Annotated in this window: 49 protein-coding genes (2 of these 49 only partly in view); 29 read left to right on the forward strand and 20 right to left on the reverse strand. The window is 64.4% G+C overall.

Annotation, left to right across the window (positions count from 1 at the left end; translation table 11 throughout):
* Both ABCN56_RS06735 and ABCN56_RS06740 read right to left on the reverse strand, forming a co-directional pair.
* On the reverse strand, positions 1-93 hold the 5' end (the start) of the coding sequence (locus tag ABCN56_RS06735) for a glycosyltransferase family 2 protein (RefSeq protein ID WP_343079989.1). Its footprint begins 1698 nt before the window's first position; only the first 93 of its 1791 coding nucleotides appear in the window; it begins with the start codon at positions 91-93; its stop codon lies off the left edge, out of view.
* Positions 94-103: 10 nt separating this feature from the next.
* Positions 104-919 carry a hypothetical protein gene (locus tag ABCN56_RS06740; RefSeq protein WP_343079990.1) on the reverse strand — a complete coding sequence of 272 codons (816 nt, stop codon included), beginning with the start codon at positions 917-919 and terminating at the stop codon, positions 104-106.
* Positions 920-1175: 256 nt separating this feature from the next.
* On the opposite strand from ABCN56_RS06740, the gene ABCN56_RS06745 reads away from it, so the two are divergent.
* From ABCN56_RS06745 to ABCN56_RS06755, 3 genes are all read left to right on the forward strand, one after another.
* Positions 1176-2075, forward strand: a complete 900-nt coding sequence (locus ABCN56_RS06745) for a hypothetical protein (RefSeq protein ID WP_343079991.1) — start codon at positions 1176-1178, stop codon at positions 2073-2075.
* Positions 2076-2235: 160 nt separating this feature from the next.
* A complete protein-coding gene (locus tag ABCN56_RS06750; RefSeq protein WP_343079992.1) occupies positions 2236-3084 on the forward strand; it encodes a glycosyltransferase family 2 protein in 849 nt (282 codons plus the stop codon).
* Between the two features lie 69 nt (positions 3085-3153).
* The gene (locus ABCN56_RS06755) at positions 3154-4062 is read left to right on the forward strand and encodes a hypothetical protein (RefSeq protein WP_343079993.1); all 909 of its coding nucleotides are present in this window, start codon (positions 3154-3156) and stop codon (positions 4060-4062) included.
* Positions 4063-4127: 65 nt separating this feature from the next.
* On the opposite strand, the gene ABCN56_RS06760 is transcribed toward ABCN56_RS06755, so the two are convergent.
* Entirely contained in the window at positions 4128-5249 is a 1122-nt protein-coding gene (locus ABCN56_RS06760) for a glycosyltransferase family 61 protein (protein ID WP_343079994.1), read from the reverse strand.
* A gap of 136 nt (positions 5250-5385) precedes the next feature.
* On the opposite strand from ABCN56_RS06760, the gene ABCN56_RS06765 reads away from it, so the two are divergent.
* The 14 genes from ABCN56_RS06765 to iolG all read left to right on the forward strand — a co-directional run bounded on the left by ABCN56_RS06765 (position 5386) and on the right by iolG (position 21211).
* Positions 5386-6855, forward strand: coding sequence for a hypothetical protein (locus ABCN56_RS06765; protein ID WP_343079995.1), 1470 nt, complete (start codon positions 5386-5388; stop codon positions 6853-6855).
* A 4-nt stretch (positions 6856-6859) separates the two neighbouring features.
* A complete protein-coding gene (locus ABCN56_RS06770) occupies positions 6860-7594 on the forward strand; it encodes a hypothetical protein (protein ID WP_343079996.1) in 735 nt (244 codons plus the stop codon).
* A gap of 2 nt (positions 7595-7596) precedes the next feature.
* Positions 7597-9906 (forward strand): sulfatase-like hydrolase/transferase, encoded by a 2310-nt coding sequence (locus tag ABCN56_RS06775; RefSeq protein ID WP_343079997.1) that lies wholly within the window; start codon positions 7597-7599, stop codon positions 9904-9906.
* Positions 9907-10225: 319 nt separating this feature from the next.
* Positions 10226-10792 carry a dTDP-4-dehydrorhamnose 3,5-epimerase gene (gene rfbC / locus ABCN56_RS06780; protein ID WP_343079998.1) on the forward strand — a complete coding sequence of 189 codons (567 nt, stop codon included), beginning with the start codon at positions 10226-10228 and terminating at the stop codon, positions 10790-10792.
* Positions 10789-11829, forward strand: a complete 1041-nt coding sequence (rfbB, locus tag ABCN56_RS06785) for a dTDP-glucose 4,6-dehydratase (RefSeq protein ID WP_343079999.1) — start codon at positions 10789-10791, stop codon at positions 11827-11829. Before rfbC ends, rfbB begins: the two co-directional genes overlap by 4 nt.
* Positions 11826-12671 (forward strand): dTDP-4-dehydrorhamnose reductase, encoded by an 846-nt coding sequence (gene rfbD / locus ABCN56_RS06790; RefSeq protein WP_343080000.1) that lies wholly within the window; start codon positions 11826-11828, stop codon positions 12669-12671. Before rfbB ends, rfbD begins: the two co-directional genes overlap by 4 nt.
* A gap of 12 nt (positions 12672-12683) precedes the next feature.
* Positions 12684-13565: a glucose-1-phosphate thymidylyltransferase RfbA gene (gene rfbA / locus ABCN56_RS06795; protein ID WP_343080001.1), complete on the forward strand. Its 882-nt coding sequence runs from the start codon at positions 12684-12686 to the stop codon at positions 13563-13565.
* A 156-nt stretch (positions 13566-13721) separates the two neighbouring features.
* Positions 13722-15017 carry an acyltransferase family protein gene (locus ABCN56_RS06800; RefSeq protein WP_343080002.1) on the forward strand — a complete coding sequence of 432 codons (1296 nt, stop codon included), beginning with the start codon at positions 13722-13724 and terminating at the stop codon, positions 15015-15017.
* 135 nt (positions 15018-15152) lie between these two features.
* On the forward strand, positions 15153-16184 hold the full coding sequence (locus ABCN56_RS06805; RefSeq protein WP_343080003.1) for a LacI family DNA-binding transcriptional regulator: 1032 nt from the start codon (positions 15153-15155) through the stop codon (positions 16182-16184).
* 156 nt (positions 16185-16340) lie between these two features.
* The gene (locus ABCN56_RS06810; RefSeq protein ID WP_343080004.1) at positions 16341-17156 is read left to right on the forward strand and encodes a TIM barrel protein; all 816 of its coding nucleotides are present in this window, start codon (positions 16341-16343) and stop codon (positions 17154-17156) included.
* A 78-nt stretch (positions 17157-17234) separates the two neighbouring features.
* A complete protein-coding gene (locus tag ABCN56_RS06815; protein ID WP_343080005.1) occupies positions 17235-18182 on the forward strand; it encodes a sugar ABC transporter substrate-binding protein in 948 nt (315 codons plus the stop codon).
* Between the two features lie 97 nt (positions 18183-18279).
* A complete protein-coding gene (locus ABCN56_RS06820; RefSeq protein WP_343080006.1) occupies positions 18280-19353 on the forward strand; it encodes an ABC transporter permease in 1074 nt (357 codons plus the stop codon).
* An 11-nt stretch (positions 19354-19364) separates the two neighbouring features.
* Positions 19365-20141, forward strand: coding sequence for an ATP-binding cassette domain-containing protein (locus ABCN56_RS06825; RefSeq protein WP_343080007.1), 777 nt, complete (start codon positions 19365-19367; stop codon positions 20139-20141).
* A gap of 65 nt (positions 20142-20206) precedes the next feature.
* Positions 20207-21211: an inositol 2-dehydrogenase gene (gene iolG, locus ABCN56_RS06830; protein ID WP_343080008.1), complete on the forward strand. Its 1005-nt coding sequence runs from the start codon at positions 20207-20209 to the stop codon at positions 21209-21211.
* A gap of 119 nt (positions 21212-21330) precedes the next feature.
* Here iolG and ABCN56_RS06835 read toward each other — a convergent pair whose 3' ends face one another.
* Positions 21331-22047, reverse strand: a complete 717-nt coding sequence (locus ABCN56_RS06835) for a sulfotransferase family 2 domain-containing protein (RefSeq protein WP_343080009.1) — start codon at positions 22045-22047, stop codon at positions 21331-21333.
* 489 nt (positions 22048-22536) lie between these two features.
* On the opposite strand from ABCN56_RS06835, the gene ABCN56_RS06840 reads away from it, so the two are divergent.
* Positions 22537-23262 carry a sulfotransferase family 2 domain-containing protein gene (locus ABCN56_RS06840; RefSeq protein ID WP_343080010.1) on the forward strand — a complete coding sequence of 242 codons (726 nt, stop codon included), beginning with the start codon at positions 22537-22539 and terminating at the stop codon, positions 23260-23262.
* Positions 23263-23339: 77 nt separating this feature from the next.
* Here ABCN56_RS06840 and ABCN56_RS06845 read toward each other — a convergent pair whose 3' ends face one another.
* Positions 23340-23969, reverse strand: coding sequence for a TetR/AcrR family transcriptional regulator (locus ABCN56_RS06845; RefSeq protein WP_343080011.1), 630 nt, complete (start codon positions 23967-23969; stop codon positions 23340-23342).
* Positions 23970-24124: 155 nt separating this feature from the next.
* Here ABCN56_RS06845 and hpbA point away from each other — a divergent pair, with 155 nt between their 5' ends.
* On the forward strand, positions 24125-26161 hold the full coding sequence (gene hpbA, locus ABCN56_RS06850; RefSeq protein WP_343080012.1) for an N-methyl-L-proline N-demethylase HpbA: 2037 nt from the start codon (positions 24125-24127) through the stop codon (positions 26159-26161).
* Positions 26162-26323: 162 nt separating this feature from the next.
* Here the strand turns inward: hpbA and ABCN56_RS06855 are convergent, their stop codons facing one another.
* Both ABCN56_RS06855 and ABCN56_RS06860 read right to left on the reverse strand, forming a co-directional pair.
* Positions 26324-27007: a DnaJ domain-containing protein gene (locus ABCN56_RS06855; RefSeq protein WP_343080013.1), complete on the reverse strand. Its 684-nt coding sequence runs from the start codon at positions 27005-27007 to the stop codon at positions 26324-26326.
* A gap of 300 nt (positions 27008-27307) precedes the next feature.
* Entirely contained in the window at positions 27308-28339 is a 1032-nt protein-coding gene (locus tag ABCN56_RS06860) for a hydroxyacid dehydrogenase (protein ID WP_343080014.1), read from the reverse strand.
* A gap of 97 nt (positions 28340-28436) precedes the next feature.
* Between ABCN56_RS06860 and ABCN56_RS06865 the strand changes: the two genes are divergently transcribed.
* The 6 genes from ABCN56_RS06865 (at position 28437) to ABCN56_RS06890 (ending at position 33901) form a co-directional block, all read left to right on the forward strand.
* On the forward strand, positions 28437-29504 hold the full coding sequence (locus ABCN56_RS06865; protein WP_343080015.1) for a LacI family DNA-binding transcriptional regulator: 1068 nt from the start codon (positions 28437-28439) through the stop codon (positions 29502-29504).
* Positions 29505-29538: 34 nt separating this feature from the next.
* Entirely contained in the window at positions 29539-30516 is a 978-nt protein-coding gene (locus ABCN56_RS06870; protein ID WP_343080016.1) for a sugar ABC transporter substrate-binding protein, read from the forward strand.
* Between the two features lie 101 nt (positions 30517-30617).
* A complete protein-coding gene (locus ABCN56_RS06875) occupies positions 30618-31625 on the forward strand; it encodes an ABC transporter permease (protein ID WP_343080017.1) in 1008 nt (335 codons plus the stop codon).
* Positions 31622-32392, forward strand: a complete 771-nt coding sequence (locus tag ABCN56_RS06880; RefSeq protein ID WP_343080018.1) for an ATP-binding cassette domain-containing protein — start codon at positions 31622-31624, stop codon at positions 32390-32392. Before ABCN56_RS06875 ends, ABCN56_RS06880 begins: the two co-directional genes overlap by 4 nt.
* A 5-nt stretch (positions 32393-32397) precedes the next feature.
* Positions 32398-33252, forward strand: a complete 855-nt coding sequence (locus tag ABCN56_RS06885) for a sugar phosphate isomerase/epimerase family protein (RefSeq protein ID WP_343080019.1) — start codon at positions 32398-32400, stop codon at positions 33250-33252.
* A 7-nt stretch (positions 33253-33259) separates the two neighbouring features.
* Positions 33260-33901 carry a nucleoside/nucleotide kinase family protein gene (locus ABCN56_RS06890; RefSeq protein WP_343080020.1) on the forward strand — a complete coding sequence of 214 codons (642 nt, stop codon included), beginning with the start codon at positions 33260-33262 and terminating at the stop codon, positions 33899-33901.
* Positions 33902-33943: 42 nt separating this feature from the next.
* Here the strand turns inward: ABCN56_RS06890 and ABCN56_RS06895 are convergent, their stop codons facing one another.
* Positions 33944-34639 (reverse strand): glutathione S-transferase, encoded by a 696-nt coding sequence (locus ABCN56_RS06895; protein WP_343080021.1) that lies wholly within the window; start codon positions 34637-34639, stop codon positions 33944-33946.
* 216 nt (positions 34640-34855) lie between these two features.
* On the opposite strand from ABCN56_RS06895, the gene ABCN56_RS06900 reads away from it, so the two are divergent.
* The gene (locus ABCN56_RS06900) at positions 34856-35431 is read left to right on the forward strand and encodes a hypothetical protein (RefSeq protein ID WP_343080022.1); all 576 of its coding nucleotides are present in this window, start codon (positions 34856-34858) and stop codon (positions 35429-35431) included.
* A gap of 476 nt (positions 35432-35907) precedes the next feature.
* Here ABCN56_RS06900 and ABCN56_RS06905 read toward each other — a convergent pair whose 3' ends face one another.
* From ABCN56_RS06905 to ABCN56_RS06930, 6 genes are all read right to left on the reverse strand, one after another.
* The gene (locus ABCN56_RS06905; RefSeq protein ID WP_343080023.1) at positions 35908-36705 is read right to left on the reverse strand and encodes an FAD binding domain-containing protein; all 798 of its coding nucleotides are present in this window, start codon (positions 36703-36705) and stop codon (positions 35908-35910) included.
* A 13-nt stretch (positions 36706-36718) separates the two neighbouring features.
* A complete protein-coding gene (locus ABCN56_RS06910) occupies positions 36719-39079 on the reverse strand; it encodes a xanthine dehydrogenase family protein molybdopterin-binding subunit (RefSeq protein ID WP_343080024.1) in 2361 nt (786 codons plus the stop codon).
* Positions 39080-39103: 24 nt separating this feature from the next.
* Positions 39104-39574, reverse strand: a complete 471-nt coding sequence (locus tag ABCN56_RS06915) for a (2Fe-2S)-binding protein (protein WP_343080025.1) — start codon at positions 39572-39574, stop codon at positions 39104-39106.
* 306 nt (positions 39575-39880) lie between these two features.
* Complete coding sequence (locus tag ABCN56_RS06920) at positions 39881-41086, reverse strand: vWA domain-containing protein (protein ID WP_343080026.1); 1206 nt, start codon at positions 41084-41086, stop codon at positions 39881-39883.
* Positions 41086-42000 (reverse strand): AAA family ATPase, encoded by a 915-nt coding sequence (locus ABCN56_RS06925; protein ID WP_343080027.1) that lies wholly within the window; start codon positions 41998-42000, stop codon positions 41086-41088. Before ABCN56_RS06925 ends, ABCN56_RS06920 begins: the two co-directional genes overlap by 1 nt.
* A gap of 237 nt (positions 42001-42237) precedes the next feature.
* Positions 42238-44529 (reverse strand): Orn/Lys/Arg family decarboxylase, encoded by a 2292-nt coding sequence (locus ABCN56_RS06930; RefSeq protein WP_343080028.1) that lies wholly within the window; start codon positions 44527-44529, stop codon positions 42238-42240.
* Positions 44530-45203: 674 nt separating this feature from the next.
* Here ABCN56_RS06930 and ABCN56_RS06935 point away from each other — a divergent pair.
* The 3 genes from ABCN56_RS06935 (at position 45204) to ABCN56_RS06945 (ending at position 51896) form a co-directional block, all read left to right on the forward strand.
* Entirely contained in the window at positions 45204-50021 is a 4818-nt protein-coding gene (locus tag ABCN56_RS06935) for an NAD-glutamate dehydrogenase (RefSeq protein ID WP_343080029.1), read from the forward strand.
* A gap of 252 nt (positions 50022-50273) precedes the next feature.
* Positions 50274-51227, forward strand: a complete 954-nt coding sequence (locus ABCN56_RS06940; RefSeq protein WP_343080030.1) for a PfkB family carbohydrate kinase — start codon at positions 50274-50276, stop codon at positions 51225-51227.
* A gap of 6 nt (positions 51228-51233) precedes the next feature.
* Positions 51234-51896 carry a transaldolase family protein gene (locus ABCN56_RS06945; RefSeq protein WP_343080031.1) on the forward strand — a complete coding sequence of 221 codons (663 nt, stop codon included), beginning with the start codon at positions 51234-51236 and terminating at the stop codon, positions 51894-51896.
* An 88-nt stretch (positions 51897-51984) separates the two neighbouring features.
* Here the strand turns inward: ABCN56_RS06945 and ABCN56_RS06950 are convergent, their stop codons facing one another.
* The 6 genes from ABCN56_RS06950 to ABCN56_RS06975 all read right to left on the reverse strand — a co-directional run.
* Complete coding sequence (locus ABCN56_RS06950) at positions 51985-52977, reverse strand: alcohol dehydrogenase catalytic domain-containing protein (protein ID WP_343080032.1); 993 nt, start codon at positions 52975-52977, stop codon at positions 51985-51987.
* Between the two features lie 12 nt (positions 52978-52989).
* Entirely contained in the window at positions 52990-54468 is a 1479-nt protein-coding gene (locus tag ABCN56_RS06955; RefSeq protein WP_343080033.1) for a mannitol dehydrogenase family protein, read from the reverse strand.
* A 76-nt stretch (positions 54469-54544) separates the two neighbouring features.
* Positions 54545-55315 carry an L-iditol 2-dehydrogenase gene (locus tag ABCN56_RS06960; protein WP_343080034.1) on the reverse strand — a complete coding sequence of 257 codons (771 nt, stop codon included), beginning with the start codon at positions 55313-55315 and terminating at the stop codon, positions 54545-54547.
* Entirely contained in the window at positions 55312-56316 is a 1005-nt protein-coding gene (locus ABCN56_RS06965) for an ABC transporter ATP-binding protein (RefSeq protein ID WP_343080035.1), read from the reverse strand. Before ABCN56_RS06965 ends, ABCN56_RS06960 begins: the two co-directional genes overlap by 4 nt.
* A gap of 11 nt (positions 56317-56327) precedes the next feature.
* The gene (locus ABCN56_RS06970) at positions 56328-57161 is read right to left on the reverse strand and encodes a carbohydrate ABC transporter permease (RefSeq protein ID WP_343080036.1); all 834 of its coding nucleotides are present in this window, start codon (positions 57159-57161) and stop codon (positions 56328-56330) included.
* 13 nt (positions 57162-57174) lie between these two features.
* On the reverse strand, positions 57175-57327 hold the 3' end of the coding sequence (locus ABCN56_RS06975; protein WP_343080037.1) for a carbohydrate ABC transporter permease. 720 nt of this gene lie beyond the right edge of the window; the window shows 153 of its 873 coding nt (coding positions 721-873); the start codon falls outside the window, past its right edge; it ends in the stop codon at positions 57175-57177.

Below are 57327 nucleotides of genomic sequence, written 5' to 3' on the forward strand. Positions count from 1 at the left end.
CGCGAACCATTCCAGCAGGAAAGGCGCCTCGTCCTTCATCATCGACACCGCCATGACGGTGCCGTGAGGGCTCTTGTGCCGGGTCAGCGCCATCGCGCGCGGATCACTCTTCGAGCGCGGCCGCAGGATCGATCCCGACCTGTTCGCACATCCGCGCAACGTAGGAGTTCGGCAACGGCGGGTTCTTGCGCCAGTAGGGCTTGGTGCCGTTCGTGTAGAGGTGCACGCTCACCGTATTGTCGGTGAAATGCCCTTCGACCCGGCCGTAGGGGTCGTAGAACACATCGTTCAGCTGGAACGGAACCGGGTAGAGGACATCGGATGTCATCGCCTTCTCGTAGTCGCCCGTCTGCTGGGCGAACCAGGTGAATGCCTGCGGCCCGAAGGCGGTGCGTTCCGCCTTGTAGATGCGCACGGCTTTCGGCAGCGACGGGTTCTGCTTGTCCATCTGCTTGCGTTGGCGCTTGTTCCACCAGGCAGGATAGTCGGGCAGGTTGTCGTAGTAGTCCAGGAGTTGGTCCATCAGCTCGCATTGCTGCGGCAGGCCGACAACGCCACAGTTCAGCGCGCCGCGCATGCCGTGGCCGGCGAAGACATAATCCCACTCCTCCGGAAACGGAGCATGGCAGAAGGCGTCGCAGTCGATCCAGAGCGCGCCCGTCTTCCGGATCATCTTGTAGCGGAACACGTTCGACAGGAACGAGGCCGAAGTCGCCTCGACGATACCCATGTCGATGTCCATGATCTCGGTCGCGGGGCGGATTTCCACGCCTTCCGGCGCATTGTCGACCGCATCGGTGCAGTAAAGCGTGACCGGATGACCGTGCACCAGGTGCGACTTCAGGCAAAGCTGATTGAGATAGTGCAGCTTGGGGCCAATCCAGAGAGAGGCGACGGGCCGGCGGTTCAGGTTCATCATGGGCGCTTTCGGATAACCGGAGACGTTTGATGGAAGACTTACCGAGGACGGACATTCGACTCCAGAACGAAAAGAGGTATTCGGGCCGAACACGCTGGCCGCAACGACACAAACCATTGTGCAGTCACGTCTATCAAGATACCTCGAAGGTGCCGACAATCGACGGGGCGATCCGAAAGCATCGAATCTGACGCAACGTTCCTGTCCGCAGGCGGCCATTTCATCAAGCGCAGTAGACCATCAAAGACGCAAGACGATGACCAGACCTCTTCTGACATTCTTCTATATCGTAGAGCCTCCTCAATACGAGATCTTCGCATGCACTCTGCTCGCGTCCATCCGGACGCATTTCGACCCGTCTAAGGTTGCCGCAGTCGGCTACTGCCCTGAACACAGGTTTGACGAACTGCATCCCGCCACTCTTCGGGCTCACGAGATGATGGGAGCCGAAGTTCGGCCGATGAAAACCGAGAGCATGTGGGACAGCCCGTATCCCCACGGGAACAAGATCATTGCCGCGCTTCAGCCGCGAAACACCGAATTCTCGGCCTTCGTCGACAGCGACGTGATGTTCCTGAGAGCGAACGATCCGCTCAATCTGATACGCGACGGACACGTCTCATGCTCGGCGGCAGCGTCCATGCCATGGGGGAACTACGAAAGCTGGGAGAAGATCTACTCCGTTTTCGACATGCCTGTGCCCGACGAGCGCATCTCCCTCATGCGCGCTGGCGGGTCCGTGGTTCCCTATTTCAGCGCGGGCCTCGTAGTGTTCCCCGAGGACGGCGGACCTGAAAGACAGCGTTTTCCAGAAGTCTGGTACGATACAGCTCGCACACTGGACAGAGAGGACTGGCTTCCCAAACGGCGTCCTTATCTTGATCAGATGACACTTCCGATTGCGATCCGGCGTGCAGGCTTAAGCTGGAACATTCTTCCAGAGGAGCAACATTACATCTTGGGCGGCCGTCTGCGGGGCCTGCCTCTGCCAAAGGATAGAAGTATCTTCACCGCGCATTACCGAAACGTTCGGGTCCTGAAAGAGACAGGTCTCTTCAAGGTCGGCCAAAGAATGCTCAAGCGCGAGACTGGCGTACGACACCTCCGCAAGCTCCAAGCTGACCCGGCCTCGCTGACGGAAACTCGTGACAAATGAACGAGTTTCCCTTCGTCTCACTTCTGGTCTGACGTCGCCCAACCAGCACTTGAGCCACGTGGACAACGGCCTGATCTCGGTTTGCCTTCGGCGGTCCGCAACGATAACGTCGCGCGAACCCACTTGCCCAGAGACCACCTTGCTCCGCACAAACTGAACGATGGCAAAGAAACTGTCCTGCGCGTTGACTCATGCACGGCAAGAGTCCTTTTTTCTTGAGAAGTGGATCCACCACTATTCTCAGATCGTTGGCCGCGAGAATCTTTACGTCACTCTTGACGGATCAGACTGGACTCCAGATGTCGATCTGACCGGCGTCAATGTGGAAGTGATCGAAGACGCGCCGCGCGCGCGTATCAGGAATGACCGCTTCATTGCCAGCGAGATGTCGAAGCGGGCAAACGGCCTCAGGAAGCGCTACCGATATGTACTGCGTATGGATGTCGATGAATTCGTTGTACTGGATCCGGCCGCGCATCTGGACTGGGACGAAGCCCTCGGCGAGGTCGACGACGACGGATACATTTTTGCGATCGGCATCGACGTGATACAGCGCGGCGCGGATCTCTCGCCTGCGGACCGGACTTCGCCGATTCTTGCGCAAAGACCCTTCGGAGTGGTTTCTGGCCTTTACACCAAACCGTTCGCGATAAGCCGCTGGAACAACTGGGCTGGCGGCGGCCATCGCCTGATCAACCGCCCCGTGAAGATCTCGAACAACTTCGTGCTCTTCCATCTTGCGCTGGCGGACCTCAACATCGCCCAGGAACGGCATTCCGCCAGAGGGGGCGATGCCCAGCACAATTCGTTCGTTTCCTATATTGGAGAACGTTTCACTGCCATCCGTTCAACGTCGACAATGGAGATCGAGGATTACGACGAAGTTTGCGGCGTTGCCAAGCACGTCTTTACCTGGAATGAGGACGGGGAAGCCCGCAAACGTCCGCCGCCGCAGAACGATCGGGCGCTCTACGTCGAGATCCCGGGCCGCTTCCAATCACTCCTGTGAAACAGCGATGTTTCAAGCCTATGCCTGATCTCCGTCCTCGGCCTCCAACCTTCATGAAGTACGGGCAAGATGAACAGCGTTTCCTTCATTCTGGTTGCTGACGGCCCTCGCTTTGAGGATTCCGCTACTATCTTGGTTGGATCCATGCGGCTCGCCCATCCGGAAGTGGCGTGCATCAACGTCTACTGCCCGGAGCAGAAACTCCTGCAACTCTCGGGCTTTTTCCGTGAGGCGATGGCAGTACTCGGAGCCTCGATCGTGCCGATCATCGATCAGCCGTCGCCGTGGGCCTCCCCTTATCCTCATGGAAACAAGCTTCTCGCAGCCTCTCAAGCGCGTGATTGCGACGTATCAGTCTTTTTTGACACCGATACGGTTCTGCTAAGCCCAATCTCAGACTCAGTGTCGAAGGGTGGCACGCCAGAACCAACGGTTTTCGCTGTCCCGGAGGGTGTGCCAACGTGGGGGCGGCACATTGAGGACTGGGTGCCGGTCTATCGCCATTTCGGGCTACCCGTTCCTGACGAACGAGTGCGAATGTGTCGCGGACGGAGAGTCGAAACGCTACCGTATTTCAACGCTGGCTTTGTCGGCTTCGCAGAAGCGGCAACCGAAATGGGTCTGCGGTTCGGGGAGCTATGGCTGGAAACAGCGATCGAGATTGACCAGGCGCTCGATATCCCAAACAAACGGCCCTGGCTCGACCAGATCGCACTGCCAATCGCAGTGGCACGCAGCGGGCTGAAGATGCGCGTCCATGACGAAACCTACAACTATTCGCTCTATCGACGGCGCGAACCTGCCGGGGAAGACGTTAGACTGGCACACTACCACATCCCAGGAAGTTTTCGGTCCGAACCGGCATGCCTGGCCGTATATCGGCGAGTGCTCGACCTGCTTCCTGACGAGCTTTCCTCCGTTCTGCGCAAGCGCGCGATCCCCTACGAAATGCCGGGACGAGCAAAGAACCGCGTCTGATCGCGCACGAGATCGGCGGCCCATTCGCCAGCCAGCCGTTCGCGGCCAATCGGCACGCGTCGGCGTTACTGTATTTCGGCGGCAACGATCTCTTGGCCGAGGCGAGTTGCCAGGTCGTGCCTTTCCGTGTCTATGTCGCTCGCCGAAATCGGCGACCAGTGCTGTGGCCGGCGAATGAAGCCACGTTCGGCCAGTGCTTGCCCCAGCGCAGGGAAATCAAGTTCGGAGTAGATTTCGCTCATCTGCGACAGTTTCGCGCCCTCGAACTGGTAGTAGCGGCCGTTGAGTGCATCTATGACATCTGGTTCGGCACCGCCGAAGTACCGGAACTGGGTTAGGAAATCGTCGATCGTGTTGCCGGGGCGGCGCAGCACGATGCCGACGCGGTCACCATCCTCGGCGAAGAACGCGGCGAGGTGCAGCGCCGAGGAGTCGCTCGACACGATCATCCTGGCGGCCTTGTACTGCGCGATCTGCTCTTCGATCGAATGTTCCTGCGGATGGAAGATGCGGTAGCCTTCGGTCTCGAAAAGACGCTCCATCTGCGCCTCGCCGAAATAGCGGCCCCGCTTGGAAAAGAGCCGCGTGCGGGAGATATAGATCTTTTCGGCGCCTTCCGCGGTCACGCGGCGCCTGAGGCGCCGCTTTGTGAAGGCACGAAATTCCGGGCTGCCGGCGACCATGTCGCCCGTGCCGAAGCCCTGCGGAGCGACCGCGAGCCGCTCGACCCGTACAGGGGTCGCCACTCCCGTGGCACGCTTTCGGCGTGCCCCGAACAGGGTCAACATCGGCCGCATCGGCCTCACGAACCGCTCGGGCCATGTGACACGTTGCTTCAGCAGGAAGAGTTCGCCTTCGGGGCGCTCCCCGACATGCGCACGCGCCCACAACCTGCCCGTCGATTCAAGAAGGAAGTGCCCGAAGTGTTGGTAGAGCATCCCGCCGTAGAGCCACAGGCCGGGTATGGTCTCACCTTCCGGTTCCGGCGCCGGCCCCGTCGGTGTCACCGTTGTGGGCAGCGTCGAGTTCCGGAAACACTGCGACTCTTCGACAAAGCGGCCGTCGGCATCGAAGACCCCCGCGGGGCGCTGTATGCCCGACGCGCGCCCATCGCCGAAAGGAACGATGATCGCATTCTCGATGATGCGGATTTCCGGCGCCAGCGGCTTCATCGGGTCGAACGGCATTCACTTTCCTCGCCAGGCGGTCTCAAGGCTTCAATCGTCGCGCATCCATTATCATGCCATTCGCACGTGGGCGACTGGCAGTCTGCAACATCTGCCGGTAGAGTTCCCCGCGAACCAGGAAGGACCATCAATCGAAATGCCGTCGGATGACAAGAAGGCCGGTCGCGGCGTGCTCGTCGAAGCCGAAAACGGCGCGGCGATCGAATACGACGAAACCGGACTCGTTCTCCATCTGTCGGACATCGTGGTGACCGATCTGGCACGGCGCCTGGGCCGGCTTGCCCCTGCGATCACGACAAGCGCGGCGGAGCAGCCTGAAGCTGCGCTCGTGAGACAGGTCGAACGCCTCGACCCTGCGGTTCTTGGTGACATCGACGCTTGGGACGTCACGCGCTCGGGTGACTGGTTCACCTTCGCCGCGCGCCTGCCCGGGGCCGAAGGGCCGCGTCGCTATCTTCGCCATGCCGCCGGCGGCGGGATCGTGGCGGAGACCGGCGGCCCCGTGCTGGGGATACTGGGGCTCGGCGGCGGACGCCAGGCGACCACCTGGTCGGGCGCGCCGCGCTTTCCGCATCACGTCGTCTCCTGCCCTCCCCCCCATGAGGGCGAGCCCGACCGCCCCGTCGTCACGCTGCGCCACCGATCGGCCGACAGCGAGTTGGCGGATGCGCTGATCGCCGTGCGTCATCAGGCCTACCGGCGCCTGCCGCTTGTCGTGACGGGACATGAACTGGTGGCGCCTGGCCCCCTCCCCGTTCCCGATGCGGCTCTGGACGCGCTGGATGTCCTGCTTGACCGGATGTCGGCGTTGGCCGGGGCGTTCGGGAAGGACGCGCGCCTGCTGGCGCTCAGGGTCGAACCGGGGCCGGACAATGCCCCGACCGATGCCGAAGCCTTCCATCGCGACTGGATCGCGCTCCTGGACAGGCTGGCGGAGCGCGTGGCCGGACGCGACTTGGGAGCCTTGCGCTTCCTGACCGTCGCGGATTGCGGCGCGTGGTGGCAGAACGACGCCGACGCCAACCGGCCCGCGCTGGAAGGGTTTCATCGCCTCGCCCTCAGACCCGGAATGCACCAGCTGATCGTCGCCGCGGCGGGATACATGTTCGCGCAGGACGGCCTTGGCCAGCCAACACCCGAAGCGGCGAGCGAACGCGCGGACATGGAGGCTCATGCCCTCGAAGCGGCCCTCGCGCGTCAGGACTGGGTCTGCCCCCTGATGTGCCTCGCCGAGCGGGAAGGCGATGTCATTCGCGCCACATTCAAGACGGCGGGGCCGTTGGTGATCGACCATGCCGATCCGTTCGGCGCCGGTCCGGGTGCGGGCTTCGCGCTGGCGGGGACGGAGGCACGCGTCGCCTCGGTCGAGATCGCGCCCGACGATCCGGAGGCGGTGCTGATCCGCCTCGACGGAGCGCTCCTGCCCGCACCGGGCGGTCACGCGCCGCGACTGGACTACGCGATCGGTGGGCCCATGCGCGACAGAACGGCGGGGGAACTCCACGCTCCTGCCTGCGGCGCGCTGCGCGACGACTGGCAGGCCGTGTCCCGCACGGGGCGGGCCCTGCACCGTTGGGCCCTGCCCGGCAGCATCGAGATCCGGTGATCCGATGCCGAAGGTCCCCGTGACCCTGCCCCCGATGGCACTGGCGCACCACGCCGTCACGCGCCTTGCCGATCTGACGCGGGACGCGAATGGATTATGGCTGCGCGCCATCGACGGCACGAATGCGGGTTGGCCCGCTCATGTCGGCGACATCACCGCCGAACCGAAGGCCATCGAGCCGGGGTTCAGCAGGTTCGCCCCCTATCGCGGCCGCATGGCGCTTCATCTCACGGCCGGAGCGAACGGAGGCTTCGAGGCGCCTTCGGCGGCCCCCGATCCAGGCCTCTGGTCGGCCGCGATCATCTGGACCAGCGGGGCGGAGGAAGCGCGCAGCCTCCTGACCGTTCGTGGTGGAGGGGATGCCAACTACGTCTTCCTCGCAGAGACGGAAGACCGCCAGATCGTGTTTCGCGACGACGCGGAACGCGCCGTGGCGGCCTTGCCCCCCGCAGGCGGCGGCTGGCAGGTTTCGATCTTGAGTTGCGCCGCGGGAAGGCTGTCGCTGGCCCGGCCCGACGGTGCGGAAGCCGAGGCCGCGGGTGTGACCGACCTCGCGACGGACGGCCGCCTGCTGATCGGTTGCCGCAACCACCGGCCGGGGATGAAGAAGACGCTGGGCAGCGCGATCATCTCCGAGGTCCTGTTCTGGCCGGGTCTCGACATCCTGTCGCGCCGCCCGGCACCTTTGGCCATCGCACTTCGCGATGCCCTCGACACCTTCATCCTCTGGGAGCTCTGACCATGGCGTTCGACCGTGACACGATCCGCGAGGACAACATCTGCCTGATCTGGGTGGATGACATGATCGATGTCTTCACCTGGCGCGACACATTCGGCGTGACGATCCAGACCCCGAACATCGACCGGCTGATGGAAAAGGGCGTGCGGTTCGCCAATACCTACGCGACGGTGCCGCTCTGCGCCCCCTGCCGGGCGGAGGTCGCCACGGGGCTCTCGCCCTACCGGACCGGCCTCGTCGACCTCAACCGTTTCTGGCGCGACGTGATGCCCCCGGAACGCGCCTGGGCCTATGACCTGCGCCGCGCGGGCTTCTACAACTTCACCACGGGCAAGGTGGACAGCAACTACAAGCCCATGCCCGAGGAATACCGGCGCATCCTTTTCCACGAGGAACCCGAGGCCAGCGACAAGGGCGGGCGCAAGAAGGTCAAGGTGTATCTCGGTGGCAAGGGGCCGGGGATCGCAGGCGTGAACCATCCCGACGACGACGGCTCGCAGGATGATCGCTTCTACGACTACTGGGTCGCGCAGAACGCCATCGACCATGTGCGCCGCGCCGATCCGAACCGGCGGCACCTGATCCAGCTCGGGTTCAAGCACCCACACTTCAACCTCGAATGCCCGGACCGCTTCTACCAGATGTACGACCCGGCGGCGATCCGCTGGCCCTCCATCGCGGCACCGGAGGATTACTTCGGCCCGCAGCCCGGCTTCGCCGTCTACGAGGCGGCCTATATCGCGAACGGCAACTGGACGCCGGAGAAGGCGGGCGACGAGGGCTGGCGGCAGGTCGTGCGCGCCTATTTCGCCGCGGTGAGCCATGTCGACCACGAGATCGGCCGCTTCCTGGACGCACTGGAAACGTCGCCCCTCGCGGCGCGGACCACGGTGATCTTCCTGTCGGACAACGGCTTCAACCTCGGCAACCATGACAGCTTCCACAAGATGAGCCAGTGGGACAGCGCCGCCCACGTGCCCCTCGGGATCTGGAGCCCGCGGATGGAGAGCGGCCGGGTGATCGATCTGCCCGTCTCGCTGCACAACCTGCCCTGCACGATCATGGACCTGGCGGGGCTGCCCCGCCGCGCGGACTGGGTTTCGGGCCAGAGCCTTTTGCCGCTGATCGACCCGAGCTTTGGCGGGTTCGACGAAACGAAATCCCCCATCACCTCGGTCTTCGGAACGCTGTCGGTTCGCCCGACCGATCCGGCGCTTAGCCACTTGCGCTACTTCCGCTATCCGAACGGCGAGGAGCACGTCTACGACATCGTCCGCGACCCCGGAGAGACGAAGAACCTCGTCGAGACCGCTCCGATGGAGCAGCTGAGGGCGGAACTGGTGCGCGGCGCGCTCGACCTCGGGATCGACCTGCGCGGGCACGAGAACCCGGCAGACGGCGTGAATGCGATGCTGGCAGTCGACGGGACGGTCGTTCTGGCGGGCGGTTCTGGCGACAACCACTACTGGGCCTATGGCAGCAATGCCGAACGTATCCGCGAAACGGACGATGGCGGGCACGATACGCTCTGGTACATGGGCGGGCCCGACGACTTTGTTCTCAACATGCCGCCGAACATCGAGGAGTTGCGCGTCGCAACCGTCGTCGCACGCCGCGAGGGCAGCGAAACGCGCGAAGGCAAGGTGTTGCGCATCGTGGCTCATCCCGACAGCCCCTTCCGGTTCGAGACGTCGGAGCGCGTCGCGGTGCATGTCGTCGGATCGAACGGCAACGACGTGATGATCGGCCCGAAATACGGCGGGGCGACCTTCCACGGAGGCGAAGGCGACGACCTGCTGGTGGCAACCGGGAAACGCCCGAAGGACCGCCACGCCTTCTACGGCGGCAGCGGCAACGACACGCTGATCGGCGGCCCCGGCAACGACACGCTGGACGGCGGACCGGGCGACGACGTGATCCGCGGCGGCACCGGTCGGAACCTGATCCTCGCCGGACCGGGCAACGACGAGATCCACGATGGCGAGGGCGCGTCCGAGATCCACACCGGCCCCGGCCGCAACCGCATTACTCTGGCCGAGGGAGACCACACCCTGCTGATCGGCCCCGGCCCCAACCGGATCGAGGCCGCCGCCGGCGCCAAACGTTTCGTGCTCGACTACGGCGCGGCGGTCGAACTGACCGGCTGGGACGCCCGGCAGCGCTACGACCTGACAAGCTGGCCGGGTAGACCGGAACTTCGCGAATTGCCGGGGGGCGGCGTCATGGTGTGGCATGGGACGTCGTGCCTGATCGTCACGGATTTCCCTGAGTGGGGCGATGTGTGGGAGCAGGTGAAATTGCCTGCCACATAGCCTGCCATCCCGGCAACCAAGCACCCCACCAAAGGATGCGGACGGGCAACCTTGTCTTCTTCCGGTGTGTGCGGCAATGCAGGCGGGTACGTGAATTGTCATTGCCTCGCGGCACATACGACCAGAACTCGTTACCTGGTAAGCAGCCCAAGCCTCGACACAATCGCGCGGTCTTGTTCGGGCCTGTTATGCCTCCCCGCAGAAAGAACGTGACCGATATCCGCTTCAACTTCCGGGTGATCCGGGTAATGTGCGCCCAGCACCTTAGCGCGCGATCCGGACTTCGTTCCCGGCTTCGCAACCGAAGACAAGAGCCAGAATGAAGATCGAACACTTTGAAATACAAGGGCTTTTCCTGATCTCGCCGCGCCGCTTCGGCGATGAGCGCGGCTTTTTCAAAGAGACCTGGTCGCGCAGGGTCCTCTCCGCCGCCGGGATCGACCTGGACTTCGTGCAGGACAACCACTCGCTTTCGCGGCAAGTCGGGACGATCAGGGGCCTGCATTTCCAGACCCCGCCGCATGCGCAGGCGAAGCTCGTGCGCTGCGGGCGTGGGCGGCTGTTCGACGTGGCGGTGGATCTGAGGAAGGGAAGCCCGACCTATGGCCAGTGGGCCGGTGTCGAGCTTTCGGCGGAAAACGGGCTTCAGCTTCTGATACCCGCAGGTTTCGCCCACGGGTTCGTCACCCGCGAACCGGATACCGAGATCGTCTACAAGTGCTCTGACTACTATGCCCCCGAATGCGATGGCGGGATCCGCTGGAACGACCCCGATATCGGCGTCGACTGGGGGATCTCCGGGGCGCCGGTCCTTTCGGACAAGGACGCGAAGGCGCCGTTCCTGAAGGACTTCGACAGCCCCTTCGCCTGGGAGGGCCGGGAATGAAGCTGCTCGTCACGGGAGGCGCGGGCTTCATAGGATCGGCGGTGGTGCGGCTCGCGATCGCGCGCGGGCACTCGGTCGTCAACCTCGACGCGCTGACCTACGCGGCATGCCTCGAGAACGTGGCGAGCGTGGCGGACAGCCCGCTCTACGCCTTCGAGCACGCGGACATCCGCAACCGTGCCGCGCTCGACAGGATCCTTGCGGCTCACAAGCCCGACGCCGTGATGCACCTCGCCGCCGAGAGCCATGTGGACCGCTCGATCGACGGACCCGGGGATTTCATCGAGACGAACGTCAACGGCACGTTCAACATCCTCGAAGCCGCCCGCGCCTACTGGATGCAGGAGGGGCAACCCTCCGGTTTCCGCTTCCACCATATCTCGACCGACGAAGTCTTCGGCTCGCTCGGGCCAGAGGGAAAGTTCACCGAAACGACGCCCTACTCCCCGCGCAGCCCCTACTCCGCTTCGAAGGCCGCGTCGGATCACCTTGTCCGGGCGTGGCATGAAACTTACGGCCTTCCCGTCGTGCTGACGAACTGCTCGAACAACTACGGGCCCTATCACTTCCCCGAAAAACTGATCCCCGTCGTGATCCTGAACGCGCTCGCGGAGAAGCCGCTGCCGATCTACGGCAAGGGTGACAACGTCCGGGACTGGCTATTCGTCGAGGACCACGCTGACGCCTTGCTGCTGGTGCTGGAGAAGGGCGAGATCGGGCGAAGCTACAACATCGGCGGCGAGAACGAGCGCACGAACCTGGAACTCGTCCAGACGATCTGCGCGATCCTTGACGAGCTGCGCCCCGAGGGAGCGCCTCACGAACGCCTCATCACCTTCGTCGCGGACCGACCCGGCCACGACAAGCGCTATGCCATCGATCCGACCCGCATACGCAAGGAACTCGGCTGGCGGCCGTCCGTCACGGTCGAGGAAGGGCTGCGACGCACGGTCGAATGGTATCTTTCCAATGAAGGCTGGTGGCGCCCGTTGCAGTCACGCAAGGGCGTTGGGGAACGGCTGGGGGTCAAGGCATGATCCTGATCTTCGGCCGAACTGGCCAGGTGGCGAAGGAACTTGCCCGCCTCGAACCCGAGGCGCTTTTCCTCGGACGTGACAAGGCCGACCTGACCGACCCGGCGGCCTGCGCTGATGCGATCCTGTCGGCCCGGCCCGAAGCGGTCATCAATGCCGCCGCATGGACAGCCGTGGACAAGGCCGAAGCCGAGGAGGAAACCGCCCGGCGCGTCAATGCCGAAGCCCCCGGCACCATGGCCCGCGCCTGTACGGAACTCGGCATTCCACTCGTGCACATTTCGACCGACTACGTCTTTGACGGTTCGGGCACGACCCCCTGGCTTCCGGATGATACCACCGCCCCCCTTGGGGCCTACGGGCGCACCAAGCTCGCCGGAGAGGAGGCCGTGCGCGCCGCGGGTGGCGTGCACGCCATCCTCCGCACGTCATGGGTGTTTTCGGCACACGGCACGAACTTCGTGAAGACCATGCTGCGCCTCGGAGCCGAGCGCGACCGGCTGACCATCGTCGCCGACCAGGTCGGCGGGCCGACCCCGGCTGCCGACATCGCAGGCGCCTGCCTCGCGATCGCAGAGGCCCTGAAGCCGGACCCATCCAAGAGCGGCACCTACCATTTCGCCGGCACACCGGACGTCAGCTGGGCGGACTTCGCCCGCGCGATATTCGCCCGTGCGGGGTTGCGGACCTCGGTCGAGGACATTCCGACCTCGGCCTACCCCACACCCGCACGGCGCCCGGCGAATTCGCGGCTGGATTGTTCCGGGCTCGAGGCATTCGGACTGACGCGGCCGGACTGGCGGACCGGGCTCGACGCGGTACTTGCAGAACTTCGGAACGAATAGGGAAGGATCGGGATGGCGGACGCCAAGGCACGCAAGGGCATCATCCTGGCCGGTGGATCCGGCACGCGGCTGTGGCCGATCACCATGGGCGTCTCCAAGCAACTGATGCCGGTCTACGACAAGCCGATGATCTATTACCCGGTCTCGGTCCTGATGCTGACCGGCATCCGAGAGATCGCGATCATCACCACACCCGAGGACCAGTCGCAATTCACCCGCCTCTTGGGTGACGGGAGCCAGTGGGGGCTTTCGTTCACCTTCATCGTTCAACCTTCGCCGGACGGCCTCGCGCAGGCCTATGTCCTGGCCGAGGAATTCCTTGACGGCGCCCCCTCGGCGATGGTGCTCGGCGACAACATCTTCTTTGGTCACGGGCTGCCCGAAGTCCTTGCCCGCGCCGATGCACGGACGAGGGGCGGCACCGTCTTCGGTTACCACGTGGCCGATCCCGAACGCTATGGCGTGGTTGACTTCGACGCCGAGGGCCGTGCTGTCGAGATCGTCGAGAAGCCTGCGAAGCCGCCGTCGAACTACGCGGTAACGGGGCTCTACTTCCTCGACGAAACCGCCCCGGAACGGGCGTCCCGCGTGAAGCCCTCCGCGCGTGGTGAACTCGAGATCGTGGACCTGCTGCAAGGCTATCTGGCGGATGGCAACCTGACCGTCGAAAAGATGGGCCGCGGCTACGCATGGCTGGATACCGGGACGCATGGAAGCCTGCTTGATGCGGGGAATTTCGTGCGCACCCTGTCGCTCCGGCAGGGGATGCAGACGGGCTGCCCGGAGGAGATCGCCTACAACGCCGGCTGGATCGATGCGGACGATCTGCGCGCGCATGCAAAGCGGTTCGGGAAATCCGACTACGGCCGCTATCTTTCAGACCTGATACGCTGACCGGCGGACAAATACCTCACACCGTCAGTCTTGGCCCGCCATCAGCGTAGAGCCCGGGCCCCATTCGGGGAATTGCCGCACCAATCGCCCGTTTGGCATTGCCTTCGGCCGCAGTTCCGAATTCAATCCCCGTGGGGGAGAAGGGCGAGGCCGGCATTGTCACTATGGTCGCAGGCGAAGATCGCAGCCGAAAACACGCCTGCCTACCGCAATCGCGCGGCTGATTTCTTTCGGGCGGCTTCGATCCTTGTCGTCGTCTTCGGCCACTGGATGGTCAGCGTTCCCCACTTCGTCAACGGCGGGCTCGAGTTCACCAAGCTTCTGGCCGTTCAACCCTGGACCCAATACGCGTCATGGGTCGTGCAGGTCATGCCGATCTTCTTCTTCGTCGGCGGCTATTCGAACGCCGCGTCGTGGAAATCCGCGCGAAAGAATCCGGAGAAGCGCCGGTCCTGGCAGGCGACCCGCCTCCGGCGCCTGTTGCTGCCGACCGCGCCTCTCGTGATGATCTGGGCCATCAGCGCCGGAGTGGCCTGGGCCGCGGGCCTGGACGCCGGGATCATACAGGCCGCGTCCCGTGCGGCGTTGGTTCCGGTGTGGTTCCTCGCCGTCTACATCATGGCGACCGTCGTTGCGCCGATCACGATCCGGGCCTGGGAACGCTACGGACTCTATTCGGTGGCATTGCTTGTCGTTGCCTCGGCCCTCGTCGACCTGATCGCGTTTTCCGCTGGCATTGGCTGGTTGCGGTGGACGAACTATGCCTTCGTCTGGCTGGCGATGCATCAGCTCGGGTACTGGTGGAATGGCGGGATCCGAAGCCTCGCTGCGCCGTTTCTACTCGCGGCGCTGGGAGCATTCTCGCTCATTCTGCTGGTCGGCCCTCTCGGATATCCGGTCGCAATGGTGAGCGTTCCGGGAGAAGAGATGTCCAACACCCGGCCACCGACCTTCGCGATGCTGTCGATCGGCTTCACCCAGGCCGGCTTGATCCTGTTGTCGAGCGGGAAGGTCGCGGACTGGCTTCAGGACGCGAAACGCTGGGCCTTCGTCATCCTGATCGGTCAGCGGATCATGACGATCTACCTCTGGCACCTCTCGACCCTGATAGCCGTGGTGGGACTGTCGCTTCTCGCCGACGGTTACGGGCTCCGGGTCTTTCCAGGGAGCGTCGAGTGGTGGCTCACGCGACCGCTCTGGCTGGCCATCCTTTTCGTGGCGCTGTTTCCCTTCATCCTGATTTTCGGGGGTATTGAATCGGCCTCCAGAGAGTCGGAACGCACCCTCCCGGGACCGGTTCAGGCGGCGCTCGGGGCATGCCTCGCCTGTGGCGGGCTGACGTTCCTCGCGCTCAAGGGAAGCTACGCGGCGAACGCGCTTGGCGTGAACATCATTCCTGTAGCGCTGACGATCACAGGGGTGGCGCTTTCCAGCATTGGCCGGCGAACCTGAGAATTCCCTATCCGCCCACGGGCGACCCGCCTCCCTCCCGTCGATGAGACGCACGCCATTCTTGACAGCCGCCGTCTCTCTGGACGAGGTTTGCGTTTGTCGCGGCGGAATGACGCAAAACCTTCATGGGGAACGATGGCAAACCGGCCAACGCTCAAGGATGTCGCACGTGAAGCAGGGGTCAGCCTGACGACGGTCGACCGCGCGCTGAACAGCCGCGTCAAGGTCCGGGAAGAGACCCTGCGAAAGATAGCGGATGCCGCCCATCGCATCGGCTATCACGGGTTCGGGCTGATCGACAAAAGGCTGGAGACCTCCGCCCCGTCGGTTCATCTGGGCTTCGTGCTGGTCAAGCAGAAGCAGGAGTTCTACCAGAACTTCGCGCGGGCGATCGAAACCGCCGTGGCCGCCCGGACCGATATCCGCGGACGGGCCACGATTCGGTTCGCCACCTCGCAGTCGCCTGACGAATTCGCCTCGCTGCTCGAGGAAACCGGACGCAAGGTGGATGCCATCGCCTGCGTGGCGGTGAATGACCAGAGGCTGAACCAGGTCGTCCAGGATCTGAAGAACCGCGGGGTCTCCACATTCTCCCTTCTCAACGATTTCGCCCAGGGCATCCGCGAGAATTACATCGGCCTCAACAACATGAAGGTGGGGCGCCTCGCGGCCTGGATCATGACAAAGACCGTCCACCAGCCCGGGCCACTCGCCATCTTCGTCGGCGGCAACCGTTGGCATGGACATGACCTTCGCGAAGTTGGTTTCCGGTCCTTCGTGCGCGACAGCGCGCCGGCGTTCTCGGTTCTCGACACGCTCGTGAACCTCGAGACCCGCCGGGTCACCTACGAGGCCACTCTCGACCTGTTGCACCGGCACCGGGACCTTAAGGGCATCTACGTCGCCGGGGGCGGGATGGAGGGCGCGATCGCCGCGCTGCGCGAAGCCACGAAACCCGGTCAGGTCGCCCTCGTGGTGAACGAGGTCACGTCCGAAAGCCGGGCCGCATTGCTTGACGGATATGTCCTCATGGTCATTTCGACCCCCCTTCAGGAACTGTGCCACGACCTCATCGATCTCATGGTGAAATCCGCCCTCAGGGGAGATACCGGCATCGCGGGCCAGCATTTCCTCGAACCTCGCATCGTGCTGCCTGACAACCTGTGAATGACGCAAAAACGTCATCGCGGTGTTGCGAAAACCTTCATCCATGACGCGATATGATGCCAAAAGTATTGACGCAAAGCCCCTCCGTCGACAGCCTTCCCGCGACTTGAAGACGCATGTCCCCGCCGAATTCCGTGGACGCGCAGGGGGGATCACATGAAGACAGCACTCAACCACATGACGACGCCCAATCTCGGCTACGTCGAATTCCTTGACCTCGCCAGGAAGCTCGGCTGCGTCGGAGTCGAAGTGCGCAATGACATCGCGCGCCCCCTGTTCGACGGTATGGATGCTGCCGAGGCTGGCCGGATCGCCAAGGACAAGGGGCTTCGCCTCGTCGGGTTGAGCCAGGTCTACCCCTTCAACAGCTGGTCGAACGAGATCGCCGCCGAAGTGCGCGCGCTCATCGCGACGGCGAAGGCCTGTGGGGCCGAAACCATCAGCCTCATTCCGCGCAACGATGGCCAGGGCTGTGGCAACGGCGAACGGCAGGCCAACCTGCGGATCGCTCTGCGGGAAGTGATGCCGATGCTGCAGGAGGCCGAGATGGTCGCCCTGGTGGAGCCGCTCGGCTTCCTTCGTTCCTCGCTCAGGTCCAAGGCTGAACTCGTGGAAGCCATCGAGGCGCTCGGCGCGCGGGACCATTTCAAGCTCGTGCATGACACGTTCCACCACACGCTCGCCGGCGGTGGGCCGCTCTATCCCGAATACACGGGCATCGTGCACATTTCTGCCGTCGTCGATCCGTCTGTTCCGGTGGAAGTGATGGAAGACGAACACCGCGTTCTGGTCGATGAGCATGACCGGCTGGGCAACGTCGAGCAGATCGCCGCGCTGCTCGCGGCCGGCTATGACGGCCCCTTCTCCTACGAGTGCTTCTCGCCGGAGACGCATGCGCTGGCCGATCCCTATTCGGAGATCCGCCGTTCTTTCGATTTCATTGCCTCGCAGATCCAGGCGACCGTCGCCTGATCGGAGGATGAACCGCCCCGACAAGGGGTTTCCGGCAATGAAACCGGTGCGCCGGACACCGACCAAGGGAGGACCCTAATGAAAAAGACCTTTATCGCTGCCACCGCTTTCGCGACCCTGATGGGAACCGCCGCCATGGCGGAAACCATCGGCGTGACGATGGCGAGATTCGACGACAACTTCCTGACCGTTCTCCGCAACGGCATGATCGAACAGGCCACGGCCATGGAAGGCGTGGACCTGCAGGTGGAAGATGCGCAGGACGACGTCGCCAAGCAGCTCGACCAGATCAACAACTTTATCGCCTCGGGCGTTGACGCGATCATCGTGAACCCGGTCGACACCTCCGCGACCCAGGCGATGACCGACGCCGCCGCCGCTGCCGGCGTGCCGCTGGTCTACGTGAACCGTCAGCCAATCAACGTCGACACGCTGCCCGACAACCAGGCGTTCGTGGCCTCCGACGAGCGCGAGTCGGGCACGCTGGAGACGATCGAGGTCTGCCGGCTCTTCAAGGAGCAAGGCAAGAGCGAGGCCAGCGTTTACGTGATGATTGGCCAGCTCTCGAACCAGGCCGCCGTTCAGCGGACGCAGGACATCCATGATGTCATCGAAGCCGGCAAGTGCGAGGTCACACTCAACCTCATCGACGAGCAGACCGCGAACTGGTCGCGAGACGAGGCGCAGAACCTGATGACCAACTGGCTGTCGACCGGCACCCCGTTCGACGGCGTGATCGCCAACAACGACGAAATGGCGATCGGCGCGATCCAGGCCATGAAGGCCGCCGGCCTCGACATGGGCACGATCGTGGTGGGCGGCATCGACGCCACCCAGGACGCCCTTGCCGCGATGCAGGCGGGCGATCTCGACGTGACCGTATTCCAGAACGCTGCCGGCCAGGGCGCTGGCGCGCTCGACGCTGCGCTCAAGCTCGCGAAGGGCGAAGCCGTCGACCAGAAGGTCTACATCCCGTTCGAGCTGGTGACCCCGGCCAACATCGACAACTACCTGTCGAAAAACTGATAGGATCCTGTTGGATTGAACATGGGAGCGGCGCGTCTCGCGCCGCTCTCGCACTCCACCCCGGGGAGAGGGGATCAAGGGAGGGAGGAGCTCGGAAATGGCCGAAACAACTCATGGCATCGGCGGTCTGAAATACGACCATTCGAAGCGGCAGCGACCGCAGGAACTGAACGTTTTCATCGCGCTCGTGCTGATCGTGGTGGCCTTCGAATCTCTCGGCTGGATGCTTCTGGGCGACAGCTTCCTGTTCAACACGCGGGAGAACGTCGAGGGGCTGTTCAACATGCAGCGCCTGAACATCATCATCCTGCAGGTGTCGATCATCGGCATCATCGCCATCGGTGTGACGCAGGTGATCATCTCGGGCGGGATCGACCTGAGCTCGGGCTCGATCGTGGGCGCCACCGCGATGATCACGATGAGCTTCGCGCAGACCGCCATCGTCAACGGCAACCCCAACCCAAAGGCGATCTTCGGCGAATGGGCGATGGACCTTCCCGTGATCGCGCCGATCCTCGTGGGTCTCGCCTGCGGCCTCATCGCGGGTATGGTCAACGGTATTCTGGTCGCCTACACGCGGATTCCGCCCTTCATCGCGACGCTCGGCATGATGGTCACCGCGCGCGGCGTCGCGAAGTGGTGGTCCAAGGGCCAGCCGATCTCCTTCCCGACCGAAAGCTATGCCGCGATCGGCAAGGGGATGATGCCCGTCGTCATCTTCATCTCGCTCGCGATCCTGTTCCACCTGATCCTGCGCCACACCGTCTACGGCAAGCACACCTACGCGATCGGCTCGAACGAGGACGCGGCGCGCATGTCGGGGATCAACGTGGCCCGGCACAAGGTCATGGTCTTCACCATTGCCGGGATGCTGGCCGCCCTCGCCGCCATCGTCCTCTCCTCGAAGAACCTGACCGCCCAGGCCGGCATGGGCGTGATGTACGAACTCGACGCGATCGCCATGACCGTCATCGGGGGCGTCAGCCTTTCCGGCGGCCGCGGCTCGATCATCGGAACGGTTCTCGGCGCGCTGATCTTCGGCGTCATCATTTCCGGCTTCACGTTCCTCAAGCTCGACGCCTACTACCAGGAGATGGTCAAGGGCGCGATCATCGTGGGCGCAGTTGTGCTCGACCAGTGGCGGCAGCGCCGCGCGTCGGCCCGGTCATAAGGAGAGGGACCATGAACGATATCATTCTGGAAACCCGCGACCTGACCAAGCACTACGGCGGCGTGCACGCGCTGGAAGGGGCGGACTTCGCTCTGCGCAAGGGCGAGCACGTGGCGATCATGGGCGACAACGGGGCTGGGAAATCCACCTTCGTGCGCCAGATCACCGGCGTGGAACAGCGCACCCGCGGCGACATCATCTTCAACGGGCAGCCGGTGAACTTCGCCGGCCCGCTCGAGGCCCGCGAGGCCGGGATAGAGACCGTGTTCCAGACGCTGGCTCTGGCCGACCATCTGGACGTGGCCGACAACCTCTTCCTCGGGCGAGAGAAGATCCGCTTCAAGTTCGGGCCGTTCTCGATCCTCGACTACAAGGGCATGCGCGATGCAACGCTCGCGGCCCTGCAGAAGACCGGCGTGAAGATCCCGAACATCCACAACACGATCGAGCGGATGTCCGGCGGCCAACGGCAGTGCGTCGCGATCGCACGCACTGCGACCTTCCATTCCAAGCTCACCATCATGGACGAGCCGACGGCCGCCCTCGGCGTGCAGGAAACGGCGCAGGTCGAAAACATCATCCGCACGCTCAAGGAACAGGGCGAACCCCTGATCCTCATCAGCCACAACATGCGGCAGGTTTTCGACCTCGTGGATCGCATCGTGGTGTTTCGCCGCGGCCGCATCGTCGCGAACCTCAACAAGTCCGAAACCGATGGCCAGGACGTGGTCGCCTATATCACGGGCGCCAAGACTCAACCGGAATACGCGGAAGCCGCCGGTCTCTGACGGCGGCCTCGGCGCCAGCCCGCAACCCTAACCGCCGGATTGCCCGGCTCAAGTGAGACAGAAAAATGACTATTCGCTTCGGCCTGCTCGGCGCTGGCCGCATCGGCAAGGTTCATGCCCGCGCCATCGCCAACGACCCCAATGCCTCTCTCGTCGCGGTCGCCGACGCGCTGCCGGCTGCGGCCGAGGCCATCGCCTCCGCCTACGGTTGCGCCGTCCGCACGATCGAGGAGATCATTGGGTCCTCCGACGTCGACGCCATCGTGATCTGCACGCCCACCGACACCCACGCCGACCTCATCGAGGCCGGCGTGAAGGCGGGCAAGGCCGTCTTCTGCGAGAAGCCCATAGACCTGAACGTCGAGCGCGTGAAAGCCTGCCTGGAAGTGGTGAAGGCCAACAAGGGCACCCTCATGGTTGGCTTCAACCGCCGCTTCGATCCCGATTTCATGGCCGTGAAGGCCGCGATCGACGCCGGGAAGGTCGGAGAGGTCGAGATGGTCACCATTTCTTCCCGCGACCCGGGCGCCCCGCCCTACGAATATATCACCCGTTCGGGCGGCATCTTCCGCGACATGACCATCCATGACTTCGACATGGCCCGCTGGCTTCTTGGCGAAGAGGTCGAAACGGTCCAGGCCGCGGCCTCGGTCCTCGTGGACAAGAAGATCGGCGAGCTTGGCGACTACGACTCTGTCAACGTGATCCTGCGGACCGCTTCGGGCCGGCAGGCCGTCATCACCAACTCCCGCCGGGCGACCTACGGCTACGACCAGCGGATAGAGGTTCTGGGCTCCAAGGGCTCGGCCTCCGCGATGAACATGGCGGAGGCAAACATCGAGGTCGCGACGGCCGAGGGCTTCCACCGCCCGCCGCTTCTGAACTTCTTCATGACCCGATACGTCGCGGCCTATGCGAACGAGATCGCGGCCTTCATCGGGGCCATGACCTCCGGGACCGAGACCCCGACCACCGGCACCGACGGGCTTCTCGCCCTGGTGCTCGCCGAGGCCGCCCTGAAGTCGGTCGAGGAAGGCCGCGCGGTCAAGGTCGCCGAGATCACCGGCTGATCAAAGGCCTGGGCCGAGGGCGCTCCACGCTCGGCCCAGGCATATCGAGCCGGCCAAGCATCCAGAAGACATGGCCGGAGAGGCGGAAGGGCCTTGTTGCTGCATGGCGAGCAAGGCCCCTATAGCTCGTATCCGAACTTATCGATGATGTATCTGTTCTTCTCGGAGATCACTTTGACGATATCGTCGTGACCTCTGAAGAATTCTTTCGACGAACTGCCGGCCGGCCTGATATTTCCTTTGGCATTGATCGAGGCAAATGTCTCATACAAGCCGGAGAGGCTTTCAACCTGCCGCTCGAGTGCCGGGATGTCCACTTCGAAATTCTCGAACCTGATATAGAAATCTATGACGTCTTTCCCGTCGATGAAGTACTGGGCGTAGTTGTTGTTTATCAGGTGAGGATTATTGTAGAACCATTCCGAGAATTCCGGACGGGTCTTTTTCCCCTTGGTTCGCCAGAAGTAGTTCGAAACGACAAAATCGTAGGGATTTCTAACAATCGAAACTTTCACGGAAGAATCCCAGACCTCCCGCCCGAGTTTCTTGAAAGCCTCTTCCGCGCTCATATGATTGCGATATTTGTATAGCCTCTTACCTTTCAGCCGTCTCCTCAGATATTCCAACTTGTGGGAAGAAAGGATCTCCGAAAGGGAATACTCGGCGTTCTGGGCGGAACGGAAACCAAGCGATTTCCGGAGCGCTTCGTCCTTGCCATATATGGCGGTAATAATGTCTTCGTCACCTGCATATTTGGACAATGCAATTTCAAAAGACGTTCCGGCCACCTTCTGCGCCTTGAGAAAGACGATCTTGTGCTGTTTCAGGAAGATCAAGTCTTGCCCCCTATTCTCGGCTGTCCTCTGCGCGTCCGGTAGCCGGGTTTTGGCTACATGGGCAGTTGGCCGGAGTCAATTACGCCGGGCAAACGCCAGGCCTCACGCTCGTCATGACGGCCCGCCTGGAGGCAAGGCGGGCCGCGCCAGTCATGCTCCGTCACTAAGGTTTTTCAGCCAGCGGCGGATTTTCACTGATGAAGAAAAGTACGGGTTCCACTCCTGCCCAGTCTGTGCGACCACCTCACTGTGGCTATTGGCGAAGACCCGGGGAACGTGCGATGTGGCCAGGCGATCGCGGGCGCCGGCACGGGACGCGGGTCGTCGCAAGGCGATCGGAGGAAGGTTCATGACCCGAGGCACGTCCGCAACATGTCGAGAATTCCCACCATGAGCAGCCGTGCTTCCTGAACCGGACCCCAAAAACCCTGGTGCGGGTCATCGACTTTCCCAGCGATCACCGCACAGGGCTGAAATGAGACCGATCCGATGACCATAATCTCGAATACCCACCGCTATATTTTCCTGAAGACGAGGAAAACAGCGGGTACTTCAATTGAAAAATGGCTATGCGGCGCCCTGCAGGAGGGCGACAAGATCGCGACCGCACCGGAAAACCTTCCGCTTCCTGTGGGCTTCTGGGACACATCCAACGAAGTTTCCCATTTCAAGGTCGGAGAAAGGATAGTCAAACAGTTCTGCTGTCATGTGTTGGGCAGGCCGATTGGCACGATGCTGCGCGAACACATGCGTGCAGCGGCAGTAAAGGACCTTGTCGGCGAGGAGGCGTGGGGGACCTATCGCAAATACTGCGTGGAAAGGGACCCTTGGGACCGAATGCTCTCTTTCTGGCGGTGGAGACAGGTCAGGGAAAAGGTCGAGCTGGAGTTTGACGCGTTCCTGGACATGATCGAACAATCCCCAAACTCCTCTCTTGTTCGAGGCTATTCGAATTACCTGATCTATACGATCGACGGGAAGCTTGCCGCGGATCGGGTCCTTTCTTTCCGTGATCTTCATCAGGATTTGCAGAAAATGTGCGACGAACTCGGCCTTCCTTTGTCGCCAGAGACCCTTCCCTTCCAGAAGGCGGGTCACCGTACGCGTGAGGATAGCGCTGCTGGGCTTACTGCAGCCCAAGTCGAAAGAATCTCACGTCTCTGCCAGGCCGAGATCGACTTGTTCGGCTGGGATTTTGGCAAGGAATACGGCTGAAGCGGGCCCCTTCCCCGGAATCGGCTTCTGTCTCCGCACTCGCGGGTGTGGACTTCATTCCGCCTTGAGGCCCGACTTCACGCGCTGAACCCCAGCCGGGCGTGGAAACGCGCGATCTCGCGGGGTCCGGGCAGCTTGCCCGTGTAGATCTCGACATAGTTCGGGATCCGCGCCATGCGCGTGGCCAGCGTTTCATCGACCTGCATCGAGATGTAGCCGATCTGCACGAGGTAGATCGTCCGGGCCCGGACATCGGCGTCCTGGTCGCTGTGGCCCCATTTGCAGAGCATGTCGCGCAGCGCCGCGAGCCGCTCCGCGTCGGCCCTTTGCACCTCCGCCATCATCGCATTGTCCTGCAGCGCCCAGCTGCGGACCGCGAATTCCAGCTTGGAATCGAATGTCGTGTTCGACAGGAAGCAGCCGATGACGTTCAGCATCGCCTCGGTTTCGCTGTCGGCATATTCGCGCGTTGCCGTCACCAGCGGGGCCGTCGTGGCCTCTGCCCAGCGGTCGCGCAGCGTGGCGAGGAGTTCCTGCCGGTCCTTGAAGAACCAGTAGAAGCTCGTGCGCGAGAGCTTCAGGCGGCCGGCCAGCGGCATGATCTTCACAGCATCCACACCGCTTTCGATCAGGGTGTCGTAGGCAGCTTCCAGCCACCCTTCCCGGGAGCCTCGCCACCCTGTCTCGTTCGCTTTGTGGTCGTCCATGTCGCTTGTGATACGGGCGGGAACCGTCCCTAACAAGGAAAATGTACATTAATGCACCTGCCATAGTCATCGATGAACCTTTACTTGACACATGTGCACATTTTTTGAATTCTGCCCCGACCCAAGCAACAGCCCCTCTGACAAGGCCCCCCGCGATGTCCAACGACCCCCTTCTTCAGCCCTACCAGTTGAAGCACCTCACGCTTCGCAACCGCATCATGATCACCAGCCACGAGCCGGCCTACCCGGAAGACGGGATGCCGAAGGACCGCTATCGGGCCTACCACGTGGAACGGGCCCGGGCAGGCGTCGCGCTGACGATGACGGCGGGGTCGGCCTCGGTCGCGCGGGACAGCCCCCCGGTCTTCAACAACATCCTCGCCTGGAAGGACGAGGTCGTGGGCTGGATGAAGAAACTGACCGACGAATGCCACGACGAAGGCTGCGCAGTGATGATCCAGCTGACGCACCTCGGCCGGCGGACCCGCTGGGACAAGGCCGACTGGTTGCCGGTTGTCTCTCCCAGCCACGAGCGCGAGGCCTCCCACAAGGCCTTCCCGAAGAAGATGGAAGACTGGGACATCGCCCGGATCATCGAGGATTACGCCGACGCCGCGGAGCGCATGAAGGCGGCGGGGCTCGACGGCGTCGAAATCCAGGCCTACGGGCACCTGATGGACCAGTTCTGGTCCCCGCTGACCAACGATCTGGACGGCCCCTACGGCGGATCGCTCGACAACCGCTTGCGGTTCACCTTCGACGTGCTGAAGGAAATCCGGAAACGGTGCGGTGACGAATTCATCGTCGGCGTGCGCTACACGGGCGACGAGGACCTGCCCGGCGGCCTGACCAAGGCCGACGGCCTAGAGATCTCGCACCGGCTGAAGGACAGCGGGCTCATCGATTTCCTCAATGTTGTGAAGGGCCATATCGACACGGACGCGGGCCTGACGGACGTGATCCCGATCCAGGGGATGCGCAACGCGCCGCACCTCGATTTCGCAGGGGAAATCCGCGCGGCAACGAACTTCCCCACCTTCCACGCCGCGAAAATTCCCGACGTCGCGACCGCCCGCCACGCGATCGCCAGCGGCAAGCTCGACATGGTCGGCATGACGCGCGCTCACATGGCCGACCCGCACCTGGTGCGCAAGGTGATCGAAGGGCGCGAGGAGGACATCCGGCCTTGCGTCGGCGCCAACTACTGTCTCGACCGGATCTATCAGGGCGGCATGGCTCTCTGCCTCCACAACCCCGCCACGGGGCGCGAACTTGAGCAGCCCCAGACCATCAAGCCGGCTGAAACCAGGAAACGCATCACCATCGTCGGCGCCGGCCCGGCGGGGATGGAGGCGGCCCGCGTCGCCGCCGAGCGTGGCCACGACGTGACCGTGTTCGAAGCCGCCGACCAGCCGGGCGGCCAGATCCGCCTGACCGCCCAGCAGGAACGCCGGCGCGAGATGATCTCCATCATCGCGTGGAGGTTCGAGCAGTGCGAGAAGCGTGGCGTGAAGTTCCACTTCAGCACCTACGCGGATGCCGAAGCGGTTCTCGAGACCAACCCGGACGAGGTGATCATCGCCACGGGCGGCCTGCCGCACACCGAAGTGCTCGGCTCGGGCAACGACCTCGTCTGTTCCGCATGGGACATCCTGTCGGGCGACGTGAAGCCGGGCTCCAACGTCCTCATCTTCGACGACGCTGGCGACCATTCCGGGCTCCAGGCCGCCGACCTCATTTCGCAAACCGGCGCCAAGGTCGAGGTCGTCACGCCGGACCGCAGCTTCGCGCCCGAGGTGATGGCGATGAACCTCGTCCCCTACATGCGCAACCTGCAGAAGCGCGACACGACCTTCACCGTGACGTGGCGCCTGATGTCCGTCGCCCGCGACGGCAACCAGCTGCGCGCGACGCTAGGCAGCGACTACGGCGACTTCCGGCGCGAACGGCTTGTCGACCAGGTCGTCGTCAACCACGGCACCCGCCCGCTGGACGACATCTACTTCGAACTGAAGCCGAAGTCCTCGAACCTCGGCGAGGTGGACTATGACGCGCTCGCGACCGGCGGCGCGCAGTCGATCCGCAAGAACCCCGAGGGCTCCTTCCGCCTGTTCCGGATCGGGGACGCCGTCGCCGCGCGCAACACGCACGCGGCGATCTACGATGCGCTGCGGTTGGCCAAAGACCTTTGAGGTGATCTCAAAGGAACGCGAACCGGACGCTGATCTTTCTCGAGCCTGAAAGGTTCACGGAAAAGGAAGGGCCGCGCCACCCTGCGAATGGGGTGGCGCGGCCAATGCCCAGCCGGGCCAATCGAGCGCGGGCCTCAAAGGCACGCGATCGGATCCATCGCCTCAGGCATCGGAGAACCGGATATCCACGATGCGCGCGCCCGGAAAGACGTTCGACAGGACCTCTTCTGGAACCCTGATCTCCCCCGGCCCGCTCTTGAACGACAGGAAGCGGACGATCATCGGTTTGACCTTGCGGATATCCTCGAGCAGCGCCGTCGGAACGGCCACCCGATTGGTGCCCCGCACCAGAGGGGTGCGGACCACGTAGGTCAGATGCCGCCCATGACGCTGGACCGCTTCGGGAACATGATCCGTGCTGGCGCCGGATGAATGCCCGGCGTGGCTGCCCCCGGCATCCAGATCAACGACATGCGCGTTTTCGCCATTCACGAGCGCACAGGCCTGCGCGGCGAGAATTGCCTGGCACTCCGCAGCCTCGCTTGCGGAAAGCGGAACGGTCCGCGTCGTGATCCTGGGCCTCTTCGCGATGCCGCTCCTGGAACTGCGCCCGGAGACCGACGTTTCATCCTCCAGGAAGTTCTCGTCATTGGCGCCGTTTCGCAGGAAATCGTAGGCGGCCTTTGCCCGCGCGAACTCGGCGTGAGTACTGCCGTTTCGGTCTGGATGCGTCTCGAAGGCTATGCGTTTCCAGGCGTCGCGGATTTCGACGTCGTTGGCATATAGGCCAAGGCCCAACGCTTTCAGAGCGACGGACTTTGCCCGGGATTTTTCTATAGGACTCATGAAACTAGAACTCGACAACTGGTTACAGAAACTGGTCACAACACCAAGTATGGGCCATTCAATCAGGCGAAGTCCAGTTTCGCCTTGGAATGTTCAGGCCCGGGAGACATTCCGGCCGAAACGCCACCAACGTTCGCAGAGAGCCAGGGAAAGGGCCCCCGATCGGCGCTGTCGGAGCGTCGCCGTCTGCCTACGGCCGTCTTCAAAGCGCGACTCACCTCGGCAGTGACGGTTGGCTGGTGCGGCCTGCTTGCGACAACCCCGCAGCGCCCTGCAGGTGTGGCGCCAAGGTTGCCGATGTCAGTTCTTGTCCACCGGGCGGGAACGCATCCTTCGGGCCGTCTCCCGTTCCGCGCGCCTGCATCGCATCGGCGGAAGGTCGCGGTCCATCAAGTCCATGTCTTCCAGAACCATGTCGCCCATCTGCTTGAAGGCGACGTCGAGCGCGCCAGCGCGGTGGGCCGACCGGATGAACCCGTCGAGCCCGCGCACAGGATGGTCCAAGGGCAAAGGTTCCTCGGGGTAGACGTCGCTCGCCGCCACGATGTGGCCCGAGGAGACCGCGTCCATCAAGGCGTCGAAATCGACGACGTCGGCACGCGAAAGCAGGATGAAAGCCGCACCCGGCCGCATCCGGGCGAATTCCCCAGCGCCCAGGAACCCGCGGTTCTCAGTCGTGACCGCGGCGACCACGAAGATGAAGTCCGAGCCCGTCAGCACTTCGTCGAGGCTCGCAGGCGTCACGTCGTGGTCCTCCAGGATCGAGGGCGGCAGCCAGGGGTCATACACCCTGACCTTGCAGCGGAACCCGCATAGTACGCGCCTGAGCGCCTTCCCCAGATCGCCGAAGCCGATGATGCCGACATCGGCCCCGGTCAAGAGCCGCGCCCCGAGATTGCCGTCCCCACCCCATTTCTCGCGCCCCGCACGGAAATCGTTGTCCGCCACGATCACCCCTCGCGCTAGGTCGAGCGCCAGCGCCAGCCCCAGTTCGGCGACCGGCACCGCGAATACGGCCCCCGTCGTGATCACGTGGATCCCCCGCCGGAACACCTCTTCGTAGGGCATGTTGTCGAGAAGGTTCGACTCGACGTTCAGCACAGCGCGCAGGCTGGTCATCTTCGCCAGCGTCTCCTCGGAGAGCGGCGGCTGGCCGAGGATATAGCGGGCGCGCCCGAGTGTTGCCGCGTCGAGTTCGGCCACTCCGGCGGCGGAGGTTTCGACCAGCTCGTAGCGGTCGCGCAGTTCCGCCAATTTTCCCGGCGTGAAGATCAGATCCAGCGTGCGCGGCTCCGGCGCGCAGATCACGAGCGGCTTCGACTCGACGGCCATGACAGCTCCTCCCGGAAAGAAAATGAATCGATTTACATGGAGAGTAAACCGATTTATTTCTCGATTCTGCCGGATTCGGCACGCATGGGAGGGGGCCATGCCGGGAGAGGACAAGCAGAGACGCGCCACGATCCACGACGTCGCCCGCGCGGCCGGCGTATCGGCGGCAACCGTCTCGAAGGTCCTGCGCGGTGTGGCGTCGGTCAGATCCGAGAATGCCCAGCGCGTCCGGGAAGCGGTGCGGGAACTGGACTACCGGATGGACCCGCTTGCGGCCGGCCTGCGCCACGAGCAGCGGCGGATCATCGGGGCGGTCGTACCCGATCTCGAAAGCCCGTTCTTCGGCGCGCTGGTCACGGGGCTTGAGCGCGCGGCAGAAGAAGCCGGCTACCACATGATCGTCGCGTCTTCGCGCGAAAGCGAGGAACGGGAGTCTGACCTGGTGGCGCGGATGGCCGATTGGCGCGTGGCAGGCACGATCCTCGTGCCGGTCCGCTCTGAGCGTGGCGAGGGAGCCACGCGGATGCGCGAGCTTGGCATGCAGGCGGTCCTTGTCGATCGGGCTTCTGCCGACGACGATTTCGACACCGTTACGGCCGACAATTCCGAAGCATCAGCCAAGGTCGCCGACCTCTTGATCGGACAGGGGCATCGCCACATTCTCCTGCACGGCGCCACGCGGATATCCAAGGCCGTGCGGACCCGCCTCGACGGCTTCACCGAACGGGCGCAGACGCTCGATCCACAGGTGCGGATCGACACCCTGCTGTCGGATGACGATCCCGAGACCCAGCGCGGCGCCGTCCGCACCTATTTCGACGGGCATACCGGCGCAGAGCGGCCGACAGCGGTCTTTTCGCTGTCACAGCATTCCACGCTTCTGGTGCTGTCTGAGCTGCGCCGGCGCGGACTGCGCATACCGCAGGATGTGGAACTCGTGGGCTTCGATGACGCCGACTGGATGCAGACGACCTGGCCCTCGATCACGGCCGTGGCTCAGCCCGTGGCGGCGATGGCCGAACGCGCGGTGTCGGTCCTGCTTGAGCGCATCGAGGGAGGCAACAAGGGTGCTCCGACAAGCCATCTGGAGCCCTGCACCATGCTCGTCCGCGAGTCGGCCGGGCAAATGAACGACCCGTCGCGTCAGTACGAGCGCGGCGGCTGACATGGACGAAACGGATTCAAGAGGAGGAAGAGTCATGTCCAACCGGAAGACCAGTCTCAAACTTGGCGCCGCAGCGCTATCGGCGCTACTGGCGGCATCGCCGGCGATGGCCGAAGGCGAATACGGCATCCTGATGAAGACCCTCGCCAACCCGTTCTGGGGCGCGATGGGCATGGGTGTCGAGGACGGCGCAAAGTCGGCCGGCGTCGAGTACTACATGCAGGCGGTGGAAAGCGATCAGGCGGCCGAAAGCCAGCTCAACGTCTGCAACACCATGCTCGAGCGGAACCCGGTGGCGATGATCACCGCCGCGATCAACTCGACCAACCTCCTTCCCTGCCTCAAGTCCGCGCAGGACAAGGGCATCAAGGTGGTGGACCTTGACGGCAACCTCGACCCGGCGATCCTCGAGGCTGAAGGCATCGACATCACCTTCTCGATCGGCTCGGACAACGTGCTCGCCGGTGCCCAGGGCGCGGAATACATGGTGAGCCAACTCGGCGCGGACGCGACGGGCCCGGTCCTCGTCATCGAAGGTCTCTCGGGCAACATCACCGGCGAAAAGCGCGCGCGCGGCTTCGCCGAAAAGCTCGCCGAACTGGCGCCCGGGCTCGAAATCGTCGCCTCGCTGCCGGGTGACTGGGACCGCGGCAAGGCCGCCAACATCACCAACGACATCCTGACGCGGAACCCCGATCTCGTCGGGATCTTCGCCGCGAACGATGGCATGGCCCTCGGCGCTGTCGAAAGCGTCTTCGCGGCTGGCAAGGGTGAAGACGTGGTAATCATCGGCGTCGACGGCAACTCCGACGCGGTGAAGTCGATCAACGAAGGCCGCCTGACCGCCTCGGTCGCTCAGCTGCCCTACCTGGTCGGCAAGCAGGCCGTCGAGAACGTGAAGGTCGCCGTCGAAGGCGGCGAGGTTTCGGAGCAGATCATCGTCCCGACGCTGGTCCTGACCAAGGAAGTCATGGACGCGGGCACCGAACCGCTGCTCGAATACGTGAAGTGATCTTCCGATCGGCGGGGCCTCCAGGTCCCGCCGAGCCGCTCCCGGCGGCGATCTGAGCCGCGCGGCGGTTCCGCCGCCGCGCCGCCAATAATGAGGCATAGATGACTTCCACGGATCCACGAACGACAGTGCCGAAGCCTGGCCTCTGGACGCGTATCCAGATGGCATCGATCGAGCAGTTGCACATCCGCCTCGAGAGCCTGATCGTCCTGATCGCGCTCGCGACGCTCATGGCCATTCTCTCGCCATTCTTCCTGTCGGTGAGCAACTTCATGAACATTCTCCTGGCCACCTCCACCATTGGGGTGCTGGCCATCGCCGCGACCTATGTGCTTAGTTCTGGCGGCCTCGACCTCTCGCTCGGCTCCGTTCTTGGCCTCTCCGGCGTGGTCGGCGCCGCCGTGGCGGTGAAGCTCGGGATGCCGACACCGATCGCGGTTCTCGCAACCATCGCTGCCGGCGCGGCGGCCGGATTGATCAATGGCCTCGTGATAACGCGCGCCTTCGTTCCCGCCTTTATCGTGACGCTGGGCATGCTCGGCATCGCCCGGGGCCTCGCGCTGGTCCTGTCCGACGGGCGGGTGATCTACGGTCTGCCGAAAGCGATGGTCTATCTCGGACAGGGCCGGCCGTTTGGCGTGCCGATGCCTGTGATCATCCTCGTGGCGACGGCCTTCGTCATGCACGTGCTGCTGGCCTACACGCGCTACGGACGCCATACCCTGGCGATCGGCGACAATGAGAACGCCGCGCGCACCGCTGGTATCAACGTCGAACGCCACCGGCTTACGCTTTACACGCTGTCCGGCGGACTCGCCGGCCTCGCCGGGCTTCTCTTTGCGACGCGGATCAACTCCGGCGACCCGACGGCCGGGATCACCTACGAACTCACTGCCATCACGGCCGCGATCATCGGCGGCACCAACCTCTTCGGTGGGCGCGGTTCGATCCTCGGCACGATGATCGGGGCGCTCATCATGGGGGTGCTTCAGAACGGCCTGAACCTGCTTGCCGTGCAGAGTTACTACCAGCAGATGGCGATCGGCGCGGTTCTGGTCCTCGCGGTCTTCATCGACCAGTACCAGATCAGGAAGGAGAGCCGGGTATGAGCCTTCTTGACGTAAAGGGCGTCACCAAGAGCTTCGGGCCGGTGCACGTGCTGCACGGCGTGGATTTCAAGGTCGATCGCGGCGAGGTCGTCGGCCTCGTCGGCGACAACGGCGCGGGCAAATCCACGCTGATGAAGATCGTGACGGGCATGTACACGGCCGATGCCGGCACGATCTCGCTCGACGGCGCGCCGATCCTCGACTTCTCTCCGGGCGCCAGGCGCAAGATGGGGATCGAGATGATCTACCAGGACCTCGCGCTCGCCCGGCAGCAGGACGTGGCCGCCAACATCTTCCTTGGGCGCGAACCAACGCGCAGCCTGTTCGGCATGCGGTTCGTCGACCGCGCGACGATGAAGCGCGAGGCGCAGGCGATGATCGACCGGCTCGGGGCGAAGCTGCCCGCCATCAACCGGCCGGTGGGGTCGTTCTCCGGCGGCCAGCAGCAATCGGTCGCGATCGCGCGCGCGCTGACCTTCAACCCGAAGGTCGTGATCATGGACGAACCCACCGCGGCCCTCGCCGTGCGCGAAGTGCAGGGGGTGCTCGACCTCATCCGGCAACTCAAGGCCGAGGGGATCGGCGTGATCCTGATCTCGCACCGTTTGAACGACGTGCTTTCGGTCACCGACAGGATCGTTGTCCTGCGCCACGGCCGCGCGGCCGCAAATCTCAAGACCGCGGACACCAATATGGCGGAGGTCGTTTCCGCCATCGTCGGCGGCGGTGACATCTCCGAGGCCGCGGCCCACGAAGCAAGAGGATAGACCCGATGGCGAAACTTGGCCTTCACACCTTTGCCGCTGCTCCGAAATGGGACGTTGCCACCATGCGGGCGATGCTGCCGAAGCTTGCGACCCACAAGGTGCGGGTGCTCGAGATCCCGCTGCTCGACCCGGCCGAGATAGACGTGGAGGCGACGCGCGGCTTCCTCGAGGAAACCGGGATCGAGGCGGTCTGCTCGCTGGGCCTGCCGCGCGATATCGACGTGATCGCTGACCCGGAGGCCGGGCTGGACTTTCTCAAGCCCGCTTTCGAGGTGGCACGCGGCGTGGGCTCCGCCTCGCTGTCCGGCGTGACCTACGGAACCATCGGCAAGATTTCCGGCGCACCTCGCAAGCAGGCGGAGTTCGACGGCACCGCCCGCTTCATCGAGCGCGCGGCGAAACTCGCGAAGGGCTACGGCCTCGGCCTCGGGATCGAGCCCTGCAACCGCTACGAGACCCACATCATGAACACCGGCGCCGATGGCCGGGCCTATTGCGAGGCAGTTGGCGCCGACAACGTGTTCATCCACATCGACACTTACCACATGAACATCGAGGAAGTGTCCTATGCCCGGGGCTTCCGCGATTGCGGTCCGTTCCTCGGTTACGTCCATCTTTCGGAATCGAACCGCGGCGCCCCGGGGGCGGGCACGATCGGCTGGGCGGAGGTTTTCGAAACTCTTGTCGAGGTTGGCTTCGACGGCATCACCACGCTCGAAAGCATGAACCATGTCCATCCGGCAATCGCCTCCGCCCTGGCGATCTGGCACCCTGTGGCGGCGAACCCCGATGACGTCCTCGACGCGGGCCTGCCATTCATTCATAGGGCCGCCGAGGCCGCTGGTTTCCGTTACGACTGAGGCCGCCATGGAGGACGCAAACGAAACCGTGGTCCGGAGCGCGGCGGAGCTTGCCGAGCGGATAGAGGCGCTTCCCACAACCGGCGAGCGCTGCCTCGCCGCCATCGCCGGCCCGCCCGGCTCGGGCAAGTCGACGCTCGCCGAAGCGGTGGTGGCCGCGCTCGTGGCGCGCGGCAACGACGCGGTGCTGATGCCGATGGACGGCTTCCACCTCGACAACCGGCTTCTGGAGCCGCGCGGCCTCCTTCCCCGGAAGGGCGCGCCGGAGACCTTCGATTTCGGCGGCTTCGCCACCGCCATTCGCCGTGTCCGCGAGGAGGCCTCGGTGATCCTGCCCGTGTTCGACCGCACACGGGAAATCGCCATCGCCGGCGCGGCGGAGATCCGGCCTTCGACCCGGATCGTGGTCGTGGAAGGGAATTACCTCTGCCTCGACGAAGCCCCCTGGCGCGGGCTCGCCGAATACTGGGACTTCTCCGTTTTCCTCGACGTCCCGATGGACGAATTGGAACGACGGCTGATCGACCGCTGGCTCTCGCACGGCTTCGAGCCGGATGCGGCACGGGCGAAGGCGTTGGGCAACGACATCCCCAACGCCAAACGGGTGAAGCGTTCAGTCGGGGCCGTCGACCTGATCCTGTCGCAATAGCGTAACGGGGCGGCCAACCGCCCAGGGTTTCGCATCTGCCACTCAGACCACCGCCCGAAGCGACGCCTCGATCTGGCCGCCACACCAAAGGTCGCCGTATTCGGCATCGCTGCGGGCGGTGAGATCGACCTGCTCTGGCAGCGCGGCGATCCGGTCGGTGAGACCCGCGACGGAGGGCGCCATCGCACCGAGCATTGGGCGAAGAGCGGGCAGCTTCGCCGTCATCGTTCCCCAGAGCGTCGCCGTCACAAGATCGGCGAGGCCAGGCTCCTCGGTGCCCAGCAGATGTCCCGCGCCCTCCGCAAGCCCGTGCCGGCGGCCCGTCGTTTCGAATATCTCCATCCAGCGGGAAAGGCGCGGGCGGAAATCATTCCAGGTCTCCTGCGTCCACATCTGTGCCCCGTTGTGGCGGGTCATTTCATAAAGAACGTCGTTGCTGTCGGCCACGATCTTGTTGGTCAGCGCCTGAAGGCCAGGATCGGCAGGCATCAGCCCGTGTCTGGCGCCGAGATAAGCAAGGATGGCGGGCATCTGGGCCAGAGAGAGCCCGGCGCCATGATCCGTCAGAACGGGTGGCCCCATGTGCGGAACGGGCTGCTCAGCCGTGGCCATCGTTCTGATCTCGTCCGTGGCATCGGGTCCGGCCTCTTCCCAACTGGCATTCACATGGGCAAGGACGGCGCGGATGAACTGCCCGCGAAACGGCAGCGGCCAGTAATAGAGGGTGTAGTCACGCATCAATCTCGCTCCTTTCCGGCACAATTCGGCGATGGCTTTCGTCATCTGCATCAAGCCTGAGGGCGCTCCGCACCAACCTTCGGAACCGTAGCGGCTGAATGCCCCCGCGAGCCAGCCGGTCAACCTTCTGCTGCCCCCCAGTTCGTCGCTTGATCCTTGTCATTGCCCAGGGCCAGCCCGGAGGCCAGCCTGAGCACAATGAGGGAGGGAAGGACGATGTTCGAGAACAAAGCCGATCTTGGCGTGGGAAACCCCGATTCAAACATGCCGAGGCGTGCTTTCCTGCTCGCGGCCCTGACCTTGCCACTCGCGGCATGCGTACAGACGGTTCTGACACCCGAGGTCGCGCAAGACGTGACGATCCGCCGGGTGACCGTCAGAACGGATCAGCTCGGACAAATGTCCGTTCGCGGCCTGCCCATTACTCCGGAAAGGCTGGCCTCCGATCTGCAAACGGCCTTGGAAGGAGAGTTGGGAAAACGCATGAGTTCGTCCGGGAATGCCGATCTGCTGATTTCGATAGATCGGGTTCTCCTCGTATCGCCCGGTCAGTCTTTCATGATTGGCGGGCGCAGCTTCATCGACGCGACCGTCGTCGTTACCCGAGTGTCGGACGGGGCGCGGATCGCCGGCCCCAAGACGTTCTCCGGCCTGCCGGAAGGCGCGCGCCCCGGCGGCATCATTGGGGCCATTGCAGCGCCCGAAGCCTGGGAAGACTACAGAACGACGGTCTCCGGGTTCGCGACGATGCTTGAAAAGGCACTATTCGAGGGCGGCGCGCCGATCTACTGAAGCGACATCCGGTTTACTCGCACCGCGACCGCTGTCCCCGCTCGATGCGAGCGGGCCCGCTCATGGTCGCCGTGGTCGGTCGCCTTTCCCTCCAGCCGTGACTGAAACCTTCGAAACGAAGTGAGCCCCCGCGCGAGCGCCAATTGAAACACGGCGGGCGTAAACCTCTGTCCGTCACCGGGGCACACGGCCTTGACCAACGCTCTTGGAGCAACGCCGCCCCCGCCCCGGCACCCAAGTCACATGCACCCGATAACCAAGGAAAGGACGACGACCATGCTTCCCACTCTCTTTCGCAACCCGCCCCGCCTGAATCCCGATCTGCGCGCCCGCCACGGGGCGGCCGGCAGGATGATCCGCGAGAACATCCACCGCGGCGCTGCGGCCCGGTGAACCCACGACCAATCCCCTGAAATGACGGCAGCCGGCGGATGAACCGCCGGCTGCCTCTTTCCTGAATCGAGGCAGGTGAACCTCTACGCGGCGGACGAAACCGCACGCTTGGCCATCACCTTGATCAGATGCGCCCGGTAAGCCGCATCCCCGTGAATGTCGGACAGAAGGCCATCGGACGAAACCTCCACGCCGTCGACCGCGCCCGGCGAGAAATCCGAGCCCAGCGCCGCTTCCAGGCCCTCGTGACGGAAGACGCCGTCCTCGCCCGCTCCGGTCACCGCGACGCGAACGCCGCTGCCGGTATCGGCGACGAAGACCCCGACCATCGCGTAGCGCGAAGCCGGGTTCGGGAACTTCTCGTATCCCGCCAGCTTCGGCGGCGTGATGCGGACCGCCGTGATGATCTCACCATCCTCGAGAGCCGTGGCGAACATCCCCGCGAAAAAGTCGTCCGCGGCGATTTCGCGCGTGTTCGTCACCACCGTGGCGTTGAGAGCGAGGATCGCGGAGGGATAGTCCGCCGCCGGATCGTTGTTGGCGATCGAACCGCCGATCGTTCCCGCGTGGCGCACCGCCGGATCGCCGATCCCCGCCGCGAGGCAGGACAGTGCTGGAACGTGCTTCAGAACGTCGGCATTTCCCGCCACCTCGGCATGGGTCGTCGCCGCGCCGATGACGATCGCCCCGCCCTCGACCTTCACGCCCACCATGCCGGGGATCTTCCGGATGTCCACGAGGTCCGACGGTGCCGCGAGATGCTGCTTCATCGTCGGCAGAAGCGTCTGACCGCCCGCGAGGATCTTGGCCTCGCCCGCGCCCTTCAGCACCTTCACGGCGTCCTCCAGAGAGGAGGGCCGGTGATAGTTCACGTCATACATCGTCTCTCCTCCCTTATTCCGCCGCCATCGGGGCCTTGGCCGCATTGATGGCCGCCCAGACGCGCGCCGGCGTCGCCGGCATCTGAAGATCGTTGTTGCCGATCGCGTCGGTGATCGCGTTGATCACCGCCGGCGGCGCGCCGATCGCCCCGGCCTCGCCGCAGCCCTTGATGCCCAGGGGGTTGTTCGGGCAGACGGTCGTGTTGTGCTCGATCGTGTAGAACGGCACGTCGTCGGCGCGCGGCATGGCGTAGTCCATGTAGGACCCGGTGATGAGCTGGCCCGCGTCGTCATAGACCACCTGCTCCAGCAGCGCCTGGCCGATGCCCTGGGCGACGCCGCCATGCACCTGTCCCTCGACGATGTTCGGGTTGATGATCGTCCCGAAATCGTCCGCGGCGGTGAACTGCACGACCTTGGTCACGCCCGTTTCCGGATCGACCTCGACCTCGCAGATGTAGGCGCCCGCCGGGAAGGTGAAGTTCACCGGATCGTAAAAGGCGCCTTCCTTCAGACCGGGCTCCATCCCCGGCGGCAAGTTGTGCGCAGTGTAGGCCGAAAGGCCCACCTCGTGCCAAGCCATCTTCTTGTCCGTGCCCGCGACCTTCACCTCTCCGCCCTCGATGACGATGTCGTCCTCGGAGGCTTCTAGCACATGGGCCGCGATCTTCTTCACCTTGGCCTCGACCTTGTCCATCGCCTTGACGATGGCCGACATGCCGACCGCGCCGGAGCGCGAGCCGTAGGTGCCCATGCCGAACTGCACCTTGTCCGTATCGCCATGGACGATCGAGACGTTGTCGATCGGCACGCCGAAACGGTCTGCGACGATCTGGGCGAAAGTCGTCTCGTGGCCCTGACCGTGGCTGTGGGAGCCGGTGAGAATCTCGATCGTGCCCACCGGGTTCACCCGGACTTCGGCCGATTCCCAAAGGCCCACGCCCGCACCGAGGCTGCCCACCGCCGCCGACGGCGCGATGCCGCAGGCCTCGATGTAGCAGGAATAGCCGATCCCGCGGAGCTTGCCCCGCTTCGCGGCTTCCGCCTTGCGTGCCGCGAAGCCCGCAACGTCGGCAGCCTTCAGCGCCTTGTCGAGGTTGCCCGGGAAGTCGCCCGCGTCATAGGTCATGATGACGGGCGTCTCGTGCGGGAAGGACTGGATGAAGTTCCGCCGGCGCAACTCGCCCGGGTCCATGCCCATCTCGCGCGCCGCGGTTTCCATCATGCGCTCGATCAGGAAGCAGGCTTCCGGCCGCCCCGCGCCGCGGTAGGCGTCGACCGGCACGGTGTTCGTGTAGACCGCGCGGACGTTGCAGTAGACGTTCTTGATGTCGTACTGGCCCGACAGCAGCGTCGCATAGAGATAGGTCGGCACCGCCGAGGAAAAGAGCGACATGTAGGCGCCGAAGTTCGCGATCGTGTCGATCTTGAAGCCGGTTATCTTGCCGTCCGCGTCGAAGCCCATCTTCGCCGTGGTGATGTGGTCGCGGCCATGAGCGTCGGTCTTGAACGCCTCCGACCGGTCAGCCGTCCACTTGACCGAGCGTTTGGTCTTCATCGACGCCCAGAGGCAGGTGATTTCCTCGGGGTAGATGTAGATCTTGGACCCGAAGCCGCCGCCGACGTCCGGGGCGATCACGCGCAGCTTGTGCTCTGGCGCGACCTGGTAGAAGGCCGACAGAACAAGACGCGCGACATGCGGGTTCTGGCTCGTGGTGTAGAGCGTGTAGTGATCCTCGGCCTCGTCGTAGGTCGCCACGGCAGAGCGCGGCTCCATAGGGTTGGGGCTGAGGCGGTTGTTGAGAACGCGCATCTCGGTCACGTGCGCCGCGCCGGCGATGCCCGCATCCGTCGCCGCCTCGTCACCCAGACCCCAGTCGTAGATCAGGTTCCCCGGGGCATTGTCGTGGACCTGCGGCGCGCCAGGTTCGAGGGCCTTGTCGGCCTGCGCGACCGCCGGAAGCTCCTCGTAGTCCACCTCGACCTTTTCAGCCGCGATCCGAGCGACCGCCTGGCTTTCCGCGATGACGACCGCGACCGCATCACCCACGTAGCGAACGCGGTCGGTGGCGAGCGCCGACCACGGGCCCATGTTCATCGGGCTGCCGTCCTTCGAGCTGATCGCCCAGCCGCAGATCAGGTTGCCGATGCCGTCGCCGGTCAGTTGCTGGCCGTTCAGGACGGCGATCACGCCCTCCATCGCCTCGGCCGCGGAGGCGTCGATGCCCTTCACTCTCGCATGGGCATGGGGGCTGCGGACGAAGGCCGCGTATGCCTGGTTCTCCATCCGGATGTCGTCGGTATACTTGCCCTTGCCGGTGATGAACCGCTTGTCTTCCTTGCGCTTGACGCGCGCGCCAATTCCGTCGCTCATTTCAATTCCCTCCCTGCGGCCCGCTCACATCTCGCCGGCGGCCTGCTGAATCGATTTCACGATGTTGTGGTAGCCGGTGCACCGGCAGATGTTGCCCTCGAGTTCGTGGCGGATCGCCGCCTCCGTCAACTCGCGGCCCTCGGCCTTGTACCGGTTCACCATGTCGACCCCGGACATGATCATGCCGGGCGTGCAGAAGCCGCACTGAAGGCCGTGGTTGTCGTTGAAGGCCTTCTGCATCGGGTGCAGGTCGCCATTGGCGAGACCTTCGATCGTCGTCACGGCGCTGCCGTCGACCGCCGCCGCCAGCATCGTGCAGGACTTCACGGCCTTCCCGTCGACGTGCACCACGCAGGCGCCGCACTGGGACGTATCGCACCCGATATGGGTCCCCGTGAGCCTCAGATGCTCGCGCAAGAACTCCGACAGCAGGGTGTTGTCCGGAACGGAGCGTTTCACCGCCTTGCCGTTAACGGTCATTGAGATTTCGGCCATGTCTTTCCTCCCTTTGTTTCCGGATCCCGGACCCGGAAGATTGTTCGATGCCGAAGGTCAGGCCCCGCCCGCCGGCACCTTTTCAACTGGCTGGTAATGAAAGCTCTCGACGGGTTGCCGTCGCCTGGGGCGCGCTTGCCGCACCCTTCCGCCGGCTGCGCGCGCCGATCCCCGCGCGAACCCGCCCCTGCCCGGGACCGCGGCGTGGCATTCGCGGTTCAGGTCCATAGCAAGGCACGGAAATAGTTCGCGGTCATGGCGACAGATTATCCGGCGCCCGCATCAAAGCAACCGTTTTGAGAGCAATCACTTGACCGCTTTTGCCAGCACCGCCGAAAGCGCCTCGAGGCTGTCGAGGGAATGGCAGGCGTGGAAGCTGTCCACGTGGGGCAGGATCGCCCGGATCCCGGCTGCCTTCGGTTCGAACCCGTCCCAACGCAGGAGCGGGTTGAGCCAGATGAGCTGCCTGCAGGAAAGCCTGAGCCTCTCGATTTCCGCTTCGAGCACCGAGGTATCCCCCCGCTCCAGCCCGTCGGAAATCAGGAGGACCACGGCGCCCTGGCCCAGGACGCGGCGCGACCAGTCCACGTTGAAGCGCCGAAGCGCCTCGCCGATCCGCGTGCCGCCTTCCCAGTCCACCGCGTCCCGCCCCGCGGCCGCGAGCGCGAGGTCGGGATCCTTCTGCGCGAGGGCGCGCGTGACGTTCGTCAGCCGCGTGCCGAAGGTGAAGACACTGACCTTGCCCCAGCGCCTCTCCGGCGCCCAGGTCACTGCGTGCAGGAAATGCATCAGCATCCGCGAGTAGACCGACATCGAACCCGAGATGTCGCAAAGCGCGACGAGGTCCGGCGGACGCTCGCGGCGTCTGCGCATCAGCACCTTTTCGATCTCTCCGCCCTTTCTCAGGGACCGGCGCAGGGTTGCGCGAATGTCGGGCCTGCGGCCATGCGGCGACGCGATGCTTCGGCGCGTCCGAACGGGCTTCACCGGCAGTCGCAGCGCCCGGACGGCGCGCGAGGCTTCGGCGATCTCCGCAGTGCTCATCTGCTCGAAGTCCATCGACCTGAGACGTTCCGAGGCCGACATGCTGATCCGTGCGTCCATCTGGAGCTCTTCGCGCACCGGAGTTCCGTCGGGCGGTTCTGGCGCCTCGGTCAGGGCCTCGGCCGCGCGCCGCTCAGCCGCCTTCTTCTTGCGCTGCTCATCGGGGTCCTTGCGCAGCGTCGGCGACATCAGGTGGATCATCTGCTCGATAAACTCCGGGTCGCGCCAGAACATCGCGAAGCACTGGTCGAAGATCTCGAGATGCTCGGCCCGGTGTATGAGCGTCGAGCGGAGGACGTGATAGAAATCCGTCTTGTGGCTGAAACCCGCCGCCGCGACGGCCTCGACCGCGCTCTGCACCTGCGCCGGACCGACCCGAACACCCGCCTTCCGGAGCGCGCGCGCGAAGTGAACGATGTTTTCGGCCAGGCGGCCATCGGTCTCCGGCAGAGGCCGCTGCGCCCCCATCAGCCCGCACGGCCGAGCTTGGCCCGCGCCTCGTTCAGGATGCGCGTCGCCTCCGCCCCGGCGATCTTCGCGATGTCGTCCTGGTATTTGAGGACGGCGCCAAGCGTGTCCGAAATGACCTCGGGCGAGAGTTCCACGGTGTCGAGCGCTATCAGGCAGCGCGCCCAGTCGATCGATTCCGCCACGCCCGGCGTCTTGAACAGATCCTCGCCGCGCAGCGACTGCACGAAGGCCACGACCTCGGACGACAGCTTCTCGGTCACGCCGGGAACGCGGGCGCGGATGATCTCCATCTCGCGCTCGAAGCTCGGGAAATCGACCCAGTGGTAGAGGCAACGGCGTTTGAGCGCGTCATGGACCTCGCGCGTGCGGTTGGAGGTGAGAATGACGATCGGCGGCTCTTCGGCCTTGATCGTGCCGATCTCTGGGATCGTCACCTGGTAGTCTGAGAGCGCTTCGAGGAGGAACGCCTCGAAGGGCTCGTCGGTGCGATCGACCTCGTCGATGAGGAGGACCGGCGGGCCTTCCGGGTGCGGCTCCATGGCGTCCAGAAGCGGCCGCCGGATCAGGTAGTTTCCCGAGAACAACTCCTCCTGGAGCATCTCCCGGTCGGCCGTGCCCGTCGCTTCCGCGGATCGGATAGCGATCATCTGCGCCGAGAAGTTCCACTCGTAGATCGCCGAGGCCGCGTCCAGCCCTTCGTAGCACTGAAGCCGGATCAGCCTCCGCCCCAGCGCCGCGGCAATGGCCTTGGCGATCTCCGTCTTCCCGACGCCGGCCTCGCCTTCGAGGAACAAGGGCTTGCCCAGCTTCAGCGCCAGGAACGCCACCGTGCCGAGCGGACGGCTGCACACGTAATTCTGAGCATTGAGAAGCGCAATCGTCGCGTCGATGGACTGTGGAGTCTCCGCCAAGTCCTCTCCTCCCTCACATACACCAGAAATTCATAGGCGGCGCGGGATTGGATGTCCATGCGCACCGCCCGATCCGCATCCACGCGCACAGCGTCCTGCCCGAAAGGCACCTCGCCCTGCCGAGGCCTTGTGACAGTTTTCAAGGTGCCCCTGGCGCCCCCTGCCCTGATCCTCCCTCTTCCCGCAGCTATCGGCGAACCGCTTCATCGGGGGAGGATCAGGTTTCAGGCCCTCAACTCACTTGGCCACGCAGTCGGCGAAGTAGTGGACGGAACCGTCGGGGCCGACCTCCTGCACCAGGCCGTGGATATCGGTTTCGAAGCCCGGGCATTCGCGCGCGAACTCGCGGTTGAACTTGAGGTATTCCACGATCTTCCTGTTGAACACCTCGCCGGGGATCAGCAGCGGAATGCCCGGAGGGTACGGCGTCACGAGGCTCGTGGTCACGCGGCCCTCGAGCTCGTCGATCGGCACGCGCTCGGTGGTCCGGCGGGCGATGTGCGAAAACGCCTCGCTCGGTTTCATGGCCGGCGTGAGATCGCTCAGGTACATGTCGGTCGAGAGGATCGCGACGTCATACTTGGCATAGAGCGAGTGCACGTGCTGGCACAGGTCGCGCAGGCCCATCTGCTCGTAGCGCGGCTGCTTGGCGCAGAACTCGGGCATGGCGCGCCACATCGGCTGGTTCCTGGCGTAGTCGTCCTTGAATTGCTGCAGCGCGGTCAGAAGCGTGTTCCAGCGGCCCTTCGTGATGCCGATGGTGAACATGATGAAGAAGCTGTAGAGGCCCGTCTTCTCCACCACGACCCCGTGTTCGGCCAGGTACTTGGTCACGATCGAGGCGGGAATGCCCGTCTGTTCAAATCGGCCGTCCAGGTTCAGCCCGGGCGTGATGATCGTGGCCTTGATCGGGTCGAGCATGTTGAAGCCCGGCGCCATGTCGCCGAAGCCATGCCAGGAATCCAGGCCATCCGCTTTCTGCACGCCGTCCGCGTCCGTCCGACGCAGCACCCAGTCCCTGGTGCGGCCGATGCCTTCGTCCACGAGTTCATCCGGCCCCCAGACCTGGAACCACCAGTCGTCCTCGCCGAACTCCTCGTCGACCTTGCGCATCGCGCGGCGGAAATCGAGCGCTTCGGCAATGCTTTCCTCCACCAGCGCCGTGCCGCCCGGAGGCTCCATCATCGCGGCCGCCACGTCGCAGCTGGCGATGATGCTGTACTGCGGGCTGGTCGAGGTGTGCATCAGGTACGCCTCGTTGAAGAGGTGCCGGTCGAGCTTCGTGTCCTGGCTGTCCTGCACCAGCACGTGGCTCGCCTGGCTGATGCCGGCCAGGAGCTTGTGGATCGATTGCGTGGCGTAGGTGACCGAGTGCTTCGTGCGCCCGCGTTTCCGGCCCATGGAATGGTAGGTGCCGTAGAACGGGTGGAAGGCGGCATGGGGCAGCCAGGCCTCGTCGAAGTGCAGGTTCTCCACATAGCCGTCGAGCATGCCCTTGATGGTTTCGGTATTGTAGAGCACGCCATCGTAAGTGGACTGCGTCAGCGTCATGATGCGCGGCCTGACCGTTTCGGCATCGACGTCGGCGAGCAGCGGATTGGCGCGGATCTTGGCCTTGATCGTCTCGACCTCGAACTCGCTGTGCGGGATCGGGCCGATGATGCCGTAGTGGTTCCGGGTGGGCTTCAGGAAGACAGGAACCGCCCCGGTCATGATGATCGAGTGCAGGATCGACTTGTGGCAGTTGCGGTCCACCACCACGACGTCGCCCGGCGCCACCGTGTGGTGCCAGACCATCTTGTTGGAGGTCGAGGTCCCGTTCGTGACGAAGAAGCAGTGGTCTGCATTGAAGATTCGCGCCGCGTTGCGTTCCGAGGCACCGATGGCGCCATTGTGGTCGAGAAGCTGGCCCAGTTCCTCCACCGCGTTGCACACGTCGGCGCGCAGCATGTTCTCGCCGTAGAACTGGTGGTACATCTGCCCGATCGGGCTTTTCAGGAAGGCCACGCCGCCCGAGTGTCCCGGGCAATGCCACGAGTAGGATCCGTCCTCTGCGTAGTCGAGCAGCGCCCTGAAGAACGGCGGCTGGATGCCTTCGAGATAGCCCTTGGCCTCGCGGATGATGTGACGCGCCACGAATTCCGGCGTGTCCTCGAACATGTGGATGAACCCGTGCAGCTCGCGCAGGATGTCGTTGGGCAGGTGCCGGCTGGTCTTGGTCTCGCTGTAGACGTAGATCGGCACGTCGGCATTCTTCCAGCGCACCTCCTCGATGAAGGCACGCAGCTTCCTCACGGCCGGATCGATGTCCGGCCCGGGGCCGAATTCCTCGTCGTCGATCGACAGAACGAAGGCGCTTGCCCGCGATTGCTGCTGGGCGAACTGGGACAGGTCGCCGTAACTCGTGACCCCCAGGACTTCGAAACCTTCGCTCTCGATGGCCTGCGCCATCGCGCGAATTCCAAGGCCCGAGGAATTCTCGGAGCGGAAGTCCTCGTCAATGATGACGATGGGAAAGCGGAACTTCATGGAACTTTCCTTCCGGGAGAACAACAGACGGGGACCGCACGGCGTGCCAGAACAGACCCATCCCCCTGCTCAGCCCATTTTGGTTTGGGGTCAGTCCACGTTTCTTCCGGGGGATTTGGCTACAGTCAAGGGCTGCTGAACGAACATTTGCGGATCTCACCCGATAGAAGCCCTGACGGCATATATCCGCCGCCGGACCTGAAACCGGCGATGCCGTTTCATGGGCGCCGGGAACTGCCACTCGGCAGGTGAAGGCCGAGATTCGAGGCGAATCCCTGAACCTTTGCCGATCTCTGCGGTGGTTTCCTCAGACCAGTGCGAACCAATCCCTGTCCAGACAGCGACGCGGTGCCGAGGCCGCTGCGGGAGGTGTGTCATGGTGACCTCGCTGGCGCCGACGGCCCATCTCGCGGCCTTCTCCGACCGGGCGCTGTGTTTCGGTCGGACGTTCGTTCCGGCGGGTGGCATCCCTGCCTCCTGCGCGGGCTGGATTTGCAGACAAGCAGGGCGGCCTCACCCGCCAGTTGGCGCGCGCTTCTCCCGACGTCAGATTTCGAATGCGCCGGAACAAGTTGTCGCCCCTGTCGGATTCCTGCTTTGCCCCTGTTGATTTCGGCTCCGCCATGCTCTGCAATGGCGTTGACCGAGAGCTGCGGAAGACAAGGAGTCTGGCCATGACGCACGATCTCAAGGACCGACTTCGCACCAAGCTTGACGAGGTGAAGGCTCTGAGCGTGGAGCGGCTCGGCAGGGCAGAGGCCGAAGCCTTTGGCGAAGTTCTGGACCGATTCTACTCGCACGCGATCTACGACGATATTGCCGACGAGCCGGCCAACGCGATCTACGGCGCCGCGTTGGCGCTCTGGAAGCTCGGCGCGAAACGAATGCCCGGACGGCCGAAGATTCGCGTCTACAACCCGCGAATGGAAGAGCATGGCTGGGAGAGCGGCCACACCGTCATCGAGGTCATAAACGACGACATGCCGTTCCTCGTGGATTCGCTCACGGTCCTCTTCAACGATCGCGGGCTGGGCGTCCACCGCCTGCTTCATCCCGTCGTCACCGTCGACCGCGACGCGAAGGGCGAGCGTGGAGGCCTGTGTGCCCCCGACGCCAAGGGCGCGGTGCGAGAATCACTCATCCAGGCGCAGATCGACGAGTTTGGCGACGCCGACGCGCTGGCCGAGCTCGAGACGGCGGTTGAGGCGGTGTTGAACGACGTGCGCCTCGCCGTTTCGGATTGGCGGCCCATGCTGCACAAGCTCGAAGAGGTGACGGAAGCGGTCCGCGCTGCCGCACCGAAGGGCGACGAGGCCTTCGCCGAGGCGGCAGAGTTCCTCGACTGGCTCGCCGACAACCACTTCACCTTCCTCGGCTACCGCGAATACAAGGTCGGGGCCAAGGGCGCCGAGGTGGTGCCCGAGGCCGGGCTCGGCCTGATGCGGGATCTCGACTTCACGGTCCTCCGCGACAACAAGGGCGACTTCGCCGACTGGACGCCCGAGATGGACGCCTTCGTCGCCGACCGCTCTCCGCTCATCATCCTGAAGGCCAACCGCAAATCGACCGTCCACCGCTCGACCCAGCTCGATTTCATCGGCGTCAAGACATACGACGCGAAGGGCAAGGCGGTCGGACAGCACACGTTCGTCGGCCTTTTCACCTCGGCCGCGTACAACCGCAGACCTGCATCGATCCCGTTGCTGCGCGGCAAGGTCCGTCGCACGATCGAGCGCGCCGGCTTCGCGCCCGTGAGCCATGACGCCAAGGCGCTGACCAACGTTCTCGAGACCTATCCGCGCGACGAGCTTTTCCAGTGCACGGACGACCAGCTCTTCGAGAACTCCGTGGGCGTCCTCCAGCTCGCCACGCGCCCGCGGACCCGCCTCTTCATCCGACCCGACCGGTTCGGGCGGTTCAAGTCCTGCCTCGTCTTTGTCCCGCGCGAGCGCTACACGACCGAACTGCGCGTCCGCATCGGCGAGATCCTTGCCGATTCCCTCTCCGGCCGCGTCGCAGCATGGACGCCCTCCTTCGGCGACGAGGCACTGGCGCGCGTCCATTTCGTCATCGCCACGACGATGGGCGACCTGACACAGCCCGATGTGCGCGAGATCGAGAACCGCATCCTCTCTGCCGTCCGCAGCTGGTCCGACATCCTTCGCGAAGCGCTGGTCGATCGCCTCGGCGAGCATAAGGGCCACCTCCTCCACGCCCGCTACGGGGACGGTTTCGGCGCCGCCTATCGCGAGGCATTCCCGGTCGCCGCCGCGGTCGCCGACGTCGAACAGATGGAGCTGTTGAGCAAGTCTCGTCCGTTGGGCCTCAAGTTCTACCGCCGTCTCGAGGATTCCGACGACGCCGTGCGCTTCAAGCTCTACCGTCTCGGCGGGCCGGCGCCGCTCTCGGATTGTCTTCCGGTGCTCGAGAACATGGGCCTTCGCATCCTTGAGGAACGGCCCTACGAGGTCGCGCGCGGCGACGAAGAGGTCTGGGTGCAGGACTTCTTCATGACGTCCGCCGCAGGAGGCGACATAGATCTGGGCGCGCTCCGCGAGAAGCTCGAAGAAGGCTTCACCGCGGTCTGGGGCGGCGAGGTGGACGACGATCCGCTGAACCGTCTTGTCCTGGTGGCCGGTCTGTCGATCCGCGACACAGCGCTGCTCCGCGCCTACAGCCGGTATCTTCGCCAGGCGCGCATCCCCTATTCCATCGACTACATGGAGGACGCGCTGGCCGATAATCCGAAAGTCGCGGAGGCGCTGGTCGCGCTGTTCGACGCGATGTTCGCGCCCGGCCTTCTGCCCGACGACAAGGCCCGCGAGAAGGAGGTGAAGCGCATCGAGGCCGGGATCGACGCCCTGCTCGAGAGCGTCACCAGCCTCGACGTCGACCGCATCCTCCGGCGCTTCCACAACGCCATCCGATCGACGCTCCGGACCAACTACTACCAGCCCGACGCGGAAGGGCGGCCCAAGGCTTACGTCTCCATGAAATTCGACTGCGAGAAGCTCGACGAGCTGCCGCTGCCGCGGCCCTGGCGCGAGATCTTCGTCTACGCGACATGGGTCGAGGGCGTGCACCTCCGGGGCGGGCCGGTGGCGCGCGGCGGCCTTCGCTGGTCCGATCGCAAGGAGGACTACCGCACCGAGGTCCTCGGCCTCGTCAAGGCGCAGCAGGTCAAGAACGCGGTCATCGTGCCAGTCGGCTCCAAAGGCGGCTTCCTGCCGAAGTCGCTTCCCGCCGACGGGACGCGCGAGGAGGTCCAAGCCGAGGCGATCCGCTGCTACAAGACCTTCCTGTCGGGCCTGCTCGACATCACCGACAACCTCGACGGGACCGCGGTCGTTCCGCCGGACGGCGTGGTGCGGGGCGACGGCGACGATCCCTATCTGGTCGTCGCCGCCGACAAGGGCACCGCGACCTTCTCCGACATCGCCAATGGAGTCGCCGCCGATTACGGCTTCTGGCTCGACGACGCCTTCGCCTCGGGCGGCAGCCAGGGCTATGACCACAAGGGCATGGGCATCACCGCAAAGGGCGCCTGGGAGGCGGTGAAGCGCCATTTCCGCGAGCTCGGCCACGACATCCAGTCCGAGCCGTTCACGGTCATCGGCGTCGGCGACATGTCGGGCGACGTCTTCGGCAACGGCATGATGCTGTCGGACCAGATCCGGCTGGTCGCCGCCTTCGACCACCGCGACATCTTCATCGACCCCGATCCCGACAGCGCCAAGGGCGACAAGGAACGCCGACGCCTCTTCGCCTTGCCGCGGTCGAGCTGGCAGGACTACGACAGGAAGCTGATTTCGAAGGGCGGCGGCGTCTTCTCGCGCGCGGCCAAGTCGATCGAACTCACACCGGAGATCCAGAAGCTGACCGGGCTCAAGGCGAAATCGGTTGCGCCCTTCGAGCTGATCCGGGCGCTCCTGAAGGTGCCGTCGGATCTCCTCTGGTTCGGCGGCATCGGCACCTACATCAAGGCGGTCGAAGAAAGCCATGCCGATGTCGGCGACCGCGCCAACGACGCGATCCGCGTGGACGCCCGCGAGGTCGGCGCGCGGGTGGTGGGCGAGGGCGCCAATCTCGGCGTCACCCAGCGCGGGCGCATCGCGCTGGCCATGCGCGGAGTGAAGATCAACACCGACGCGGTCGACAATTCCGCAGGCGTCGACTGTTCGGACCACGAGGTCAACATCAAGATCGCCCTCGGTGCCGTGGTTGGGGCCGAGGACATGACGGTTAAGCAGCGCAACAAGCTGCTTGCCGACATGACGGACGAAGTGGCGAAGCTGGTTCTGCGCAACAACTACGATCAGACCCTCGCCGTCTCCATGGTCGAGGCACGTGCGCCAGAGCTGCTTGATGATCATGTCCGCTTCATGCAGGCCCTCGAGGCGAAGCGGACACTCGATCGCGAGGTGGAACTCCTGCCCTCAGACGAGGCGCTCGCGGAGCGCGCGGCTGCGGGGAAGGGCCTGACCAGGCCGGAGATCGCAGTGCTTGTTGCCTACGCCAAGAACGAGATCGCGGCGGATCTCGTCCATTCCACCGTTCCGGACGATCCCTACATGGAACGGTTCCTGATCGATTACATGCCGGCCCCGCTGCGAGTTAAGTACAAGAAGGCCGTGCTCGAGCATCGCCTCAAGCGCGAGATAATCGCCACGATCATCTCGAACGCGCTTGTGAACGAGACGGGCCCGACGCTTGTGAACCGGCTCAGGGAAGAGACAGGCGCGACCCCCTCCGAGGTCGCCCGCGTCTTCGTCATCGCCCGCGAGGTGTTCGGGGCCCCGGCACTTAGCGCCGAGATAAACGCCCTCGACAACAAGGTCGCGGCCTCGGCGCAGATCGCCATGCATCTCGCCGTCTCCGACATGGTCGCTTCCCAGTCGCAGTTCCTCCTGACCACGGAGCCGACGGGCGGCATAACCGAGGTAATCGGGCGCTATGCCGATGGGGTCACCGCCATTGCCCGCGACGTCGACAAACTGCTCTCGCCCTATCTCAAGACGCGGCTGGGAAAGCGCGCGGCGGATCTCGTCGCGGCGCGCGTGCCGAAGGCCTTGGCCGAGCGGGTCGGAGCGCTCGAACTCCTCAGCGGCGCGCTCGACATCGTCGGCGCCGCGGCGGAGCTGAAGAAGCCCGTTGCCGACGTCGCCGCGACGTATTTCGCCGCCGGCGCCCGCTTCACTCTCGACTGGCTGCGTGCCGATGCGCGCGAGGTCGTCCCGGCCGATCACTGGGAGCGGATCGCGCTCGGTCGACTCATCAGCGACCTCCGCAGCCAGCAATCGGCGATCGCCGCCGCCGCGCTGAGGCTTGGCGGCAACGCGGGCAGTGAATGCGTGGAGGCTTGGGCGTCGGAGAACCCCGAAGTCGTCATGCGAGCGGACCGCCTCGCGCGGGAGCTTCGCGACAGCGGGCCGCTCACTGTCGCCAAGCTCGCCGTCGCAAGTTCGCAGCTCCGAAGCGTCAGCCGCGTCTGAACACGCGCGAGGTGGCTGCCAGACCGATTGGAACCAGTCCCGGTTGGGACAGCGACACTGTCCCTCGGGCCGCGCAGAGATGATGCCACCTGGCAAGGGCGGCGGCACGGTTCGGCTTGACGAGCTCGGCTCAACCGAGTGGCCTCGCCAATGGAAACCAGATCGTGCCCCCATCCGTGACGCGTCCAGCCTTCAGAGTTCGGAAACCCCAATGTTTTTGACAAACCTGAGCTGGTGCGTCCAAAAGAGCCCATGGCCGAGAGACCCTTGATCGCCGTCGGTGGCGAAAATCTTGTGGACTACGTGAACCGCGACGGGATCGCCACGGCGTTTCCCGGTGGATCGCCCTTCAACGTGGCGATGGCGCTTGGACGGCTCGGGGCGAATGTCCAATACATCTCGCCGATCTCGAGCGACCGGTGGGGTGACATGCTGGCCAGGGCATTGACCGAATCGAGCGTGATCCTTGCCGGCGGGCGGCGACCGGAGCCCACAACGATGGCACGGGTGACGGTGACCGCCGGCATCCCCTCCTACAATTTCGAACGCAAGGGCACGGCAGAGCGGATGGTCACCGAGGCTTCGCTCCGCGCCGCACTGTCGGATGCGGCGCAGGCGATCCACACAGGGTCTCTGACCCTCACCGACGGGGCCGATGCCGAGGCTTGGGAAACGTTCTGTGCCGCATGCTTCGATCGGGGAATGGTCGTCTCGCTCGATCCGAATGTACGGCTGTCGGTCATCTCCGATATCGAGGGCTACCGCGCGCGCATCCTGCGCATGTGCAGGCGGACGCACCTCCTGAAACTCAGCGACGAGGATCTGACGGGCCTGTTCCCCGATCTTGCGCAGGCCGCAGCTATCGCCTTGCTGCGCAATGTCACGACGGCCCCAGTCATCGTTCTCACCAGGGGCGAAAACGGCGTGAGCGCCTGGCTGGACGATGTCCGGATTGACCTGCCTGCGGCGAAGGTGACCGAGCTTGCCGATACCGTCGGCGCAGGCGACACCTTCACGGCGACCCTGCTCGCGGGACTGGCGGAACTCGGCGCCCTTTCCCCGACCGGCCTCGAGACCCTGACCCCCGACGCACTGACCGCGCTCCTTCGTCGAGCCAACATCGCCGCGGCATTCAATTGCACGCGCGAGGGCTGTAATCCGCCAACGCGAGACGAACTCGAAGCGGCCCTTCACCAGGAGGCGTGAGCTGACATGGAACTTTTTCTCGACTCCGCGGATGTCCCCGCCTGGGAAGAGCTGATGCCCACCAGGCTCTTCACCGGCATTACCACGAACCCGCTCCTCGCAGCGCGGGCCGGGCTTGCCTACCCGAGGATCGACTGGCGCGCGCTGGCCGGGCGCGCCGCCGAACTCGGGGCGAAGGAACTTCACGGCCAGGTCTTCGGGCCCGTCGAGGGGTACGCGGACTGGGCCGGGGCGCTTTACGAGGAGGGTCGCAAGGCCGGCCTGCGGACCGTGGTCAAGGTGCCCCTCACCGAAGAGGGCATCCGCGCCATGCCGGCCATCAAGGCACTGGGCGGACCGGTCCTGATGACGGCGGCCTACGATGCGAAGCAGATGTTCGTCGCGACCGCCCTCGGGGCCGACTACATCGCCCCCTATTTCGGGCGGATGCTGGAAAAGGGCCTGCCTGCCTTCGAAGCCATGGACCAGATGCTCGCGATCGGCCGGGCATCCCGAAGCCAGACGAAGATCCTCGTGGCATCGATCCGGGAGACCGGCCAGATGGCGCAGCTCGCGAAACGGGGCCTCGACTGCTTCACCATCGCGCCTAACATCGCCCGTGATCTCCTCAACGACGCCAACACGATTGCCGCGGCCAGGGATTTCGAAGCCGCGGCAATGTCCTCCTGACGGGCCTGCGAAACGACGGCCCGGGAACGCACCTTCATCAAGATCCGCGCCGGTGCGCCTTCTCCGGTAACATGACCGCTTTCGAGGGTCAGAGGACCATCTGGACCTTCATGCTTCCCTTGACCTTTTGTCCCGCCATGACGTCGGCAATCCCATCGAACGACAGACGATGCGTCACGACATCTTCGATGGACGGGCCGATCGCCTCGATGACCGCAAGGGCATCGGGGATGTTGTGGTTCAGCGAATGCGTGCCGAAGAGCGAAAGCTGGCGGCGGAACACCTCGAAGGGGGAGATCTCGATACGGGCGTCAGCAGGGCAGACCCCGAAGTAGAGCGCGGCGCCGCCGTTGGCGATGCAGTCGATGAGCGAGGCCGCGACGGCGGGCACGCCTGCCGCGTCGACCGCCAGGTCACACCCACGGCGCAACTCCTTCAGCGCGCCTGATCCGGCCTTCATGGCCTCGAGGCCGTTCCGCTTCGCCATCCGAAGCCGGTCGTCATCGAAATCGACCATGATCACCTCGGGCGTCCCGCGGGACTTGAGAGCCAGTCCCATGAGGAGCCCCATCGGGCCGGTTCCGAATATCGCCGCGCGTTCGATCAAGCGGCCCTCAAGCGGTGAAAGTCCGTTCAGCACGCAGCCCATCGGCTCGGCCAGCGCGGCCATCGTGAAACTCATGTCCGCGATCTGATGAACCGCGTCCGCCCGCACCGCGCTCTGCTCGGCGAAGCCCCCATTCACCGTGACACCGTAGGCGCCGAGGTTCTCGCACAGATGCGCCCACCCCCGCCGGCACGCCCGGCATTTGCCGCATTCGAGGTTCGGGTCGACGACCACCCTGTCGCCGACCTTGAGCCGCGTCACCTCCGGCCCGATCTCGATGATCTCGCCCGCGTATTCATGCCCCGGCACGATGGGAAAGGCAGAAGCCCCGTAGTTGCCGCGCATCACCTCGATGTCGGTGTGACAGATCCCGCTGGCGCGCACCGCGATGACCACCTCGCCGGGGCCCACGACCGGATCCGGCATACTGCCCACCGCGACCTTGTCCTTTTCCGGGAAATTCAGCGCTTTCATGGCTCGCTCCGTTCAATCTCGGCCGGCCAGGTAGGCGTCCATCGCGGCCGCCGTACCCTTTTCCCAGATCATCCGAAGCCACTTGTCGAAAGCATCGGCGAAACGGGACCGGTCGGCGAGGTTGCCGTAGGTCTGGCGCATTTCCAGCCAGACGCGCGGATCGTCCTTCGCCCTCTTGGCCACCGCCTGCAAATCGCTCCAGAACGGGTCGTTTGGCTCGATCGTGCTGCCGTCCTCGCGGGTACCATAGCACATCCGCGCCCAGGCCGCCTCGACCAAAGCCAACCCCTCGACGGGGGTGCCGGCGGCGAGCCCGTCCCGCACCGAGCCGAGCACGAAGCCCGGGTGACGCGAGGAGCCGTCGAATGCGACCCGGCGGGTGGTATCGACTATCATCGCGTTGCCGAAGCGGTTGAGCAGCAGTTCGATGTATTGCCCGGGCGTGAAGCCCGGGACGGCGGCGATGTGCGGCATGATCTCCTCGCGTTCGACCTTTTCGAACACCGCGCGAATGCCCTCGTGCTCCATCGTGCCCGAGATCGTCTCGACCGACAGAAGCTCGCCGAGGTCGGAGATTACCTGGTGACCGCCGTTCAGCATGCGGATCTTCATCCGCTCAAAGGCGTGGACGTCATCCGTGAAGGTCGCGCCCGCCTTGTCCCAGTCGGGACGCCCGCAGCAGAACTTGTCCTCGATCACCCACTGGCGGAAGTTCTCGTGCGTGACCGGCACCGCGTCGTCGATGCCGAACTCCCTGACCAGCGCGAGTTCCTTCGGGCCGGTCGCCGGCACGATGCAATCGACCATCGCGTTGGGGAAGGTGCATTCGCTGTCGATCCAGTCGGCGAGTTCCGGGTCGGAAAGCCGCGCCAGCGATACCACCGTCTGGCGCAGCACGTCGCCATTCGATTGAAGGTTGTCGCAGCACTGGCCAGTGAAGGGACCCACCCCGCTGTCGCGCCGCTTCTTCAGCGCCGCCACCATGGCGCCGAAGGCAGTGCGAGGGCTGTGGGGGTTCGCGGCGTCGTGGACGATATCCGGATGGCCTGCGTCGAAGCCGCCGGTGGCCGGGTCGATGTAATAGCCACCCTCGGTTACGGTGAGCGCGACGATGCGGATTTCTGGTTCGGCCATGCGGGCGATGAGCGCGCCGTTACCCTCCTCGACCGGCACGTAATCGATCATCGAGCCCACCACCTCGGCCGAGCTCCCCGAAGGATCGAGCTCGATGAGCGTGGTGAGATAGTCCTGCGCAGCCATCTTCTGACGCATCGCCTGATCATGTGGCCGCACGCCAGCGCCGATGATGGCCCAGTCGCGCGCCAGACCCTGCTGCATCAACCGGTGCAGGTACCACGACTGGTGGGCGCGGTGGAAGTTGCCGAGCCCGATGTGGACGATGCCGGGGGTGAGCTTCGACCGATCGTAGCTCGGGCGTTTCACGCCTTCGGGGAGCTGGCCGAGGGTGGCGTTGGAGAGTTTGACGGCCATGGCCTTTCCTTTCGAGAACATGCGGCCGCGGTCCCCCGGAGAGCCGCGGCCAGAATTCCAGGCGCGGTTCCCGGCGTCAGCTCATCCAGTTCCCGCCGTCGACGTTGAGTGTCTGGGCCGTGATGTAGCGCGCGTCGTCGGAAGCGAGGAAGACGCACGGACGCGCGATGTCTTCCGGAACGCCCATGCGCCCGAGCGGCACTGCTTCGCCCACCTCGCGCTTCTTCTGGCCGATTTCCTTGTGCTCGTATTCGGCGAACTGACGGTCGACCACGTCCCACATCGGCGTGTCCACCACACCGGGGGCGATTGCGTTCACCCGGATGTTGTCCTTCGCCAGTTCCAGAGCCAGGGATTGCGTGACCGAGATCACGGCGGCCTTGGTCGAGCAGTAGATCATGACATTGGGCTCGCCGCGCCGGCCGGCCTGGGAGCTGAAGTTGATGATCGCGCCGCCGCCGCGCTTCTTCATCCCGGGCACCACGGCCTGAACGGCGAAGATCGTGCCGCCCACGTTCACGTCGTATTGCCGGCGGTAATCCTCCATCGTCACCTTGTCGATCGAGGCCATGTTGAAGATGCCGGCGTTGTTCACCAGGATGTCGATCCCGCCCCAATTGCCTTCCACGGCGGCGACGCCCGCGGCGATCTGGTCAAGGTCGGTCACGTCCATCGTCACTGCCATCGCGTTGTCGCCCAGCGCGGCGGCTGCCTCCTCGGCCTCGTGGGCGAGCCGGTCGGCCACGGCGACCTTGGCCCCCTCGGACACGTAGGCTTCGCAGATCGCCCGGCCGATGCCGCGCGCGCCGCCCGTCACCAGGGCAACCTTCCCTTCGAGGCGTTTCATTCGATCCTCAGTCCTTTGCTGTCAAAGCGGTGGAGATGCTCCGGGCGCGGCGTGAGATAGACCTCGGTCCCGTATTTCAGCGCCAACTCGCCGGTCGCGCGCACCGTGATCGGCTCGGGCGCGGCGTTCGACTGGATATGGAAGAAAGTATCGGAACCAAGGTGCTCGGACACGCCCACGGTGCCCTTCCAGGCGCCTTCCGTATCGGAGATATCGATATGCTCGGGGCGGATGCCGATCGTGTGGGCATCGTGCTTGGCCGCTTCCGGACCCCCGATCAGGTTCATCTTCGGGCTGCCGATGAAGCCGGCCACGAAGATGTTGCGCGGGGTCTGGTAAAGCTCCAGCGGGCTGCCGACCTGCTCGATCACGCCCGCGTTGAGCACCACGATCTTGTCGGCCATGGTCATGGCTTCGACCTGGTCGTGGGTGACATAGATCATCGTCGTATTCAGCCGCTTGTGGAGCTCGCTGATCTCGAGCCGCATACCCACGCGCAGGGCCGCGTCGAGGTTCGAGAGCGGCTCGTCGAAGAGGAACGCGGCGGGCTCGCGGACGATGGCCCGGCCGATCGCCACCCGCTGGCGCTGGCCGCCCGAAAGCTGGCCCGGGCGCCGGTCGAGGTAGTCGGTGAGGTTCAGCACGCGGGCCGCTTCCTCGACCCGCCTGTCCTGCTCGGCCTTGTCCATCCCGGCCATGCGCAAAGGGAAGGAGATGTTCTTGCGCACCGACATGTGCGGGTAAAGCGCGTAGCTCTGGAACACCATGGCGAGGCCGCGCTTGGCGGGCACGATGTCGGTCGCGTCCTTGCCATCGATCGTCACCTGGCCGTTGGTCACGTCCTCAAGCCCTGCGATCAGGCGAAGGAGCGTGGACTTGCCGCAGCCAGAGGGGCCGACGAAGACCACGAACTCCCCGTCTTCGATGGTGAGGTCGAGCGGCGGGATCACCTCGACGCTGCCGAACGACTTGGAGACCTGATTGAGCTGAATCTGTCCCATGTCCGTTTCCCTTATTTCACCGCGCCGAAGGTCAGGCCGCGGACGAGTTGTTTCTGGCTGAACCAGCCCATGATGAGGATCGGCGCGATGGCCATGAGCGACGCCGCCGAGAGCTTGGCGTAGAACAGGCCCTCGGGGCTGGAGTAACTGGCGATGAACTGCGTCAGCGGGGCCGCCTTCGCCGCCGTCAGGTTCAGCGTCCAGAACGCCTCGTTCCACGCGAGGATGATGTTGAGAAGCACGGTCGAGGCGATTCCCGGCACCGCCATCGGCGTGAGCACGTAGATCACCTCCTCGCGCAGGCTCGCCCCGTCCATCCGCGCCGCTTCGAGGATCTCGCCGGGTATCTCCTTGAAGTAGGTATAGAGCATCCAGATGATGATCGGCAGGTTGATCAGCATCAGGACGACCACGAGACCCACACGGGTATCTAGAAGCCCGAAGTCGCGGAACATCAGGTAGATCGGGACCAGGACGCCCACAGGCGGCAGCATCTTGGTCGACAGCATCCACATCAGCACGTTCTTGGTGTGCTTCGCCGGCACGAAAGCCATCGCCCAGGCCGCTGGCACCGCGACCAGGAGGCCGAGAAAGGTGGATCCGACCGAGATGATCACCGAGTTTGAGAAGTGCTTGAAGTAGTCCGACCGCGCCTGCACTGTCGCGAAGCTCTCAAACGTCCAGCCTGAGCCAAACAGAACCTCCAAGGGCGCGCGGATCGCATCTTCTTCGGTCTTGAACGCAAGGATGGCGATCCAGAGGATCGGAAAGAACATCAAGAACCCAAGCGTTCCCGCAATGGCCGTGTTGAGGGCCTTGGTCTTGTTCGAGACTGCGCGTGCCATTGATCTCTCCTCCCTACGCGTCGAGGTTCTTGCCGATCATCCGCATCAGGAAGAAGGCAACGATGTTGGCGAGGATGATGGCCATCACGCCACCGGCGCTGCCCATGCCCACGTCGAACTGCAACAGCGACGAGACATAGATCAGATAGGTCAAGTTGGTCGTCGC

Origin of the sequence: Ostreiculturibacter nitratireducens (assembly GCF_032670585.1) — a bacterium.
Lineage (GTDB): Bacteria > Pseudomonadota > Alphaproteobacteria > Rhodobacterales > Rhodobacteraceae > Ostreiculturibacter > Ostreiculturibacter nitratireducens.

Excerpts from the sequence above, each read along its gene's own strand:
- ABCN56_RS06740 (WP_343079990.1), bottom strand. The coding sequence starts at position 919 with ATGATGAACCTGAACCGCCGGCCCGTCGCCTCTCTCTGGATTGGCCCC.
- ABCN56_RS06745 (WP_343079991.1), top strand. The coding sequence starts at position 1,176 with ATGACCAGACCTCTTCTGACATTCTTCTATATCGTAGAGCCTCCTCAA.
- ABCN56_RS06750 (WP_343079992.1), top strand. The coding sequence starts at position 2,236 with ATGGCAAAGAAACTGTCCTGCGCGTTGACTCATGCACGGCAAGAGTCC.
- ABCN56_RS06755 (WP_343079993.1), top strand. The coding sequence starts at position 3,154 with ATGAACAGCGTTTCCTTCATTCTGGTTGCTGACGGCCCTCGCTTTGAG.
- ABCN56_RS06760 (WP_343079994.1), bottom strand. The coding sequence starts at position 5,249 with ATGCCGTTCGACCCGATGAAGCCGCTGGCGCCGGAAATCCGCATCATC.
- ABCN56_RS06765 (WP_343079995.1), top strand. The coding sequence starts at position 5,386 with ATGCCGTCGGATGACAAGAAGGCCGGTCGCGGCGTGCTCGTCGAAGCC.
- ABCN56_RS06770 (WP_343079996.1), top strand. The coding sequence starts at position 6,860 with ATGCCGAAGGTCCCCGTGACCCTGCCCCCGATGGCACTGGCGCACCAC.
- ABCN56_RS06775 (WP_343079997.1), top strand. The coding sequence starts at position 7,597 with ATGGCGTTCGACCGTGACACGATCCGCGAGGACAACATCTGCCTGATC.
- rfbC (WP_343079998.1), top strand. The coding sequence starts at position 10,226 with ATGAAGATCGAACACTTTGAAATACAAGGGCTTTTCCTGATCTCGCCG.
- rfbB (WP_343079999.1), top strand. The coding sequence starts at position 10,789 with ATGAAGCTGCTCGTCACGGGAGGCGCGGGCTTCATAGGATCGGCGGTG.
- rfbD (WP_343080000.1), top strand. The coding sequence starts at position 11,826 with ATGATCCTGATCTTCGGCCGAACTGGCCAGGTGGCGAAGGAACTTGCC.
- rfbA (WP_343080001.1), top strand. The coding sequence starts at position 12,684 with ATGGCGGACGCCAAGGCACGCAAGGGCATCATCCTGGCCGGTGGATCC.
- ABCN56_RS06805 (WP_343080003.1), top strand. The coding sequence starts at position 15,153 with ATGGCAAACCGGCCAACGCTCAAGGATGTCGCACGTGAAGCAGGGGTC.
- ABCN56_RS06810 (WP_343080004.1), top strand. The coding sequence starts at position 16,341 with ATGAAGACAGCACTCAACCACATGACGACGCCCAATCTCGGCTACGTC.
- ABCN56_RS06815 (WP_343080005.1), top strand. The coding sequence starts at position 17,235 with ATGAAAAAGACCTTTATCGCTGCCACCGCTTTCGCGACCCTGATGGGA.
- ABCN56_RS06820 (WP_343080006.1), top strand. The coding sequence starts at position 18,280 with ATGGCCGAAACAACTCATGGCATCGGCGGTCTGAAATACGACCATTCG.
- ABCN56_RS06825 (WP_343080007.1), top strand. The coding sequence starts at position 19,365 with ATGAACGATATCATTCTGGAAACCCGCGACCTGACCAAGCACTACGGC.
- iolG (WP_343080008.1), top strand. The coding sequence starts at position 20,207 with ATGACTATTCGCTTCGGCCTGCTCGGCGCTGGCCGCATCGGCAAGGTT.
- ABCN56_RS06840 (WP_343080010.1), top strand. The coding sequence starts at position 22,537 with ATGACCATAATCTCGAATACCCACCGCTATATTTTCCTGAAGACGAGG.
- ABCN56_RS06845 (WP_343080011.1), bottom strand. The coding sequence starts at position 23,969 with ATGGACGACCACAAAGCGAACGAGACAGGGTGGCGAGGCTCCCGGGAA.
- hpbA (WP_343080012.1), top strand. The coding sequence starts at position 24,125 with ATGTCCAACGACCCCCTTCTTCAGCCCTACCAGTTGAAGCACCTCACG.
- ABCN56_RS06855 (WP_343080013.1), bottom strand. The coding sequence starts at position 27,007 with ATGAGTCCTATAGAAAAATCCCGGGCAAAGTCCGTCGCTCTGAAAGCG.
- ABCN56_RS06860 (WP_343080014.1), bottom strand. The coding sequence starts at position 28,339 with ATGGCCGTCGAGTCGAAGCCGCTCGTGATCTGCGCGCCGGAGCCGCGC.
- ABCN56_RS06865 (WP_343080015.1), top strand. The coding sequence starts at position 28,437 with ATGCCGGGAGAGGACAAGCAGAGACGCGCCACGATCCACGACGTCGCC.
- ABCN56_RS06870 (WP_343080016.1), top strand. The coding sequence starts at position 29,539 with ATGTCCAACCGGAAGACCAGTCTCAAACTTGGCGCCGCAGCGCTATCG.
- ABCN56_RS06875 (WP_343080017.1), top strand. The coding sequence starts at position 30,618 with ATGACTTCCACGGATCCACGAACGACAGTGCCGAAGCCTGGCCTCTGG.
- ABCN56_RS06880 (WP_343080018.1), top strand. The coding sequence starts at position 31,622 with ATGAGCCTTCTTGACGTAAAGGGCGTCACCAAGAGCTTCGGGCCGGTG.
- ABCN56_RS06885 (WP_343080019.1), top strand. The coding sequence starts at position 32,398 with ATGGCGAAACTTGGCCTTCACACCTTTGCCGCTGCTCCGAAATGGGAC.
- ABCN56_RS06890 (WP_343080020.1), top strand. The coding sequence starts at position 33,260 with ATGGAGGACGCAAACGAAACCGTGGTCCGGAGCGCGGCGGAGCTTGCC.
- ABCN56_RS06895 (WP_343080021.1), bottom strand. The coding sequence starts at position 34,639 with ATGCGTGACTACACCCTCTATTACTGGCCGCTGCCGTTTCGCGGGCAG.
- ABCN56_RS06900 (WP_343080022.1), top strand. The coding sequence starts at position 34,856 with ATGTTCGAGAACAAAGCCGATCTTGGCGTGGGAAACCCCGATTCAAAC.
- ABCN56_RS06905 (WP_343080023.1), bottom strand. The coding sequence starts at position 36,705 with ATGTATGACGTGAACTATCACCGGCCCTCCTCTCTGGAGGACGCCGTG.
- ABCN56_RS06910 (WP_343080024.1), bottom strand. The coding sequence starts at position 39,079 with ATGAGCGACGGAATTGGCGCGCGCGTCAAGCGCAAGGAAGACAAGCGG.
- ABCN56_RS06915 (WP_343080025.1), bottom strand. The coding sequence starts at position 39,574 with ATGGCCGAAATCTCAATGACCGTTAACGGCAAGGCGGTGAAACGCTCC.
- ABCN56_RS06920 (WP_343080026.1), bottom strand. The coding sequence starts at position 41,086 with ATGGGGGCGCAGCGGCCTCTGCCGGAGACCGATGGCCGCCTGGCCGAA.
- ABCN56_RS06930 (WP_343080028.1), bottom strand. The coding sequence starts at position 44,529 with ATGAAGTTCCGCTTTCCCATCGTCATCATTGACGAGGACTTCCGCTCC.
- ABCN56_RS06935 (WP_343080029.1), top strand. The coding sequence starts at position 45,204 with ATGACGCACGATCTCAAGGACCGACTTCGCACCAAGCTTGACGAGGTG.
- ABCN56_RS06940 (WP_343080030.1), top strand. The coding sequence starts at position 50,274 with ATGGCCGAGAGACCCTTGATCGCCGTCGGTGGCGAAAATCTTGTGGAC.
- ABCN56_RS06945 (WP_343080031.1), top strand. The coding sequence starts at position 51,234 with ATGGAACTTTTTCTCGACTCCGCGGATGTCCCCGCCTGGGAAGAGCTG.
- ABCN56_RS06950 (WP_343080032.1), bottom strand. The coding sequence starts at position 52,977 with ATGAAAGCGCTGAATTTCCCGGAAAAGGACAAGGTCGCGGTGGGCAGT.
- ABCN56_RS06955 (WP_343080033.1), bottom strand. The coding sequence starts at position 54,468 with ATGGCCGTCAAACTCTCCAACGCCACCCTCGGCCAGCTCCCCGAAGGC.
- ABCN56_RS06960 (WP_343080034.1), bottom strand. The coding sequence starts at position 55,315 with ATGAAACGCCTCGAAGGGAAGGTTGCCCTGGTGACGGGCGGCGCGCGC.
- ABCN56_RS06965 (WP_343080035.1), bottom strand. The coding sequence starts at position 56,316 with ATGGGACAGATTCAGCTCAATCAGGTCTCCAAGTCGTTCGGCAGCGTC.
- ABCN56_RS06970 (WP_343080036.1), bottom strand. The coding sequence starts at position 57,161 with ATGGCACGCGCAGTCTCGAACAAGACCAAGGCCCTCAACACGGCCATT.